Below are 56633 nucleotides of genomic sequence, written 5' to 3' on the forward strand. Positions count from 1 at the left end.
ACCCCCTTCTCCCGAACTGCAGGAGAAGGGGGAGAACAACAGGTTGGAGCGAGCGTAACCCGTTGTCGCAGTTACCTCTCCCATCGGTTTGGGAGAGGTCGAAAAAGTGAAGGAGGCGAGACGGCAGTTTTGTCTCGCCTCCTTCACTTTTTCGGGTGAGGGCCATCCGGCGGCAGCCTCACCGGTCATTGCTCTACGCGACCGCTACCGCGTCCAGACGTTGTTGCTGCGGTCGGCGTCGGGGAAGGCCATCTCCGGGTCGATCTCCACCTTCACCACGGGCGAGCCGCCGGCGGGGAGGGAGACCGTGGCCGTGCGCGCGCCGGCGAGCCAGGTCTCCACGGGCACCTCGCGGCGCTCGGTTCGGCCGTCCTGGCGGGTGATCACCAGCCGCGCGGGCATCGGCGCGTTGCCGCGGTCGGCGATGGTGATCGTCGTCCCCCCATCTCCCGAAGTCACCCCCTGCACCGCCTGGTCCAGCGTCCACGCGTTGTCGTACCAGGCGGACCAGAACCATCCCAGGTCGCGCCCCGCGGCGGTGTTGAAGGCGTTGAAGAAGTCCCACGGCTGGGGATGCTTGAACGCCCAGCCGCGCGCGTACGCCTGGTAGCCGCGCGTGAACGTGGCCTCGCCGAGGAGGTTGCGCAGCGTCTGCAGCAGCGTGGCGGGCTTGGTGTACGTGGCGAAGCCGCCAGCCAGCGGGGGCGTGATGTAGTCGGTCCAGGTCATCTCGCGCACGTCGACGCCGTTGCGCACGAACGTCAGGTACTGCTGCTGCTCCTCGCGGTGCGCGCCCGGCGCGGCGACGCGGAAGAAGTCGTTGCGCGCCTCGTTCTCGTTGAAGTTGGTGGTCCCCTCGTCCATCCACCCGTGGCGGCGCTCGTCCACCCCGATGACCATGGGAAACCACATGTGCGCCAGCTCGTGCGAGATCACGCTGTAGACGGCGGTGTCGCTGCGGCCGGTGTACGCGCCGATCAGCGTCATCATCGGGTACTCCATCCCCCCGCCGATGATGTTCTCGCCCTCCACCGCGGTCATGTGCGGATAGGGGTACATCACCCCCGTGAACCGCGAGTGGTGGGTGATGGACTGCTGCTCGAAGCGCACCGCGTTGCGCCAGGCGGGCGCGTTCTGGCGGTAGAAGGCGTTGATGGTGGTGTAGTCCGGCCGCCCGTCGCCGTTGCGGTCGCCCACGGGGGTGCGCGCGGCGTCCCACAGGCTCTCGCGGGTGACGGAGAAGGCCACGTCGCGCACGCTGTCGGCGCGGAAGGTCCAGCTGACGCGGCCGTTCGTCCCCGCCGTCGTGGCCTTCCCCGCCCCGAAGTCGGCGGCGGTGAGGACGTGCACGGTGGAATCGCTCTGCATCGCGCGCCGCCAGCGCGCCAGCACCGGCGCGGGGAGCGCCTGCTCCGCGTTCGCCAGCGTCCCCGTCCCCATCACCACCCACCCGGCGGGCGCGTCGACCGTGTACTCGTAGTTGCCGTAGCCCATGTAGAACTCGGCGGTGCCCAGGAACGGGTCGGTGTGCCATCCCCAGACGTCGTCGTACACCGCCATCTGGGGATACCAGTAGGCCATGAAGACGAGGTTGTCGGCGTCGTACCCCATCCGCCCGCTCGCGCCGGCCTGCGGGATCCTGAAGTTCCAGTCGAGCTCGAGGCGGATCGAGTCGCCCGGCAGGACCGGCGCGCCGGGGCGGATGACCAGGTTGGTCCCCTGCACCGCGTAGCCGGGCTGGCCGCGCTGCTGCGCCACCGCCAGCGGCTGCCCGCGCGCGGCCACGCGGGTGAGGTTCACGCCGCCGGTGGCCTCGTTCTCCTCGTCGCGCGCGGCCTCGGGGCGGTGGATGTTCAACTCCAGCTGCACCACCAGCATGTTCAGCGTGTCGCGCGAGCGGTTCTGGTAGACGATGCTCTCGCTGCCGGTGACCGTCTTCGCGGCGGGATCGACGCTGGCGCGGATGCGGTAGTTGGCCCACTGCTGCCAGTAGCGCGGGCCCGGCTGCCCGGTGGTGGTGCGGGTGCCGCGCTCCACGGCGCGCGCGAAGCGGCGCGGCACCTCGACCGGGTTGGGAACCGGGCGCGCGGGCGGCCAGGTGCGGGCCTCCTGCGCGGGAAGCACCGACGGGAGCGCGAGCAGCGCCAGGAGCGCCGCGGACCAGCGGTTCATCAGACATCCTCCGGAAGACGCGTGTTTCGTGACGGCAAGCGCGGCAAGCTACGCCGCCCGCGAGACGCGCCGCAAGCAACGGCAGGGGGATGGGGGACGGGGTCGTCGGGCGATGAGGGGGCGGTTGAAACCGCGGCAACGACTACACGATGTCCGCCTTCGCGGACTACAGTCTTCGGTGCCGGCGCAATGCCTGTGCTCGCGACGAGCTTCGCGTCGCGCGCGACCGGCCGTATCCGCGGTGAGGGGCCGCGAGCGAAGCGAGCCGAGGTCCCTCTCCTGCAGTTCGGGAGAGGGACAGGCTGGACGGGCGCGACGGGTCGCGCCGTCCAGCCAGGGTGAGGGCCGGGCGCCGGCGCGAGGCCTTATCCGCCGGCCGCCGGCGCCGCCGCAGCGCTCAGGCGCTCGGCGGCCGCGCGAAGCATCCGGTCCAGCTCCGCGCGGTCCATCCACCGCCCGCCGGCCGACACCGCCTCGATGCGCTGGGTGTTGCGGATGTCCTGCAGCGGGTTCGCGGAAAGGAGCACCAGGTCCGCGCGCTTCCCCGGTTCGATCGATCCCCACTCCGCCGACGCGCCCAGGAACTCCGCCGGGTTGCGCGTCGCAGCCGTGAGCGCCTGGTACGGCGTGAGCCCCGCCCCCACCAGCGCCTGCAGCTCGCGGTGCAGCGCAAAGCCGTACAGGTGGAACCACTCCGGCGTGTCGCTCCCCGCCAGGATCTTGCCGCCCGAGTCGACAATGGCCTTCACCAGCGCGTTGCGCGTCTGCACGTAGCGGCGGCGGCGGGCCTCGGTGCGCACCGCGGCCGCCGAGTCGGTCCAGTACCGCGTCCGCGCGCGCAGGTACAGCGACCGCCACTGCGGGGGGAACATGCTCCACTCGGGGCGGGCGCGGATCTCCTCCTCGGGCGGGCCGACCGCGAAGGCGTCGTTGAACACGTTGAGCGTGGGCGACGTCCACGAGCCCCACCCCGGCGCGCGCGCCGTCAGCCCGGCGATGCGCGCGATCTTCGTGTCGTCCACGTGGTCCATGCTGGTCCAGTTGTTCAGCCGGAACACGCCGTACTGGGTGAGCCCCGGCCGGCCCGCCGCCGAGTCGGCCATCACCGCCTCGAGGTACGAGTCGAGGTGCTCGATCTGCTGCCCCGCCTCGAGCGCGCGCGCCACGCCCACCTCCGGCTCCACGTGGCCGACCACGCGGATCCGCCGCTGCGCCGCCTCGTCGACGATGGCGTCGTAGACCGGGCGGGTGATGAAGAGCGTCAGCTTCACGAAGTCGTAGCCGGCCGCCGCCACCTCGCGCACGGCCGCGCGCCCCTGCTCGGGGGTGGCGGCCACGCGCCCGTTCTCCTCCTGCCGCCCGGCGAGCTGCGGGCTGGCCACCCAGAGCTGCGGGCCGGCGATCCGGCCGGCCTCGATCCCGCGCCGCAGCGCCAGGTGCTCGGGCGTGCCGATCATCAGCCGCGCCGCGGTGACGCCGTTGGCCAGCATCACCCCCAGCTCGTACGGCGCCACCGAGTCGGCCACCTCGTCGCCGTCGGAGAAGAGGTGCGTGTGCATGTCGGCCAGCCCGGGAACCAGGAACTTCCCGCGCCCGTCGATCTGCCGCGCGCCCGCCGGCACCCGCACGCGCGCGGCCGCACCCACCGCGGCGATGCGCCCGTCGCGCACCAGCACCGTCGCGTCCGCCAGCACCGTATCGCGAGTCATCGGCACCACATTGACGTGGGTGATGGCGAAGGTCCCGCGCGCGAGCGCCCCCCGCGACGCCTGCGCGGCGGACGGTTGCGCGAGGCCGGCCGTGGCGACGATCGCCAGCGCGCAGGCTACGACGGCGCGGCGGAAGAGGCCCGGATGGGCGGTCGGATTTCGCATCGGCTGCGGGGGGTGGGATGGAGGGACGGCCGGGAGATCCGGAGGAAGGTACGGCGACGCCCACCCACCGGCACGAATCGCGGTGTGTGAAGCGCAAAGGAGGGTGTGGATGGCGCGGGAAGCGGTACGAGCCGGCCGCCGTTGGCTCCGCGGGGCCTCCGCGGCGGTGATGCGCGCGGGAGAGCCGGCGCGGCGGCCCGCTCTCCCGCGCCGCCGGTCAGCAGTACGGGTCCTTGCAGACCTGGTAGCCGTTCGTCATGCGGCAGCTCGCCATGCAGGTCAGCGTATCAGCCGGGCATCCCTCCAGGCAGGTGGCGCAGTCCGAGTACTCCGAAGGCGGCGGGCAGCCGGCGAACTGGGTGACGTCGTACCCTCGCACCGTACCGGCCTTCTTCTCCCCGCCATCGGCCGTCCTGAACGACTCCACGGCCAGATCGTCGAGGTCGAGGCGAATCTTTCGCATCGAGCTTGTCTCCAGTTGAAGGGGATGATCGTGCGGGATCAGCAGTACGGATCGATGCAGGCCTGGTAGCCATTCGTCATCCGGCAGCTGGCGAAGCACGTCATGGTGTCGCGCGGGCATCCCTCCAGGCAGGTGGCGCAATTCGACATCTCGGAGCCAGCGCAACCCGCGAGCTGCGTGATGTCGTACCCCCGCACCGTGCCGACCTTCGTCTCCCCGCCATCGGCCGTCCGGAACGACTCCACGGCCAGGGTTTCTACGTTCAGGCGGATCTTGCGCATCGCGTTCGTCTCCGTGGGGAAGTGAGTGAGTTGCAGATGCCGGTTCAGCAGGCAGGGTCGATGCAGGCGACATCGCCGTTCGTCATCCGGCAGCTACCGTAACAGGTCAACGTGTTCCGCGGGCAGCCCTCCAGACAGGTGGCGCAGTTGGAGTAGTACGACACGCACCCGTCGAAGTCGGTGCCGGAGTCGTGCGCGCGCACCGTTCCCACCTTCTTCTCCGCTCCTTCCGACGTCCGGAACGACTCCACGGCCAGGTCTTCGACACTCAGGCGGATCTTGCGCATCGGGGCTGATCTCCAGCGTGAGGGGAGCCCATCGCCATCGCACCGCGGATCGATGCGAGCGAGGTTTGCCCTCGTAAGATAGTCGTGGATCACTTATGACGACAGAATCAGTCGAGAATCACTTATACAGGTGCCTGAGCATTTCGTTTGATTTACTTTATGCATGGCAAGAGGATCGAAGATGCGGTATCGGCTTCCCATCTACATCCAGGGAATAATCAAGTGAATTAAGATTGCCAAGGCGTGAAAGATGCGTTGCGATCGGCCGCTCACATCCATTCGGCACCCGTCGATCTCACGAACGAGCAGGAGATGGAGATTGGTGCGTGCCGCTCACCTGTCTCGCAGCGAGGGCCGCATGAAGAAGCTGAGGCTGGAGCTGGAAGGGCTGCGGATCGACACGTTCCAGACCGCGCCCGCCGATCCCGACGGGAGCACGGTGCGGGGCCACGAAGCGGTGGGCACGTACGGCACGACGGACATCTGCTACTGCGCGTACCCGTCCACCAGCTGCGCGGAAGGGCAGACGGGGAGCGGCTTCAGCTGCTACTGCATGTATCCCAGGTCGGGCGAGCAGGTGTGCTGCTCGGACATCCAGCGCGGCTGCAGCGCCGCCGGCTCGATGTGCTGAGCGACCGCTGATCTCACGCGGGGCGCGGAGAGGCGGAGGCGCATTTCTCCGCGCCCCGCAGCGAATCATCCGGGGGTCACGTCCCTCCCCCGGGCGAGGCGTCGGGCAGCTTCTCGAACGACCAGAACGAGCCGGCATACATCTCCGCCACCCGGCCGGCGGAGTCGGTGCGGAAGGCGATGTATCCCGTGCCGTCGTGGCGCACGAACAGGAGCGGCGCCACCTCGATCCAGCGGCTCCCGGAGAACAGCAGCGCATCGTCCTGCACGGTCACGTCCAGCACCAGCGATACGCGGCGCGGGGTGCAGGTGTGGCACGAGGTCATCCACGCGTAGCGCCCCGCGTACGCCGCCCCGCGCGCGGCGAAGTCCGCCGGCGGCGCCGGCACCGGGTGCCGCTCGCGCGCCTGGGGAAAGAGGCGCGTCAGGAGCGCCTCGCGCAGGTTGTCGCGCAGGTGGCTCCCCTCGAACTGGGTGGCGACGAAGAAGCCCGCGTTTTCGGAGGGGACGAGGGTCATCTGCGCGCTGAAGCCCGCCACGTTCCCGCCGTGCTCCACCACCCGCACCCCGCCCACGCGGTCCTCCCACAGCCCCAGCGTGACGCCGGGGACGAGCGGGTGCGGCGCCACCTGCGTGGTGAGCAGCTGCCGCCCGGCCTCGGCGGAGAGGATGCGCTCCCTCCCCAGCCGCCCCTCCTGCAGCAGGGCGATCATGTACCGCGCCATGTCGGCCGCGGTGCTGTTGACGGACGACGCCGGCGTGGTGTGATACCACTCCCACGCCTGGGGGATCAGCGAGTCGCCGCTGAGCTCGTACCCCATCGCCAGGTCGCCGCGCTGCCCCTCCGGCACGGTGATGCTGGTGCGCGCCATCCCCAGCGGCCGCCAGAGGTTCTCGCGGAGATAGCGCTCGAACGGCATCCCGCCCACCTCCTCCACCAGCTCGCCGGCCAGCGTGATGCCGTAGGTGGAGTAGGCGATGGTCCGTCCCGCGGGGCGCACGCGCTTCAGCCGGGGGCGCAGGAACTCGGCGAGGGGAAGGACGCCGTCGGCGGTGGCGGCCTGCGTGCCGGGGCGGATCTCGTCCAGCCCCGCGGTGTGCGTCAGCAGGTCGCGCACGACGACGGGAACCGGGTAGGTGTCGGGAACTTGGACGCGGGTGAGATAGCGGTTCACGTCGCCGCGCAGGTCCACCCGCCCGCGGTCGGCCAGCTGCGCCACGGCGGCGGCGGTGAACGTCTTGGAGATGGACCCGATCCGCCAGATCGTCCGCTCCGGGTCCACCGGGCGCCGCTCGGCCACGTTCGCCCACCCGTATCCCCGCTGGTAGACCACGCGGCCTCCCTGCACCAGCACGAACACCGCGCCGGGCGCCTTCTCGCGCCGCATCTCCGCCTCCATCACCGAGTCGACGAAGGCGGCCAGCCCCGCCGTGTCCATCCGCACCGGCCCGGCCGGGCGGCGCAGATCCGGCGAGCGTGCGGCGGCCGCGGCCAGCGAGGGGAGGACGGCCGCGGCGAGGACGAGGGCGATGGGGCGGGTGCGCGCGTGCATGGTCCGGGCAGGGATGGGGGTGATGAAGGAGCAGCGGGGCTTGCGTCAGGATGCTGTTGTTTTGAAAATAATGCAAGATTTTCAAAATCACCCGCATCGTGATGCCGCCGTGACTTCGCCCCCCGACCTGAAGCAGCTGCGCGTGCTCGCCTCGCCGATGCGCCAGGCGATCGTCGACGCGCTGGAGGCCATCGGCCCGTGCACGGTGGCGGAGCTGGCCGAGGTGCTGGATCACCCCGCGGACGGGCTCTACTACCATCTCCGCCTGCTGAAGGCGTGCGGGCTCGTCGCCGGGGAGACGCGTCCCGGCGCCACGCGGCCGCAGGCGGTGTTCGACGTGGCCGGCCGCCCCACGGAGCTGCGCTACAGTGCTACCGACCGTGCCCAGGTGGCCGCGGTGGTGCGCCTGGTGGGCGGCATGCTGCGCGAGGCGCTGCGCCTGTTCCGGCGCGGCTTCAGGCCCGGCGCCGTGCTGCAGGGCCCGCGGCGGACGCTGTGGGCGGGGCGGCGGACGGCCTGGCTGTCGGCGGAGGAGCTCGAGGAGGTGAACGCGCGCATCCAGCAGGTCGTCGGCTACCTCTCCGAGCGGCGGGGGCGGACGCCGGACGGCCGGCTGTACGCCTTCACCTTCGTGGTGTCGCCGTTCGGCCGCGGCCGCCAGGCGCGCACGGACGATCCGGGGTGACGCAGGCAGCCGGTGCTTGCAGCAGAGCCGCCTCGCTCGCCACCTTCTCCCGCCGTCCCCTGTTCCCCGTCCCCTTTCCCTTGCGGCCAGCGTGTCGTTCCTGCGGATCCTGGAGATGCTGGGCGTGGCGGTGTTCGCCATCAGCGGCGCGCTGGCGGCCGGGCGCAAGAGCCTGGACCTGGTCGGCGTGGTGGTGACGGCCACGGTGACGGCCATCGGCGGCGGGACGCTCCGCGACGTGCTGCTGGACCGGCACCCGGTGTTCTGGATCGCCGACACCACCAACCTGTACGTGATCTTCGCCGCCGCGCTGGGGACGGTCGTCTACACGCGGCGGTGGCGGCCGCCGGAGCGCAGCCTGGCGCTGGCCGACGCGCTGGGGCTGGCGCTGTTCACCATCCTCGGCGCGCAGATCGCCCAGGGCGAGGGGCTCGGCGGCGTGGTGGTGGTGATCATGGGCACGCTCACGGGCGTGGCCGGCGGCGTGATCCGCGACGTGCTGACCGCCGAGATCCCCATGATCATGCGCCGCGGGCCCATCTACGCCACCGCGTGCATCGCCGGCGTGGTCGTCTACCTGCTGCTGGAGATGGTGATCCCGCGCGACGTGGCCGCCGTCTTCGGCATGGCGTCCATCGCCGCGCTGCGCCTGGCCGCGATCCTGTGGGACCTGACGGTGCCGGTGTTCACGCTCCGCGACCCCGCCGGACGGAAATGAGGGCCGCACCGGGTGGGATCTTCCATCGCACCGCGGGTATGATTGCTGGCCGCAACCGATGGAGGTTCAATCCACCCTCACCGGAGGAAGCCATGCGCAAGCTGACGCTCAGAGTGGACGAGCTGGTCGTGGAGACGTTCGACACGCGCGGCGACCTGGATGCCGATCGGGGCACCGTCCACGCGCACTCCGCGGAGGTGGCGAGCTGCCCGGTGGAGCTCTGCTGGCCGCAAGAGACGAACGACCCGCAGCTGCGGCGCTGCGTTACGCCGTACGTGGAGTGCAACACCGACGGCTGGACCTGCGTCTACTGCTGATCCCCTCCGCCACGCAATGCGTACGGCCCCGGTCTCCGGGGCCGTCCGTGCTTCCAGGCGTGCGAACGCCCGGTGATCAGCCGGCGAAGTGCGAGAACGTCACCAGGTTGCCGCCGGGCTCGCGGACGATGATCTCGTCGGCGCCGTAGAAGGTCTTGCGGCGGGGGATGACGTGCTCGACGCCGTCCAGGCGGCGCTCCACGTCGTCCAGGTCGTCGACCTCGATGTACATCAGCGTGCCGCCGAGGGGGATGGTCCCGACGGCCGCGCCGACGTCGGCCTGGATGGACGCGGTCGTCTGGTACATCACCTCCACGCCGCCGCGCTTCAGGATCACGAAGCCGAGCGCGTCTTCGTGGGGTACCTCGGCCGTCTTCTCGAAGCCCAGCCGGTCGATCCAGAAGGGAAGCACGGGCTCGATCGCCTCGACGGCGAGCACGGGGGTCAGCTTCTTCATCTCGTTCCTCGCAGGTTTCGCGGGATCACTCCACGGAAGCGCGCGCCTCCGCCGTTCGCGCGGGGAAGTCTATTCCCCGCCCCGCTCCCGGTCTTGGAAAAATGCGACGTGGCGCGCGTACGTGGCCGGAGGCACGCCCGCGATCTCGCGGAAGTCGCGGTTCATGTGCGACTGGTCGTACCACCCGCACTCCAGCGCCAGCCGCGAGAGCGAGGGGACGCGACCGCCCCGCAGCCGCTCCAGCGCGGCCTGCACGCGGGCCACGCGGCAGGCGTTCTTGGGCGTGAGCCCCACGCGCTCGAGGTAGATGCGCTCCAGGTGGCGCCGCGTAAGCCCGACCGCCTCGTGCAGCGCCTCGACCCGCACCGCGCCGCCGGAGCGCTCGATCAGCCCGCTCACGTGCGCGATGCGCGGGTCGGGCCGGGGCGCGCCGCCCGCGCGGCCGAGCAGCGCCTCCTCGACCACGCGGATGCGCGCGGCGGGCGGTGTCTCGTGCAGCCGCTCCTCCAGCTCGGGGACGCGCCGCCAGAACTCGCCCAGCGCCACCGCGCGGTCGGTGAGCTCGCCGGCGGGCGCGGGGACGAACGCCGCCGCGCCGCCCGGGCGGAAGCGGACGCCCAGCATGTCGACCACGCCCGCGCTGCGCACCTCCAGCGGCGAGCGCATGGCGCCCACGACGTAGCTGCCGAGCGCGTGCTGCGGAGAATCGGGAGCGAGGAGCGGGTCGCCGAGGTTGAAGATCACGTCCATGCAGCCGTCCGGCAGCACGCGGCTGACGTGCGGCGCAGCGAGCGCGCCGTCCGTGCGGCTGGTCCAATAGCACTGCACCACGTCCGCCAGCGCGGGCGACGGCGCGTGCTCACGGTAGACGGGTGGGTGCATTGTGTAGGCGCGCGGATACTGCACCGGATCACGACCTTCGGCGATGACGGGTAAGACCAAATCCAGCCTCCGTCAATTCGTTAGAAAATAGGCGAACGCGGGCTCTCCCGCATTCGCCTTTGTGACTCATATCACGATCACATTACAGCCAGATGGTTGCGTTCCAGCTAACATGCCTCTACCGCGGAGTCGCACCTTTCGGTGATGAGGTGCGGGAAATTCGTTTCTTCAGCCAGTACGCTATTCCGAAAACAGTTGCGGTTATCAGGAGCGCAGCCGCACCGCCCTCTATGAAATCGTCACCCGGAAAGAGTAGCATGAGAAATCCCATGAGCACAAATCCCATAGCCCCCAATGTCACAAGCACACCCGGAACCGTGAGATTGTCCTCCCCTGGGCCGGTAGTTTCAGAAACTATCCTGTCGCCATGAAAGAAGGTGACTTCTGGTAAGCAACCGGAGAGATGATGCTCGACGGTCAGTTTACACATTGAGTTCGGAAACAACGTTTCCTGTCGAATCCGAAGTCGATGTCCATCGGTTGAATCCGACTCCTCGAGCGTCCAGGCCGTGGCAGTAGCATTTGGATCGGTGGGGGTAATCTGGTATCCCACGTATCCGGTTTTCGTCAAAACCTCTAAAACAAGAGCTCTGGCCGAACGCCTACCTGTGTTTCTCCACACAATTTCAGTGAGAGCCGTAGCGAGCCCCTGTTCTGAAAGAATTGCTTCCACCCGCTGTTTATGCGCGGGATCGACCGAGTTCACGAGATCCACCGAATGCGTCGCATATCGAACTTTCGGCCGAAGCAGAAACGCTTTGATCCCCGCAAAGCCTCCTGCACCTGAAACCAAGCCAACGGCGAAAGTAACGATCGCCTGTGCTGTGATATCGGATACGAATTTAACCATAAGCATCGTTCTCGTCCGTCTCAGAAATTATCCGGGCGCGCCGAACTCACGCGCGCGCCGCGCCCTTCCAGATCAGGTAGACGGGGATGCCGGCCAGGATCACGCCGAAGCAGATGAGCGTGATGACCGGGTCGCTGATCAGCGCGTTCAACAGCATTCCCACCGAGGCGAGCAGGAAGACGGCGGGGACGACGGGATAGCCCCAGGTGCGGTACGGGCGCGGGTGGTCGGGGCGGGTGCGGCGCAGGATGTACACGGCGCCCACCGCCAGCGCGTAGAACGGCCAGATGCCCAGGATGAACGCGTCGGCCAGCTGCTCGAAGGTGCGGAAGGAGACGTACGCGATCCCCAGCGCCACCGCCAGCAGGATGGCGGCGTACGGCGTCTTGAACCGCGGATGCACCGCGGCGATCTGCGGGAAGAAGTTGCCGTCGTCGGCCATCGCGTAGAAGATGCGCGGGCCCGTCATCATCGAGCCGTTCAGCGCGCCGAACGCGGAGAGCATCACCATCGCCGCGACGACGGACGAGCCGACGGCGCCGAACACCTTGGTCGCCGTGTCCGCCGCGACCAGCTTCGATCCCACCATCTCCGGCACGGTCAGCACGTACAGGTAGGCGGCGTTCACGGCGATGTAGATGGCCACGATCGCCAGCACGCCGCCGATGATGGCGCGCGGCAGCGTCCGCGCGGGGTCCTTCACCTCGCCGGAGATGAAGGTGAGGTCCGCCCACCCGTCGTACGCCCACATCACCGACACCAGCGCGAGGCCGAAGCCCGCCCACGTGATCGGCTGCCAGTCGATCGGCCCGGCGAGCGCCCCCTGCCCCGGCTCGGCCAGCAGGAACGCGGCGACGGCGAGGCCCGCGATCGCCAGCACCTTGGCGGCGGTGCTGAGGTCCTGCACCGCGGCCGCCCACTTCACCGAGCGGAGATTCGCGAGTCCCAGCAGGAGGATGGCCCCGGCGGCGACGAGCCGCGTCCCCAGGTCGCCGTAGCCGAAGAAGCGGCCGGCGTACTCGGCGAAGAGCACGGCGATGGCGCCCAGCGCGCTGGGGCGGATCACCAGCAGCTCGGTCCAGCCGAAGAGGAAAGCGGGGAGCGGCCCGTAGCCCTCGCGGATGAAGACGTAGATGCCGCCCGAGCGCGGGAACATGGTCGCGAGCTCGGCGATGGCCAGCGCGCCCATCAGCGCCACCAGCGCGCCGACGACCCAGAGCAGCGACATGGCGCCCACGGTGCCCACGCGCGCCGCCACGCCGTTCTCGCCGCCCACGATGCGGAAGATGCCGCTGCCGATGGTGGAGCCGACCAGCACCGCCGCGGCGCTCCACACGCCCAGGCTGCGCGGCAGCCGGTCGGCGCCGGCCTCGCGCGCGGTCTCGGCGCGCTCGGCGGCGGCACGCTGCTGGTCGATGATCGCGGCGTCGCGCGCGAAGGGGAGTTCCGGCATGCTGGGAGCGTGGGGCGCGGGTGGGTCGCAGGATGACGCGGGGATCGGCTCCGAAGCTAATCACGGCGCGGCACGGCGGACAAGCGGGCGCGCTGCGGCCCTCATCCCCCCGACCCCCTTCTCCCAAACTGCGGGAGAAGGGGGAGACCTGACCTCGGGGAGAGGCTGCGGCTCTTGAAGGAGGCATCCTGCCCGCCGCGAGCGGCCCCCTCCCCCGGCCCTCCCGCGCTGCGCAGGAGAGGGGAGAACTCAGCGCGGAGACTCGCACCGACGCCGACCCGGGGCCTCGCAGCGCACGCGAGCCGCGTCATGCGCCATCGGCTGCGGCGGCGCGATCGAAGTTACCCCCTCCCGTTATCGGGAGGGGGTACGCGGCCCCAGCCGCGGGGGGAGGGCCCGCGGGGGGAGGGTCCGCGGGGGGAGGGAACGCGGGCTGGCGCATCGCCGTACCATGGCGCATGATACCGGCCTTCGCCGACTGACGGTTCCACATTCCATCATCCCCACAGAGGAAACACGGATGGTGACCATGGCACGCCCGGCCGCGGCCGGGTTCGTGGCTGCGCTCGCGCTGCTGGCCGGGGCGCCCGCGCGCGCCCAGATGGACCAGCTCACCGTCGAGCGCATCTTCTCGTCCCCCGACTTCCGGCTGCAGTCGCTCCCCGAGTCGCGCTGGATGAACGGCGGGCAGCGCTACTCCTTCATCGCCGACGAGGGCATCGTCGCGGAAGACGCGCAGACGGGGACGCGCACCGTGCTCGTCGACGGCCGCCGCCTGGTCCCCCAGGGGCAGACGAAGGCGATCGAGATCGAGGACTACGCCTGGAGCGCCGACGAGCGGAAGCTGCTCATCTTCACCAACAGCCAGCCGGTCTGGCGGCAGAACACCAAGGGGCAGTTCTACGTCTACGACCTGGCCACCCAGCGGCTCACGCCCGTCTCCACCACCGTCGGCTGGCAGCAGTTCGCCAAGCTGTCGCCCGACGGCAGCAAGGTCGGCTTCGTGCGCGACAACGACCTGTGGGTGACCGATCTCGCGACGGGCCGCGAGACGCGGCTGACGCACGACGGCAGCGAGACCATCATCAACGGCACCTTCGACTGGGTCTACGAGGAGGAGCTGGACCTGCGCGACGGGTGGCGCTGGAGCCCCGACGGGCAGCGCATCGCCTTCTGGCGCATCGACGACGGCCCGGTCAAGGCGTTCTACTGGATGCGCGACACGGGCGACCCGTACGCGCAGCCCATCTCCCTGCGCTACCCCAAGGCCGGCGCGCCGAACCCCACGGCCAAGCTCGGCGTCGTCGCGGTCACCGGCGGGCCGGTGACGTGGCTGGAGACGGGGACGGACCCGAGCGTCTACCTGGCCCGGATGGAGTGGGCCGAGTCGCCGACGGAGATCCTCGTGCAGCGCCTGAACCGCCACCAGAACCGGCTCGACGTGATGCTGGCGGACGCGCGCACGGGAACGACACGCACGCTCTTCACCGAGGCCGACAGCGCGTGGGTGGACGTGGACGACGACCTGTCGTTCATCCGCCGAGGGCAGCAGTTCCTGTGGAGCAGCGAGCGCGACGGCTACAACCACCTCTACCTCTACAACCGCGACGGCACGGTGGCCCGCCAGCTCACCAGGGGGGCGTGGGACGTGACCCAGGTGTTCGGGGTGGACGAGAAGAACGGGTGGGTCTACTTCTCCGCCACCGAGCAGGGGCCGCAGCAGCGCCACCTCTACCGCGTGCGGCTGGACGGCACCGGCTTCGCGCGGCTGACGCGCGAGCCGGGGACGCACTCGGTGCAGCTGTCGCCCGAGACGCCGTACTACCTGGACACCTGGTCGCGCGCGGGGTCGCCGCCCACCATCACGCTGCACCGCACCGACGGCAGCGTGGTGCGCTCGCTGGTCGACAACGCGGCGGTGCGGCAGCGCCTCGCCGGGCTGGCGGTCGCGCAGCCGGAGAGCTTCACCTTCCGCACCAGCGACGGGGTGGAGCTGAACGGGTGGATGATCAAGCCGGCCAACTTCGACGCGAGCAAGAAGTACCCGGTGCTGATGTACGTCTACGGCGGCCCCGGCTCGCAGACGGTGACCGACAGCTGGGGCGGGAGCCGGTACCTGTGGCACCAGATGCTCGCGCAGCGCGGCTACATCGTGGTCTCGGTGGACAACCGGGGGACGGGCGGGCGCGGGCGCGACTTCAAGAAGCAGACGTACCTGAACCTCGGCACGCGCGAGGCGGCCGACCAGATCGAGGCGGCGCGCTGGCTGGCAACCCAGCCGTACGTGGACGCCAGCCGGCTGGGGATCTGGGGATGGAGCTACGGCGGCTACATGACCGCGTTCACGCTGGAGCAGCCGAACGCGCCGTTCAAGGCCGGCATCTCCGTGGCTCCCGTGGCGGACTGGGGATTGTACGACAGCATCTACACCGAGCGCTTCATGCGCACGCCGCAGGAGAACCCGCAGGGCTACGCGCGCAGCTCGGCCATCCGCAACGCCGCGGGGCTGCGGGCCAAGCTGCTGCTGGTGCACGGCAGCGGCGACGACAACGTGCACTTCCAGAACAGCGTGCAGTTGGTGGACGCGCTGCAGGCCGCGGGGAAGCAGTTCAACTTCATGATGTACCCGGACCGCAACCACGCCATCGCCGGCGGCCGCTCGGTGCATCTCTACACGATGATGACGAACTGGATCACGCAGAATCTTTGAAGTGCTGAGTGCGTGAGTGCGTGAGTGCGGAGTGCGTGAGTGCGCCGGGGTCGATCGATCCCGGCGCACTTCGCGTTTGATCCACATCCAGCGAGAAGCCGCCGCGCGAGGGCCCTCATCCGAAAAAGAGCGACGAAAACTGCCTCGTCGCTCTTTTTCGACCTCTCCCAAAACCGACTGGGAGAGGTGACTGCAAAAGCCCAATCTGTCATTCCGAGCGGCGCCGCTGCACCGAAACTGCGACCACACCGATGTCGGGCGGCGCCCGAGGAATCTGTGACCCGCGTCCGCACAAAGAGCCGGGCAATGTGACGGCACGGGATTGGCCGGGGTGGCGGACCCGTTCCCATCGAGGGTTCACCCATGCAGGAGGATCATGGAGATGAAGAAGATGCGGCTGGACGTCGACGAGATCGCGGTCGAGTCGTTCCCGACGGAGCGCGTGGAGGATGACGGCGGGACGGTGCGCGCGTACGTGGGCACGCTCGCGCCGCCGTCGTGCCCCGTGCAGACCTGCCACACGTACGACGATACCGTCTGCGGGCTGACACAGGCCTGCGAGTAGCGGATCGCTGTGGAGACGGGGATGCGGGCGGTCGCGCCGCATCCCCGTTGCGGTTCGGCAACGGCGGCGGCATGGATGGTGTCGAACGCGTATCCCCTTCCCTCCACCTCCCTCCCTCGAGGCGAGCCGCCATGCATCGCATCGCCCGTATCTCCATCCCCATTCTCACCCTCTGTCTCGCATCGCCCATTCTCGCGCAGCAGGGGCCGGACACGACGTGGGTGCCGTACGTCGCGCGGCCGGCGTACCCGGCGGACGGCGGCCCGCGCGTGGGGATCGACGAGGCGCACCTGAACTTCCACACGGTCGAGGGGAACTACCGCCCGTTCGCGGAGCTGCTCCGGCGCGACGGATACCGCGTGGGCGCCAGCGCGCTCCCCTTCTCCCGCGCGGGGCTGGCGCTGTTCGACGTGCTGGTGATCGCCAACGCACGCGGGGGACAGGACGCGGAGACCGTTTCCAACTCCGCCTTCACCGCGGAGGAGCGGGCGGCGCTGCGCGAATGGGTGCGCGGCGGCGGCTCGCTGCTGCTGATCGCCGACCACGCGCCGTTCGGCGCCGCCGCCGAGGCGCTGGCGATGGAGTTCGGGGTGGGGATGAGCAAGGGCTTCACCTTCGACACCGTCGCGGGACGCAACGCGGGCAACCCGACCTTCCTCCGCTTCACGCGCGAGAACGGGCTCCTCGGGCGCCACCCGATCCTGGAGGGGCGCGGCGCGGCCGAGCGCGTCTCCGTCGTGCAGAGCTTCACCGGGCAGTCGCTCTCGGTCCCCGGGGGCTCGGGGGTGCTGCTGCAGCTGTCGCCCACGGCGCAGGACCGCGAGCCGCCCACGCCCGAGGAGATGCGCGCGCAGGCCGCCCGCCGCCAGCAGATCGCCGACAGCATCGCGGCCGCGATCCGGGCCGGCGGCGCCCGCGACTCCGCCGTGGCCGTGGCGGCGCAGCTGCAGGCCCAGGGCGAGCAGCGTTTCGTATCCGCCGCCGGGCGCGCGCAGGGAGTGGCGATGGCGTTCGGAGCGGGCCGCGTGGTCATCCTCGGCGAGGCGGCCATGCTCAGCGCGCAGAAGGTGGAGATCCCCGGCCGCCCAACCATCCGCATGGGGATGAACGTCCCCGGCCACGACGACCAGCAGTTCGCCCTGAACGTGCTGCACTGGCTGTCGCGGCTGAACTGATCCATCTTCAAAAGAAGTCTCACGCAGAGTCAGCAGAGTGAGCAGTTGAACTGCAGTGTCACTGCTGACTCTGCTAACCCTGCGTGAGGCCATTCTTTTCGTGAAAACGGCGGCGGGAGCCAATGGGCCCCCGCCGCCGTTGTCCATCGCCGTCAGGCCGAGCGGATCAGCTGGTCGGACGGTTCTCGTCGTCGATGCCGTCCTCGGCCGTCTTGATCGAGCCGCCGGTCTTGCCGGTGCGCGCCGGGATGGTGATGGTGATCTGGCCGACGTTGTCGGTGTAGCTCGACTCGCTGAAGTTGTGGCACAGCCCCGCCGCCGAGTCGAACACCGGGCACGGCTGGCCCGCCACCGGCGCGAAGCCCGGGTTCACCGTGATGCGCAGGACGTACTGGCCCGGCGGCACCGGCTCGGCCGGGTCGTCCAGCACGAAGTACTGCCCCGCCAGCGCCTTCACGTAGGTGTCCGCGTACCCCACGCTGATCCCCTGGAAGCCCGCCAGCTCCGGCGTGCCGCAGTTGCGGTACACCCACGGCGTCACGCTGAAGTCGCTGTTGAACGGCGTCGTGTCGATCATGCAGAAGCCGCGCTTGCGCGCCTTCACCGGCGTGCCCAGCGAGCCGTTGGACAGGATGGGGAACAGCTCGTACTTGGCGTAGTTGCGGAAGTGGAAGTGGTGGTGGCAGCTGGCGAACTCGAACAGCCCGTCGCTGTCGGAGTAGTTGCCGTCGCCGTTGGGGTCGATGTGCACCCGCGGGTCGCCGATGAACACGTCGGCGTCGCCCACGTTGGGCGTGGTGACGGTGAAGCGCAGCAGGTAATGGTCGCCCGGGGGCACGTCGCCCTCGATCACCGAGCAGAGATTGCCGGCCAGGAACTCGTGCGTGACCACCCACGAGCTGGCCAGCTTGGCGGCGTCGACCACCAGGTTGGGCGTTCCGTCCAGGTCCTGCGCGCGGCCGGCGCGCGGCGCCGAGGGCGCCGGTGCCGTCAGCTCCGACCTCGCGCCCTCGCACGCGGCCAGCGCCGCGGCGGCGAGAACGACCGCAAGTGCCTTCCTTCCGTTCATACATCCTCCAGGGTGGAGAGGGGACGGTGGCAGCCGCAGCGGACCCTGGGTGGGCGGGGTTGCGCCCCGGCAGGCGGCCGCCGGTCCCTCGGCGGCCGCCCATGAGGATTCGGCTCAGTGGTTCCCGTGAGCCTCGGGGTGATGGTACGCGTCCAGCTCCTCGCCGTTGTAGGTCCCCTGCCCGGGCCCGTAGCCCGTGCGGCCCACCCGGTCGGGGATCTCGATCTGGACCATGCCGACGTTGTTCGCGTAGTTGGACTCCTTGAACATGTGGCAAAGGCCCTGCGAGTCCTGCACCGGGCACACCTCGCCGTTCTGCGGCGTGAAGGGCGGGTTGGCGGTGATGCGGATGACGTACTTGCCCGGCGGCACCGGCTCGTTGGGGTCGGTCAGCAGGAAGAGCTGCCCGGGGAGCTGCTTCACATACTCGTCGCCGAAGCCGGTGCTGATCCCCTGGTTGCCGTGCAGCGTCAGGTTGCCGCAGTTCATGTAGTAGCGGGCCTTCGGCGGCGAGTTGTCGCTGACGTTGGGCGTGGTGTCGAGCATGCAGAAGCCCCGCTTGCGGGCCTGCACCGGGGTGCCCAGCGAGCCGTCGGCGTTGATGCGCAGGATCTCGTACTTGGCGTAGTTGCGGAAGTGGAAGTGCGCGTGGCAGCTGGCGAACTCGAACAGCCCGTCCTGGTCGGAGAAGTTGCCGTCGCCGTTGGGGTCCATGTGCGCCAGCGGGTCGCCCACGTACAGGTCGGCGTCGCCGATGTTGTTGATCAGCACCGAGAAGCGCAGCGACTTGTGCACGCCCGGAGGAATGTTCCCCTCCTCCACGCTGCACTGCGCCGAGGTGAACGTCTCCTCCAGCACGATCCACGAGCTGCTGAGCACCTTGGTGTCCACCACCAGGTCGGGCGTGCCGACTAGGTCCTGCTGGGCCGCGGCGCGCGGAGCCGTGGCGGCGACGGGAGCCGTGGGCTGGTTGCCCGCGCGCTCGCACGCCGCGAACACGATTCCCGCAGCCGCGGCCGCGAATCCGATCTTTCCTACCGTCTTCAACCGCATGAATCCTCCGTGGGTGGGCTGGGATGGGGTGGGCACCCCCTGAATGCGCCGCCGGAGCGTTCCGAGGCGCCGATACACTTTGGTGCAGCTGAATCGGAATGGTGCGGCCGCCGGCCGCGAATCCGGGGGAAGTTCGTCGCTAAACGGAAAGGGGTGCGCCCGCGCCGGAAACATCCGGCTGAGGGCGTCCGGGGCTAGGTACGGCGGTCTCAGAAGCGCGTAAGTCCGCGCCCCATCGTGCACTTCTCCCGCCGGGGCGCTGCGGAAGCGCGTGCACAACAGGTGTTTCCGCGGGACCCGTCCCGAAGGTGCGGGCCGAAGATGCCATCGCTTTGCACCGCTGAGGACGCGAAGGATAGTACAACTCCCGTGCCGCGCGCAAGTCCTCTGGGATGGCGCTTAGGGTGCGGGTGACGGAAAGTCCTAAGTCCTGAGTCCTAAGTGCCCAGTGCCCAGTGCCCAGTGCCCAGTGCACTCAGCACTCAGAGACGAGGCCATGCGCGGGCGCGTCACCGCGTGTCGCCATCCGAGAGGCAGAAGGCGCCGATCCATTGGCGGCGCCTTCGTCCGTTCCTATATTCGTTCCGGTCTCACAGCACCCACCGTGGACGGCCGCTCGCGGCCACCTTCCGCCCTTCAGGACCCTCCCGGAGGCCGACCGTGCCCCGTGCCCGCTCCGCCGCGCTCCTCGCGGCCGCGTTGCTCGTTCCCGCCATCCTGGCCGCGCGCCCGCGCCCCGCGCCCTCGCTCGCGGGAACGATCGAGGGACGCGTGACCCTGTCTCCCATGGCGCAGCGCCGGGTCGCGAACCGCTACCCCGGCGAGGGCGGCGGCGCGGCGCACCAGGTGGGCGCCGTCCCGGCGGTGGCCTATCTCGTCGGCCGCGTACCCGGCGGCGGGGGGGCGCGGGGCGAGCGGCCGCGGCTGACGCAGCAGGACACCTCGTTCCGCCCGCCGGTGCTGGTCGTCCCCGTCGGCACCTCGATCGAGTTCCCCAACCGCGACCCCTTCTTCCACAACGTCTTCTCGTACTCGTCGACCAAGCGCTTCGACCTGGGCCGCTATCCGCGCGGCGAGTCGCGCACGGTGACGTTCGACCGTCCCGGCGTGGTGAAGGTGTACTGCGAGATCCACCAGTGGATGCGCTCGGCGGTGATCGTGGTGGAGAACCCGTACCACGCGCAGGTGGCAGCCGACGGGCGCTTCACCATCGACGGGGTGCCGCCGGGGCGCTACCGCCTGGCCGTGTGGGACTTCGACCGCGGCCAGCGCGTCGTCGACGTCACGATTCCCGCGTCGGGCGCCGCGCGGGTGAACGTGAATCTCTGAACAGAAAGTCCTGAGTCCTAAGTCCTGAGTCCTGAGAAACGGCGAGTCGCCGCGATCGTGGCCCAACCGCACCAACCACTTAGGACTTAGGACTCAGGACTCAGGACTTATCGCCCCACACTCTTCCCCGCACCGAAATCCATCCCGTGTCCCGCCCCTCCGCCCTCGACCGCATCCGCCACTCCTTCGCCGCCAAGCTGCTGCTGGCGCTCGCGGGGTCGGTGGGCGTGCTGCTGCTGGTGACCGTGATCAGCGTGCGCGTGCAGACGCGGCGGCAGGTGCGGGTGGCGGTGGAGCGCGCGCTCACCCAGTCGCGCAGCGTGTTCGCGCAGCAGGAGGGCGAGCTGCGGCAGAACCTCGAGGGCACCGCCGGGCGCTGGGTGGGCGGCAACCGCCTGGGCGCCGCGCTCGACGACGCGCTGCAGTCCGGCTCCACCGACATCCTGTCGCAGACCGCCAGCTACGAGTTCCAGCTGGCCGCCTCGCGCGACACCGTGCTGGCCGGCTTCACCGACGCGGGCGGGCGGCCCGTGGCCTCGGTGATGAACGACCGGATGCTGGCCGAGCCCGCCGCCGCCATCCCCCTCCCCCTCGTTTCCTGGCTCCTCCCCTCCGACAGCGCCGGCGCCTTCGGCTACCACCTGGTCAACGGCCGCCTCTTCGCCGTCTACGTCACCCGCCTCCCCCTCTTCGACAACCTGGTGGGGACGCTGACGCTGGGGACGATGGTGACGGATTCCGTCGCGCGCGACGCGGGGCTGGCGCTGGGGGCCGAGGTCTGCTTCGTCGCGGGCGGCCGCTGCGTCGCCTCGTCGCGCGGGGTGCGGGGGGAGATGACGCAGCGGATGGTGGCGATGGCGGGGGTGCGCCAGCCGCGGCGCGTGAGCTGGCACGGGCGCCGCTGGGTGCTGACGGCGGATCCCGTCTCCACCGGCTCGGGGATGCAGGCGGCGTGGCGGGTGACGGCGTTCCCGCTCGACGGCGTGCTGGGCCCCTTCGAGAGCATCCAGCGCGCGGAGGTGCTGGCCGGCCTCGCGTCCATCGCGCTCGCGATCCTCGTGGGCCTGGTCCTCTCGCGCCAGTTCGCCCGGCCGGTGCGCGCGCTGGTGGCGGCCACGGAGCGGGTGTCGGCGGGGGACTACGACGTGCGCGTGCGGGCCGAGACGCGCGACGAGCTGGGCACGCTGGCCGAGGCGTTCAACGAGATGACGCACGGGCTGATGCTCAAGGAGCGCTACCGCGGCGTGCTCGACAAGGTCGTCTCGCGCGAGATCGCCGACGAGCTGCTGAAGGGCGACATCACCCTGGGCGGCGAGACGCGCTTCGTGGTCACCCTCTTCGCCGACGTGCGCGGGTTCACCGCGATGACGGAGGGGATGGAGCCGCAGCGCGTGATCGGCCTGCTGAACGAGGTGATGGAGCGCGCCGCCGGCGCCGTGGAGGCCGAGGGCGGCGTGGTGGACAAGTTCGTGGGCGACGAGGTGATGGCGGTGTTCGGCGCCCCCGTCTCGTACGGCGACGACGCCGACCGCGCCGTCCGCGCCGCGCTCCGCATCGCCGGGGCGATGGAGGCGCTGAACGCCGAGCGCGCCGCCCGCGGCGAGCCCGTGGCGGGGATGGGGATCGGGCTCAACTGCGGCCCCGCCGTCGCGGGGAACATGGGCTCGACGGGGCGGCTCAACTACACCGTGCTGGGCGAGTCCGTCAACATCGCCAGCCGCCTGTGCGACCAGGCGCGCCCGGGCGAGATCCTCGTGGTCGAGCCCTTCCTGCGCGAGCTGAAGACGCCGGTGGACGCGGTGCCGCTGGGCCCGCGCTCCTTCAAGGGGATCTCCGTCCCGCTCGAGGTCTATTCGATCCGCGGGATCAAGGGAGATGGCGACGCGCCGGGCGATTCGACCCCCGGCGCCTCCCTCCCCTCCGCGGCGACGACGATCGCCACGGCGCTGCTCGCGCTCGCGGCGATGGCAGGGCCGCTCCACGCGCAGGATCTCCCCACCCTGCAGGAGCTGGGGATCGGGTGGACGTCGCCGGGCGGCTTCCTGCAGGTGACGCCGTCGGGGCGGCTGGAGATCGAGGGCTACGCGCCGGGGGACAACCCCGCGTGGCTGATCTCCACCACGCGGCCGTTCGTGGCCCCGCGCGCCTCGCTGCTCGTGGACGTGTTCGCGGGCGCGCGGGTGCTGGGAAGCGTGGAACTGCGCGCCGACCGCGGCGAGGCGCCCGCCGACCGGCCGCTGCAGGTGCGCGTGGAGCAGGCGTATCTCCGCGTGACGCCCCTCTCCGGCGCGAACCTGTCGGCGCAGGCGGGAAAGTTCGTCTCGCCGTTCGGCAACTGGCCGCAGCGCCACGCCTCGCCCGCGCAGGAGGCGTTCATCCGCCCTCCCCTTCCCTACGACTACCGCACCATGATCTGCCCGTGGTTCCTCCCGGCGGGCTCGGCGGGGTTCGTCACCTGGAAGGACGCGCCCGAGCTCTTCCGCGCGATGGGCGCGCCGGTGGTGTGGAACGCGCCGTACCAGGTGGGGGCGATGGTGAGCGGGGGATGGAAGGCGCTCGGCTTCCGCGCGGCGGTGATGAACAGCGCGCCGTCGAGCGAGCCGTCGGAGTGGAACACCCTCGGCGCGGGCGAGCACGGACCGTCGTACGTCGCCCACGCCAGCGTGCAGGTGATCCCCGAGCTGCGGATCGGCGCGTCGTACGACCGCGGCAGCTACCTGCAGGACGAGCTGGGCGGCGCGCCGCTCCCGCCGGGCGAGCCGATCAGCCACTACTTCCAGGAGATCTGGGGATTCGAGGCGTCGTTCGCGCGCGGCCCCGTGGAGGCGCGCGGCGAGCTGCTGCTGGACACCTGGGACGTGCCGAACGTGACCGACTATCCTCGCGACGTGTCGTTCTACGCCGAGACGAAGGTGAAGCTCACGCCCGGCCTGTTCGCCGCCGCGCGCTACAGCGGGATCCGCTTCGACCGCATCTCCGACGGCGCGGGGGGCGAGGAGCGGTGGGACTACCCCGTCGACCGCCTGCAGTTGGCCGCCGGCTACCGCCTCGGCCGCACGACCGAGGTGCGCGCCGAGTACATGCTCAACTCCACCGACGCCCCGCCCGCGGGAAACGACGACCTCTTCGCCGTGCGCTGGAGCTGGCAGTTCTAGGGGATTCTCACGCGGAGACGCGGAGCCGCGGAGGGGTTCTCCGCGTCTCCGCGCCTCCGCGTGAGCCACTTCAGTTCTTGGGGAGAGTGATGGGAGAGAAGAAAACGACCGACGCGAAGCCCGTCTTCTTCGCCACGCCGGCGGAGTTCCGCGCGTGGCTGGAGGCGCACCACGAGACCGAGCCGGAGCTGCTGGTCGGCTTCTGGAAGAAAGGGTCGGGGAAGCCGAGCATCACCTGGCCCGAGTCGGTGGACGAGGCGCTCAGCTTCGGGTGGATCGACGGCGTGCGGCGCTCGCTGGGCGACGAGGCGTACACCATCCGCTTCACCCCACGGCGGGCGCGCAGCACCTGGAGCGGGGTGAACGTGCGCCGCATGGGCGAGCTGATCGCCGAGGGCCGCGTGCGCCCCGCGGGGATGAAGGCGTTCGAGGCGCGCAGCGCGGACAAGACCGCCATCTACGCCTACGAGCAACGCGCGCCCGACCTGACCGAGCCGTACGCCGGCGAGCTGCGCGCGAACGCGGGGGCGTGGGAGTTCTGGCAGAAGCAGGCGCCGTGGTACCGCAAGACGGCGAGCTGGTGGATCATAAGCGCCAAGAAGGAGGAGACGCGCCAAAAGCGGCTGGCCACGCTGATCGACGACTGCGCGAACGGCCGGGTGCTGGCCGGGCTCGACCGCAAGCCGAAGAAGTAGGTCTCGCACGTGGACGCCGAGAACGTCTGCACACCTTCGATCGCTCTTATTGCGATCTAACGAGGTGATCTGATTGTATGCAGGCCAATACATAATCCATCTGTTTTCTGATACGTATCTTAAGATTGTCGCAGGTGGACGCGACGACGGATTCCGAGCGGGAGCGACTCCACGTAACATTCTCAGGAACGATTTCCCGCCTGAAGCGCGTGCTGTTGCCAGAGACCCGCTCTCGCCGCAGTCAGGGTGATCGATAGATGGCTTGTCTGCATCAGCGAACGGTAGCACGTGAGTAGAATCTACAGCCATTTTGAAAAAGCACGCTACCGCTAACTTGCGCGACTAACATTTTCAGTACATAATTGCAGCGCAGCGATTCAGCTGCCCCACCCACCACTCACCTGCCCAGGGGAAACATGAGGTACACGAAACCCGTTTCGGCCGCGGTTGTCGCCCTGCTGTTCACCGCCGCCTGCGACACGTCGGACCAGCCCGTGAGCCCGCAGCCCGGCAGCCCGTCGCTGAACAACGCGGCGCCGCAGGGGGCGATCCACACCCCGGACGACGAGTTCGCGCGCGTGTCGCGGGCCGAGGTGCCGGGCTTCGCCGGGTACTACCTGGACACCGACGGCACGCCCGTGATCCGCCTGAAGGACCAGGGCCAGCGCGGTGCCGCGCAGCGCTACCTGGCGCAGGAGATCGCCGCCGCGCACCGCGGCCGCCTGGCGATGGCCCCCCGGCAGCCGAAGTTCGTGAGCGCGCAGTACGACTTCGCGCAGCTGAAGGGGTGGGCGGAGCAGCTCACGCCGCTGATGTCGCAGCGCGGCGACGTGTACCTGGTGGACGTCGACGAGGTGAACAACCGCGTGCTGCTGGGCGTGGCCGACGCCACCGCCACCGGCGCCGTGCGCGCCGAGGCCACCCGGCTGGGCATCCCCGCGAACGCGGTGGCCACGCAGCACCAGCAGGCCCCGCAGGCGCGCGCCTCGCTGCGCGACCGGCAGACGGTGCTCGGCGGCGGCATCCAGATCGCGTTCAGCCAGTACCTGTGCACGCTGGGCTTCAACGCGCGCCGCAACTCGACCGCCGCCCTCGTCTTCGTCACCAACTCGCACTGCACCGGCACGCAGTACGTGAGCGACGGGATCGCCGAGTACCAGAACCTGGTCGGCGCGGGGAACCAGATCGGCAACGAGGTGGCCGACCGCGGGATGTGGGCGTGCGCCGGTGTCGGCACCTCGTGCCGCCAGGCCGACGCCGCGTACATCAGCAACAACGGCACGCGCTCCATCAGCCGCGGCGGGATCTGGCGGACCAACTTCGCCACGGGGATGAACGCCGGCACCACCATCATCGGCGAGTTCAACATCGTGGGCCGCTACACCGGCTCGCTGCCGGTGAACAGCTACCTCGACAAGACCGGCCGCACCAGCGGGTCCACGTACGGCCTGGTCACCAACTCGTGCGTGACCATCGGCGTGCTGCGCTGCCAGGACATCTCCAAGGTGTGGTCGGAGGGCGGCGACAGCGGCTCGCCGGTGTACGTGTGGCTGAGCAACAACGACGTGCAGCTCCACGGCGTGATGTGGGGCGGCCCGGGGAGCGACTTCACCACCACGTACTCGAGCCGCCTGTCCGGCATCGAGGCCGACCTGGGCTCGCTGAGCGAGGTCTGCCGCGCGGCCTACGGCTGCTGATGGGCCGAGGCAGGACGCGGTAAACACGGAGAAGCGGAGGGGGACCGAGGTCCTCCTCCGCTTCTTCGTTTTCCCAGCCGGTCCAGTGCCCGGGCGAATAAATTCGCGGCAACAAGGGCACGAAGTCCCTGCGGGACTGACGCCGCGTATCTGCTCGCTGCGGCAGAGATCCTGCCCGCCCGGCCGTGGCCCCCTCCCCCGGCCCCTCCCCCGCTTCGCAGGGGAGGGGAGAACTCAGCGCTGCATCTCGCTTCCTGCGCATCGCCCGACGCCGCGGCAGGGTCAGCAGAGAAAAACCGCAGTTCCTCTGCTGACCCTGCTGACTCTGCGTGAGCCCTAATCTTTTATCAGTGCCTCACCCCACCACGACGCCGCCGCCCGAGGCGCCGCCTGGCTGGGGCGCCTCCGCCGGCGCCTCGCCGCGGACGTGGGCGAGCACCTTGCGCGCGAGGGCGGTGCCGAAGCCGGGGAGCGCAGCCACCTCCGCCTCGCTCGCGGCGGCCACGGCGCGCATCGAGCCGAAGCGGTCGAGCAGCGCCCGCTGCCGCGCGGGCCCCACGCCGGGGATGGTCGACAGCTCGGAGCGCACCGTGCGCTTCGTCCTCAGCTTGCGGTTGTAGCTCACGGCGAAGCGGTGCGCCTCGTCGCGCACGCGCTGCAGCAGCCGCAGCGCCTGGCTCCGCCGCGGGAGGCGGATCGGCTCGCCGCGGCCGGGGACGAACACCTCCTCGTCGCGCTTGGCCAGCGAGATCACCGGCTGCTGCGGGAAGCCGATCTCCTCCAGCGCCTTCGCCGCCGCGCCCAGCTGCCCCTTCCCCCCGTCGATCACCACCAGGTCGGGCGGCGCCTTCCCCTCTTCCACGCGCCGGTTGAACCATCGCCCCACCACCTCGTGCATCGAGGCGAAGTCGTCGTTCCCCCACTGGCCGCGGATCTTGAACTTCTTGTACTCGCCCTTGTTCGGCTCGCCGTTCTCGAAGAACACGCCGCTGGCCACCACCTCGCTCCCCTGCGTGTGCGAGATGTCGAAGCAGAGGATGGTGCGCGGCACGCTCTCCAGCTCCAGCACCTCCTGCAGCTCGTACAGCGCGTCGGGCGCGCGCCCCGCCGTCGCCTGGGCCACCAGCTTGCGCTCCTCCAGCAGGTGCCGCGCGTTCTGCTCGGCGAGGGTGACGAGCTGCACCTTCTCGCCGCGCTGGGGCACGTGCAGGCGCACGGCGCGGCCGGCGTGCTCGCGCAGCAGCTCCTGCAGCACGCCGCGGTCGGCGAAGTCCTCGGGGAAGAAGATCTCCGGCGGGATCGACCCGTCGTCGCGGATCGCCCGGTCGGTGTAGTGGCGGGTGACGAAGGCGTTGAACGCGCTCTCGTCGCTGTCGTCGCCCGCGTTGGTCAGGAAGGTGACCTCGCGCCCCAGCAGCTTTCCCTCGCGGATCAGCAGCACCACGCCGCACGCCTCCGCCCGGTCGCGCGCGAAGCCGACCACGTCGCGGTCGCTGCCGGTGACGTCGACCACGCGCTGCCGCCGCTCCAGCGTCTCCAGCTGGGCGATGGCGTCGCGCAGCTCGGCGGCGCGCTCGAAGTTCATCTCCTGCGCCGCCATCCCCATCTCCCGCTTGAGCCGGTCGGCGACCAGGCGGGTGTGGCCGCCCAGCACCTCCAGGATCTCGTCCACCATCCCCCGGTACTCGTCTTCCGTCTGGAACGCCACGCACGGCGCCTTGCAGCGGCCGATGTGGTAGTCCAGGCAGGGGCGCGCGGGGGTCTCGCGCGGCAGGTCGTAGTGGCAGGAGCGCACGGTGTACAGCTTCTTCACCAGCTCCAGCGACTGCCGCATGCGGCGGACGTCGGTGTACGGCCCGAAGTACCGGCTCCCGTCCTTCACCAGCCGGCGGGTGACGAACACGCGGGGGAAGCGCTCGTGGACGGTGACCTTGATGTAGGGATAGGTCTTGTCGTCCTTGAGGTTGATGTTGAAGCGGGGACGGTTCTCCTTGATCAGGTTGTTCTCGAGGATCAGCGCCTCGGCCTCGGTGTTCACCACGATGGTGTCCACGTCGGCCACCCGCCGCACCAGCTCCTGCGTCTTGATCCCGTGCTGCGCGCCCGCGGCGAAGTAGCTGCGCACGCGGCTGCGCAGCGACTTGGCCTTCCCCACGTAGATGACCACGCCCTCGGCGTCCTTCATCAGGTACACGCCGGGGCGGGTGGGAAGGTGGCGGAGCTTGCTTTCGAGCGTGGAGTTCTGCGGCATCGGGCCAGTCGAGATTCGGGATCGGGACAGGGGGCTTGATACACCACAGGTGCCGCCGGGGTCGCGGAATCGCGAGCGGTTCGCGGGTGGCGACGGGCGAATGAATTCGCGGCAACAACTGCACGAAGTCCCTGCGGGACTGCGGCCGCGGCATCCAGGCGACGAGCCGGCATCCGTGCCGCGCTGAGTTCTCCCCTCCCTGCGCAGCGGGGGAGGGGGCCAGCCGGGGCGGGCAGGATGTTTCCGGTGCAGAGCGGATCCAGGGCCCCAGTCCCGCAGGGACTTCGTGCGGTGGTTGCCGTGGCTTCAGCCGCCCGGGCAACCCGGCCCGACCGGCGGTCACATCCCCCGCACCACCGTCCGCCGCTCGGCCTCGTCGCGCATCCCCAGGAACTCGCCGACGGCCGCGAGCGAGCCGATGTGGTCGCAGAAGATCTTGAACGTCGCGAGGATGGGCACGGCGATGAACGCGCCCGGGATCCCCCAGATCCAGAACCAGAAGGTGAGGCCGACGAGCAGCGCGACCGGGTTGAGCGCCAGGCGGTGGCCCACGAACACCGGGCTCACGAAGTTGGCCTGGATCAGGTTGATGCAGAGGAAGGCCGCGGGCACCGCCAGCACGCGCCCCGCGTTGTCGAACACCGTCATCGCCACCAGGCCCAGGATGGCCACCATCGCCAGCGCGCCCAGGTAGGGGATGAACTCGAGCACGGCGACGAGGGCGCCCCAGAGGAGCGGGCTGGGCATCCCCAGCAGCCACATCGCCAGCGCCACCACGGCGCCCTCGGCCAGGTTCACCGCGGCCACGGTCAGCAGGTAGGTGGAGATGGAGCCCTCGATCATCCGCGCGATCTCCACCGCCTTGCGCTTGTCGCCGGTGTTGGGGAGGACCTTGATCAGCTTCTGCAGGAACAGGTCGCCCGCGGCCAGCAGGAAGTAGAGGAGGACGATCACCTCCAGCAGCCCCGCCGCGAAGCGCTGCGTGGTCCCGAACACGCGCGCGATCAGGCTGGGCTGCCGCACCACCACCTCGCGCGGCCGGGCCGCCCCGTCGCCGCCGACGGCCACGGCGCCGGCGGCGCTCTGCACCTGCTCGGCGGTGCGGCTGGCGCGCTCGAGCGGCCGCAGCAGCTTGCGGAGCTTCGCCTGCGCCGTCGCCAGCGTCTCCGGCGCGTTGGCCGCCCAGCTCTGCACCGGGCCGGCCAGCTCGTATCCCGACACCGCCAGCGCGCCGAGCAGCGCCAGCACCACCAGCCCCGCGCCGGCGGGCGGCGGGATGCGCAGCCGCGCCATCGCGCGCACCACGGGGCTGAACAGGAAGCTGAGCAGGAGCGCGAACACCAAGGGCAGCAGGAACGGCCGCGCGAAGTAGAGCGTGTACAGCAGCGCCAGCACGGTGAGCGTGGTGACGCCCACCGAGCGCGTCCGCGGGCTGGCGATGGCGCGCTCGGTCCGCTCCAGGTCCGGCCGCGGCGCGCCCGGCTCCACCGGCGCGGCCTGCGCGGCGGGGTCCACGTCGGGTTCCAGCGGCGAATCGTCGCGCGGGCGGTCGGCGTCCATGCGTGCCGGGTCGGAGTGGGCGGGCGCAGCTCGTTCGATGCGCGAATGTGCAGAAGTCGCGCCCCGGCCTGCGGATGCGGCCGGTCGGGATCGTCCCGCGGCTTTGAGATCGGAGGCCGGGGGATTAGACTGCGCGCTCGGCGGCACGCCCGCAACGAGATCCCCCGCACCGCCCTCGATCCTCGGAACCCATCCATGAGCGACGAGATCAGCATCGACCACGAGACGTTCGGACGGCTGGCGTGGGACGAAGACTTCTGGTACGGCCGGGTCACGCTCCCTGGCTGGGCGGGCTTCCGGGTGCGACTCGGAACCGAGGAGGATCTCGAGGACGATGACGGGACGGCGATCCTTTCCATCGAGCCCGGGATGGACGAGCCGTCGGCGCCGCCGAGCGAGGCGCAGGCGCGCGCCTTTCTTCACCTCGTGCGGAACGAGGCGGCGGTCACGCACGCGGTGCAGCGGGCGATCCTGGCCGAATACCCCAAGTTCCGTAAGGCGTACGGCCGCATACCGGAAGCGGCCGCGCGCATGCCGAGGGCGCGCACCATCGCGGACCTGCAGCCGCTGATCGGGCTCGTCATCGTGCACGTGGTGCGGGCGGAGCGCGACGGAATGGCCTACGTCGGCTTCGAACTGGGGTGCAGCTGGGACGAGGAGCACGGGGTGGGGGTGATGACGCACGCCGGGCGCATCGTGGAAGTTGGCCACGCCGACATCGGGTTCTCGGTGTTCGAGGATGAGACGGCCCCGATCGCGCCGCCGGCGAGGTGGTGGGAGTTCTGGAAGACGTGAGCGTCGCCGCGATGGAGAAGCCCACCGCACAGGTCCGGGCCGACTTCGACGGGATCGCGCGGCTGGAGGAGGCGCACGGCGCGCGCGAGGGACCGTACGTGCGCTGGCTCGCCGACCAGCTCCGCGATGATGTCGGTGAGGCGCTGGAGATCGGCTGCGGCACGGGCGAGCTGACGCGGCTCCTCGCCGCCCGCGCATCGTACGTGCTGGCGATCGACCTCTCGCCGGAGATGATCCGCGTCGCGCGCGAGCGCTCCCCGTCGTTCCCGAACGTCGAGTACCGCGTCGCCGATGTCACCGCGTGGGAGATGCCGCGGGGGCGATTCGACTGCGTGGCCTCCGTCGCGACGCTGCACCATCTCCCGTTCGAGCCGGCGGTCACGGCGATGCGCGACGCGCTGCGGCCCGGCGGGTGGCTGCTGATCCTCGACATCCTCACCCGTCCCGGCCTGCGCCATCTCCCCCGCAACGCCGCGGCGGCGATCGCCAGCCGGCTGAGGATGCGTCGCGGATCGCGCGCGCTGCGGGCCGCGTACGACGCGCACGGGCGCGGCGAGACGTACCTGCGCCCGGACGAGCTCCGCGCGCGCTTCGAGCCGCTGCTGCCGGGCGCGGAGATCCGCGAGCACCTGCTCTGGCGCTACTCCGTGGTCTGGCGCAAGCCGATGGGATGAGCGATGTGGTTCCGACGACGCGTGGAGGACGAGGACCGGACGCTGCCGTACGAGCCGGCGGAGGAACCGCCGCCGCGGCGGCGCCGCGTGGCGCGGGTAGCGATCTGGATCGCGAAGGTGCTTGCCGCCTATTACGTGCTCTGCCTCGTCCTGCTCGTCGCCTACCGCTGGGTGCCGCCGCCGGCCACGGGCGTGCAGGTGCAGCGCCGGATCGAGGCGTGGACGTCGGATTCTCCCTACCGCCAGCGGCGCGTGTACAAACCGATGTCGGCCATGTCGCGGCATCTCCCGCGCGCGGTGGTGGCGGCGGAGGACGGGCGTTTCTGGACGCACTTCGGCTTCGACTGGGTGGAGATGCGGCAGGCGAAGCGCGACGCGGAGCAGGGCGGGCGGATGCGCGGCGCGTCGACCATCACCCAGCAGCTGATGAAGAACCTGTTCGGCTGCGCCTGCCGCAACCCCGTGCGCAAGCTGTACGACCTCGCGCTCACCCCCGCGGCGGAGCTGATCCTGGGGAAGCGGCGGATCCTGGAGCTGTACCTGAACAACGTGGAATGGGGCGACGGCGTGTTCGGGGCCGAGGCCGCGGCGCGGCTGCACTACGGCGTCGGCGCGCGGGAGCTGTCGCGGACGCAGTCCGCCGGGCTGGCGGCGCTCCTTCCCAACCCGCACCGCCGCACCCCGGCGAACACCCGCGGCTACACCCGCGAGATCCTGCGGCGCATGCAGGTGCGCGGATGGTAGGGCAAACGCGGTACCGCGCGGGCGGCCTGTCGCTTGCCGTCTGCTACGGGCTTCCGACGGACGGGAGGAGGAGGATGACGGTCGTCTCAACGGCAGGCACGCGCACGAACCCGCGCCGCGAGTTCATCCGACACACCGCCGACGTGCCGATCGAGGTGTGCGCGGCCGAGGCCGATGGCGGGCGCACGCAGCAGGGCGTGAACGTGAGCGTCGGCGGGCTGTCGTTCGTCTCCGACCAGGCGCTGGAGACGGGGAGCACGATCCGCATCCGCATCGCCGAGGTGGACCCTCCGTTCCAGGCGCAGGCGCGCGTCGTCTGGTCGCGGCCCGAGGGCGACGGCTACTGCGTCGGCGTTCGCTTCCTGGACGCGAGCGACGCCTTCCGCGCGCGGATGGTGGAGCAGGTGTGCTCGATCGAGTCCTACCGGCGCGAGGTGCAGGAGCGCGAGGGCCGCGTGCTCACCTCGCCCGAGGCCGCCGCGGAGTGGATCGGCAAGTACGCGGGCCGCTTCCCCGGCGACTGAATCCGGGGAAGTTCGAGTCCACGAAAACAGCGGAGGCAGCGGAGACGAGTTCTCCGCTGCCTCCGCTGCTCTGCGTGAGACTCGCGATCTACGGCGCCGGCGCGGCTCCGGCGGTGGGACGTATGCGCGGGAGGAGCCCGTCGCGCGTGATGTCGTCGGCCGTGCCGATCAGCCCGTCGGGGCCGGCGGAGCGCAGCTCGAACTCGTCGCCGCGCGGGACGAAGACCACGCGGTGGCCCCACGGGTCGCAGGTGCTCAGCCACGGCACCTCGGCCACCGAGTCGGCGAACTCGAACAGCCGCAGCGGCCGCTTCTGCTTGTCGCGCACGAAGCCGGTGAGGCGCTCCGACAGCATGGTCAGACGATACTCGGCGCGCGCTGCGGGCTCCGGCCAGCTCTGCGTCTCCGCCGCCCGCAGCTGCGCGGGCGTCATCGCCGCGTTGCCGGTGATGGTGTCGGCGCACGCCTCCGCGCGAGGCGGCGACTGCTGCGCAACGGCGGATGACGCGCAGACGGCGAGCGCGAGCGGCAGGAGCAGATACGTCGGCTTCATCGCTGGAAGGATCGGGGTCGGTGGATCGTGGGATGGCCGATGAGGTGGGCACGCCGCAGGAACTTAGCGAATCCGCCGGGTGATGTGTAGCCTTGCCCGTGCCAGAGGGAGAACCGCGTCTATCCTCCGACCGGCGGACCACACGCCCCGAGCCCGTGAGCGCGCTAGGCGAAATCCTCGGCGTACTCGTCCACGTCGTGGCCCATCTTCGCCAGCTCCTTGCGTCTCCAATCCTCCACCATGTGCCCCGCGAGCTCTGCCTGGGCGTCGGCGACCTGCCGCATCAGCGCTTCGTTGGCGCGGAGCTCGGCGTCCAGACGCAGCTGGTGCTTGTCGGAATTCAGCTGCTGTTCCGTTTCGAACATGCTGTCACGGTCGGCCATTTCCAGCTCCGCGTTGGTCTTCAGCTCGTGGCGCTTGACGCGCATGCTCTGCCGGACCTTCTCCACCAGTTCGAACTCCCGCTGCTCCAGCAGCTCGTCGTAGGGACGGTACGGGCTGAAGGTGGACAGCAGCTTCACCACCACGGGCGCCGTTTCCAGCGAGATGAAGAGCAGGGTGATGAAGATGCTGGCCCAGCGGATCGTCTCACTGTCCTTCTTCAACGAGCCGAACGCCTCCATCCGCGCCAGGAACCCGTCCGCCCCGCTCCGCACCGAGTCCGTTCGCGCGATATTGCGGTCCTGCTGGGCTTCCAGGCGCGCGATGACGCTGTCGTTCCGGCCGATCCGGGGGAGGTTGCTGCTCTTGATCTCCTCCCACTGGCGCAACGCCTCCTTCCGCGCCGTGTCCTTCTCGGCGAACACCGGCCCCGCCCCGGGAATCATGGTGCCGCCCGTACCTTCCTTCTCGCGGATCCACTCATCGTTGCGCCGGTTGTACTCATTCTGCCTGGCGTCGATCTCCGCGCGCATCCGCGCGTTCTCCGCGCGCAGGCTGTCCAGCCGCTCGCCGTCGCCCGCCCGGATGCGGTCGACGTCGCTGTTCCGGGCCTGGGACTGCATCTGGTCCCAGCGAAGCTGGATCTCCCCCTCGAACAGTCTCAGCTCCAGCGGGCGCGAGATCACCACGGCCAGCAGTACGGAGATGACGAACCGCGGCGCCGCGTAAAGAAGGTCGAGCGCGAAGTGCTTCTGCTTGCGCATCCCCGACACGATCACGCGGTCCAGGTTGAAGATCACCGCGCCCCAGAGCACCCCGAACGCCGCCGCCACCGGGACCAGGCCGAACACGGTGTAGAGCGCGTAGCCGCCGGAGAGGCTGGCCAGGATCGCCGTCAGCAGGATGGTGACGCCGATCCCCACGTACTTGGACTCGTCGGTAGGGCATTCCCGCAGGACGTCGGTGTTGGCTCCCGAGCAGAACAGAAAAAAGCGCTTCATCCCTGGTCTCCTGTCCTGGTGTTCACCTCTGACTTCACGCGCTTGCGAATCTGGTCGAACACGTCTCCGACGCGTGGAATCCGGTCCGCCGACATCCGTCCAAGCGCGGGTCCGGCCGCCCGGTCCGCGGAAGTGGGGCCCGGAGCGGCCCGCGCGCTCTCCGCCGCGAAGCGCACCGACAGGTCCACCTTCAGCGGAACGTGGAAGGAAGGCGCGGACAGGCGGATCGTGGGCGCGGCGAGCCGGATCGACGGCGCCGCCACCTCCACGCCGCGCAGGACGACGGTGTGCGACAGCCTCGGCGCGGGCACGAACAGCGTGCGGATGAGCGGCATCGGCGACACCCGCACGTGCACCGTCTCGGACAGCCGGTCTCCTTCGGGCGACCCCGCCGTGAGCGTGTAGAGGCCGCTGGCGGCCGGGAACACCTCGCAGCGCCCGGCCTCGTCCACCTCGCCCACGCCGCGGTCGATGCTCACCCAGAGCGCTCCCTCCACGCGCCAGGTGAGCCGCACCGGCCGCCCTTCCAGCGTGGCTTCGGGCTCCGCCTGGAACAGGATGATCTCCAGCATCTCGTCGTGCTCCCGATAGCGTCCCACCGCGCGGGCTTCCCTCCCCCGCTTTCACCTTGGATTGGCGCGCATCGCCGATTTCCCGGCGTTTCTGTGGAAGCGTGTAAAAGCGGACGGCTGCCCGGCACGAGTTCGTGGCCGTGGCAGCCGTTTTCGATGCTGGGGATCAGCTTTGACGTTTCGCCAGCGGTGGTCGCGGCAGGCGGTCGATCGATGTCCGCCGTGTGCTGGCGGAGACTGGGTGCGAATCGGGGACCATCGACCCGTCTCACTTCGCGGAGGCGCCGTGCGACGTTACCCCAGGGACGCACGGCCGAGACGAAAACCCCGAGCGAGCGAGATCCCCATGTCCCCTCCCGTCAAGGTGCTGCTGCTGGCCGCCAACCCCGACGACAACTCGGCGGGGCTCCGGATCGACCACGAGATCCGCCGGGCGCTCGAGGCCGTCCGGATGGGGAGCGCCGGAGACAGGCTGAAGATCGAGCCGGAGCTGGCGGCCGGCGCGGAAAACCTGCCCGACGCCCTCCAGCGGCATCACCCGCAGATCGTCCACTTCGCCGGGCACGGCTACGAGAAGGGGATCGAGCTGGACGATGGATCGATCGTGCGCGCGAGCACCCTCGCAGGGCTGTTCACCACTTTCCGGGAGGTCCGCGTGGTGGTGCTGAACGCGTGTGAGACGCTTCCCGTGGCGAAGCGGATCAGCCAGGTGGTCGACTACACCGTGGCCATGGAGCTGCCCATCCACGACTCCGCCGCGATCAGGTTCTCGGGTGCGTTCTACGCCGCCCTCGCCTTCGGCCGTACGGTGCGGTCCGCGTTCGAGGAGGCCGCGGCGTCGCTGAAGGCAAAGTACGGCGAGAGGCACGCGATCCCCCACCTGCTGGTCCGCCCCGGCGCCGATGAAACGCCGCTCGCTCCGTCCGAGACTTCCGCCGATTTTATCGAGCAGAAGCACAACCTCAGGAAGATCGACGCGGTCGGCAACGTGGAGACGGAAGCCGAAGCCCCTGCGACGGCAGCCACCCGGACCTCTCAGCACACCTGCATGGAGGACGTGAAGAGCGGCGGCGATGTAAGGTCCATACAGAGGGTAAGGTGAGTGTCCGACCCATCATCGGCCGGCACTCATCCGATCAACGTTGCCAACCACGAGGAATGCGATGGACAACCTGACGCTGAGCGAAAAGCTGATCCGCGAGCACAAGGCCGAGCCGCTCGAGGGTCACACGGTGGTGGTGCTGGAGCGCGTCGGCGAGTCGGGCGAGAAGTTCCACTCGCTGCTTGAGCCCGGCTCCGACCGGGTCGGCGGCGGCTGGCTCCGCGCGCTGCTGGGCAGGTCCGACCGCTACTTCGCGTTCGCGGTCGACGCTTCGAAGGCCCGCCCGCTGCGCTTTACGGAGCACGTGGAGATGGCAGAGCGCGCGCACGACTTCGACCTGCACTTCACCCTGTGGTACCGCGTGTCCGACGCGCAGCTGCTGGTGGCGGCCCGCGACATCGACCCGCTGCTGCGGGTGCAGACGAAGGTGGCCGAGGTGGTCACCGAGGAGATCGCCCAGCTTCCCTGGGCCGAGGTGTGGCACTCGTTCCGAACCGCCAGCGAGTTCGTGGTCTCCGGCACCCTCCCCGAGCTCAAGACCTTCGCGCGCGACTACGGCATCACCCTCACCTCGCTGCGGCTCCGGGAGCAGCTGCCGCGCGAAGCCACCGCCGTCGAGCGCAAGATCCACGAGACGCGCGAGAAGGGGCGATACGTCGACGCGCGCAGGACCGTCGGCCGCGAGTTGAAAAACCGGGAGAGCGACCGGAGGCGGGAAAACGCGGCACGTGACGGGGAAGACCGCGCCGACGAGGCGCGACGCGAGCGGCAGGACACCGTCACCCGCACGACGACCGAGACAATCGGCAAGCTCATCGCCACGGCCACCTCCATGGAGGAACTCGCCGAGATACACGCCTCGCTGGGCACCGGCGAGGAGCACACCAGCCCACTCCTTTCTCGCCACCGAAACGGGTCTTGCGTGCTTGGCCCTGGCAACCGCGAGAGCCTGGCGGCGCTCCCCGCGGGCAGTAGCGGGCTCCCCGGCGTGCTGTCGGATCTGGTCACGCTCACCGACCAGCTCGGTCTCAGGAGCCAGCGCTGCCGAATCCAGGGCGCCCTGCTGCACGTGGTGGCGTCGGTGCTGGCCGAAGACGCGGGGCAGGTGACGGCCAGACAGGCGGACCATGCCAGGGAGGCCCAGCAAGCGCTGGCCGAGGCGCCGCAGATGGCGCCGGGCCGGTTCGAGGCGCTGCAGGACCTCGCCGACCCGCAGCAGCTGCGCGCGCGGCTCCATTCGCCGTGACGCCCGGCCCGCAGTCGCGGGCAGGCGGGCGGGAAGAAGCCGTGCCGCCGCGTGGGCTGACGCCCCACCTTCACCGAGAATCGTCCCATGTCCCTGGAAGAGCCCATGCCCTCCGCGCCCGCTGCCTCGGCGCCGGCGTCCCAGCCGCCGGAGCCCTCTCTCGTCGCGGCCCCTTCCGATCCCAACACGCCGCCCGGCGGGCAGCAGCAGAGGAGCACTCTCACGGACATCGAGGCCGGCCGCGACGTTTTGGTAGAAAACTCTATCGACAACTCGGTCGAAACCTCGATCTACAACGGCGACGTCTACTACCAGGTGATGGCGGCGCAGCGCCGCACGGTGCGCCGGTCCACCCTCGCCGACGGGCAGGAAGTCTCCCGGGTGGAGGAGGAGTGGGCGGTGGAGCACTTCGCCGGGATCGAGGGCGAGGCCGACACGCTGGTGCGGCACCTGGAGGAGCGGCGCGTGCTGCTCCTCTGCGCGCCGAGCGGGGCGCGCAAGGTGACCGCCGCCACCCACCTGGCCCTTCGGCTGCGGGAGCGCGGCACCTGCACGCAGCCCGCCGCCGTGTTCGATCCGCCGGAGCGGCACGTCCCGGTGGACCTTCACCAGTTGGCGGCGAAGCACGCCCAGTTCGCGGACCGGCTCGTCGTCTTCCGCAACACCCTGTCGCGGGGGAACCCCGACCTCCACGACGCGTTCGCCAAGACCGACCGCGCCGGCTGGGCGCAGCTCGCCGACCGGCTGCGCGCGCGCAACGCCTATGTGGTGTTCACCGCCACCCCGGCGGAGACGGGGCAGTTCCACGACGCGCATGCCCTGCAGGGCCTCCTGCGCTCCCTCGACCCGCATTCTTCCGAGCTGCGGGCCGCCCGGCTCGACCGGCACCTGGGCGCGCTCCAGCAGCCCGGCGGGACAGCCGCGGAAACGCTCCAGGCCGTGCGCGGCTTCCGCGACCAGCTGCTGGAGCGGTTCCCCTTCTCCTCGCAGGCGGCTGACTTCGTGGACTTCTTCGTGGACCTGGGCCAGCCGTCGCTGGGGTTCGACGAGGGGCTCGCTCTCTTTCAGGACGCCAGCCGGCGCCTGCTCTACGACTTCGGCGACGACTTCGACGGGTGGTCGTTCGGCTTCGTCCTGGCGCTGGCGCAGTGCACCCCCGACGCCGCGGGCGTGGCCTGGGTCGACTTCGACCGCCTGCGGCGCCACCTGCGGCGGTGGCTGCAGCGTGACCTGCAGCTCGCGGACGGCGCGCGAGCCCAGGACGACGACGAGCCGAGCGAGGTGAGGCTGGAGTTGTCCGACGACTCGCTGCTGACGCGCAGCCGCGCCACGATCAAGAAAGACCCGTTCACGCTGGCCGACGTGGTCTCCTTCCGCGACGAAGTGCCGCCGCAGGGGCTCTGGCGGATGCTGCTGGGGCGTCACCGGCGGGTGCTCACCGCCATCCTCCCGCGGCTTCGCGACCTGGCCGAGCGGCCGGACCAGGACGGGCCCAGCATGAGCGTGCTGGCCGCGCAGATCATCGGCCGCATCGGCGAGATCGACTACCAGCGGGTGGTGGTGCCCATGGCGGAGCGCTGGGCCACCTTGGGCAACAAGCGCCACCGAGGGCTCGTTGGAGCAATGTTCGAGGGCGTGCTGGGGAGCAACGAGCCCCAGTTCCGCGCGCGGTGCCTTCAGTTCCTGAGGTCGATGCACGCTGGCGGGGCCACCGGGCGCGACGGCGACCTGCTGCAGGCCGCGATCACCGCGTACTCGTGGGTGGGCTACTACGACTTTCCGCGGGCGATGCACGAGCTGTACGGGATCGTCCGCGTCCACCTGGTTCCGATGATTGAAAATGCCTCACGGATGTCGCGGCTGGTGAGCGGGATCCAGGCCGATATCGAGCGGGCAGCCCAGAAAGGCGACGACATGCTGGTGCGGAAGGCCCGCGAGGTGCTGCGCCGGGTGGTAGACAAGATCTACGCCGAGCGCGCCGGCGTCTTCCTGAGCGTGCAGTTCGCGCTGGTGTCGCTCTGCGAGGCGCATGGCGTGGCGCCCGTGCTGCGGGAGCTGCGCGAGTGGATCAAGCGGGGCGGGGCGAGCATGGGAGTGCTGATCGCGCTGATGTTCCTGCACGAGCGCGGCATCGCCAACCAGCTACGCGACGACCGCGTGGAGCTTCCGCGGGGTGACGCGCTCCCCCCAGTGAGCTGCGGTCAGTTCGTCCGGGCGCTGGCGAACGGCGACGAAGACGTGCACCAGGCCGTCCGCTTCCTGGGCGATCTGTACGAAAGCGTAACGACCCCGTGGGCGGCCGAAGGCCTGGTGCGTCGGCACTTCCGCGACCAGTTGCAAGGGCACCTGCTGGAGTGGGTGCAGGACGCGCTCCCTGTCTCAGAGCTCGCCGAGCCCATGCGCCGCATGGTCGAGCAGCTGTCGCGAACCCACGAGGGAAAGATGCGGGAGATGATCGTGCAGCTGCTCAACGGCGCCGAGTTCAGGCGCAGGCACGAATTGAGGAGCTTCGCCGCCTCGCTGCAGGTGTGACGGTCGAGCGGCGAGCGAGGATCACCGCGCTCAGTCCCCCGGCACCGGCGCGGCGGCGGCCTCCGCCTCGGGCGCGAACTCGACCTTCATCCCCTCCGCCAGGCGGCGCAGGAGGGCGGGGTCGCGGCCGAGGTACTGGAACACCGTCAGCGCGCGCTCCTGCGGGATCCCCATCGGGCGCAGGTGGTTGCGCACGAGCCGCGTATCCCGCTCCAGCGCGGCGCGGCGCTGCTTGAAGTGGCGCAGGATCGTGCGCTCGCTCTTGGCCGCCTCCAGTAGCGCGCGGTTGCGCCGCGCGCCCACCGCGTCGCGCAGGTTGAAGTCGATCCCCTCGGCCACGTCGATCACCCGCCCCCACTCCTCCACCAGCGCGCGCCGCAGCCCCTCCAGCCGCGCCCACAGCTCGTCGGGCACGTGCCGCCGCGCCACGGCATCCCACAGCGCGTGCTCGGGAAGGCGCAGCTCGTCGTCGGTGATCGCCAGCCGCGCGCGCGCCTCGGCCACCTCGTCGGGAACGATGGTGGCGCCGAAGCGGGGGAAGACGATCGGCGCGCGCATGCCGAACGCGCCGAAGAGCGGCCGCACCTGCCCGAAGTACGCCGTCTCCGCCGGGCCGGCGACGTAGGAGAGCGTGGGGAAGACGAAGGACTCGACGACGGGGCGGAGGAAGACGTTGGGGCTGAGCGCCCGCGGATCGGCCGCCTGGATGGCGCGGAGGTCGTCGAGGGTGAAGTGCCGCCGCGCCTCCTGCGCCACGAAGCCGCCGTTCTCGCGGTGCAGCCGCTCGCGCCCGGCGGGGCCGTGCCAGAAGACGTTGGTCGCCCCCTCCACCAGCGTGACCTGCGAGGTGTACCCGGCCGCCTCGAGCGCCGCCGTCTGCGCCGCGACCAGCCGCTCGTGCTCGGCGGCGTGCTCCAGCTCGGCGAGGATGACCTGCTGCGAGGCGGCCTTCAGCGCCGGATCCGCCGCGTCGGTGACGAGCAGGTCGAAGTCCGCGAACAGCGCCACCACCGCATCCCGGAACGCCTGCGCCACCGTCGCACCGGGGCGGTACGCATCTCGAAGCAAGCTGATACAGAGAGACACATCTCCATCTCCCCCAATCACTTCCGCGAACTCGCGCAACGTCGTTTCCACGTCGCCGCCGAGCGGCATCTCGCTCATCGGCACCGCGACGGAGGAGGTGGCGGAGATGGAGACGCGGCGCAGCTCGCCGTCCTCGGCGACGGCGTAGGCGTGGTTGACCTCGGCGAAGTCGTGGTCTTCCGACGCCGCCCAGAAGACGGGGAGGACGATCACGCCCAGCGCCCGCTCCAGCTCCTCGGCCAGGCGGATCGCGGAGAGGATCTTGTGGACGGTGTAGAGCGGGCCGGTGAAGAGGCCGGCCTGCTGGCCGGTGGTGATCATGGCGCCGCCCTCGTCCACGAAGCGGCGCAGGCGCTCGGCCGCGCGCTCCGACGTGGGGGTGAGCGCGGCGGCGGCGCGCTGGCGCTCGGCGCGGCCGAAGCGGGCGCGGACCTCGGCCAGCTTGGCGCGCCAGGAGACGAGGTCGCGCGGGTGGCCGTCGTAGAAGAGCGCGGCGGGCGAGCGCCCGGCCAGGAAGTCGTCCACCAGCCGGTTGCCGCGGATCTGCGCCACGTGCAGGTGTAGGCTGCTGCTCAGCGTCTCCTCCCCGGCGGTGCGGCGCGCGAGCGCGGCGGGGAGGGCCGGCACGCTGGCGTAGTCGCCGCCGATGATCTCGTTGCGCTTCTGGACCACTCGTCACCCCCCTCCACCCCGGCAGGTCTGCACGAGCGCCGCCCGACAGGTTACAGGCGGCGTACGACGGCGGGCAACCTCACCCGAATCGCCCTGTACACCACAACCGCCGTTCGGTCCCCTTGGCGGTTACACGCAATTGCCGAAGACTGTCATTCCGAGCGGAGCCGCTGCGCCGAACTCGCGAGTGCGCAAGCGCTTGGCGGCTCCCGAGGAATCTCTGGCCTGCTTTCGCGCGACAAGGCGGCCTGTGGCGCGGACGCCGGCCAAAGATTCCTCGGGCTGCATCCATCCATGCGGACGCGATTACGGTCTGGCCGCCCTCGGAATGACAGATCGGGGACTCTCGTCGTACCGAGCGACCGCACGACGCACCGCTGTCATTCCGAGCGGAGCCGCTGCGCCGAAGTCGCGACTGCGCAAGCGCTTGGCGGCTCCCGAGGAATCTCTGGCCTGCTTCCGCGCGACAAGGTGGCTTGTGACGCGGACGCCGGCCACAGATTCCTCGGGCTGCAGCCATCCATGCGGACGCGGTTACGGTCTGGCCGCCCTCGGAATGACAGATTTGGGAGATTCGCGGACGGCGCGGAGGCCGGGTCTCCGGAGCGACGAGGTCGCGCGGTGTGGATCAGTCGCGGCCCTTGTGATACGGCTCGTTGCGGAGGATCGTTCCGGCGCGGTAGAGCTGCTCGGCCAGGACGAGACGGGCGATCTCGTGCGGCAGCGTCATCGCGGAGAGCGAGAGCTGGTGGCGCGCGCGCGACAGGATCTCGTCCGACAGGCCGTAGGCGCCGCCGATCACGAACGCGGCGCCGGGGCTCCCCCGCACCGCCAGCTCCTCGAGCCACTCCGCCAGCCGCTGCGACGTCCACTGCCGCCCCGCCTCGTGCAGGGCCACGATCTCCGCGCCGGCGGGGACGCGCGCCAGGAGCCGCTTCCCCTCCTCGTCGCGGACGCGCGCGGCGTCGCCGGGGCGGCGGAACGGCTCCTCCTTCACCTCCCCCGCCTCGAAGGTGAAGTACCGCTTCGCGCGCGCCTCGTACTCGGCGACCAGCTCGGCGGCGGTGCCGCGCGGGCGGCCGACGGCCAGCAGCGTGATCTTCATCCCCCGTCCTTGAACGTTGTTGGCCCACGTTGGATAAGGCGCCACGGGGCGCGGGTCAACCACGTGCTGCGAAAGCCGGCCACGGCGTGTATCTTGTGGCGATTCGCGCACCAGCGCCCGACCAACCGCTGCAGATCCAGGAGGGACGATGCGGGACCCGCGTGTGTCGGCCATGGCCGACGGGCTGATCGGTTCGGAGATCCTGAGGATCGCGGCCGACGTCCGCGCGATGATGGCGCAGGGCGCGGAGGTGTGCAACCTGACGGTGGGCGACTTCGCGCCGAAGGAGTTCCCCGCCCCGCGCGCGCTGGTGGACGGCATCGTCGACATGCTCCGCGCGGGGGAGACGAACTATCCGCCCTCCGACGGCGTCCCCCAGCTCCGCCAGGCCGTCTCCGCCTTCTACCGCGAGTGGCTGGGGCTGGAGTACGGCGTCGACTCGGTGCTGGTCACCGGCGGCTCGCGGCCGGGGCTGTACGCGACGTACCTCACCCTCGTGGACCCCGGCGACACCGTCGTCTATCCCGTCCCCTCCTGGAACAACAACCACTACGTCCACCTCTCCGGCGCGCGCGGGGTTCCCGTGTTCTGCCAGGTGGAAGACGCCTTCCTCCCCACCCGCGCGATGCTGGAGGAGGCGGTGCGCGGCGCGCGGATGCTGGTGCTGAACTCGCCGCTGAACCCGGCGGGGACGGCCTTCACCGCCGGGCAGCTGGGAGAGATCTGCGACCTGGTGCTGGAGGAGAACGCCCGCCGCGGCCCCGAGGAGCGGCCGCTGTACCTGCTGTACGACCAGGTCTACTGGATGCTGACCTTCGGTGATACCACGCACGTGGACCCCGTGTCGCTGCGCCCGGCGATGGCGGAGTACACGGTGTTCATCGACGGCATCTCCAAGTCGTTCTCGGCCACCGGCGTGCGCGTGGGATGGATCGTCGGCCCGGCGGACCTGGTCAAGCGGATGGCCTCGCTCGTCGGCCACATGGGCGCGTGGGCGCCGCGCGCCGAGCAGCTGGCGGTGGCGAAGCTGCTGGGCGACCGCGCCGAGATCGAGGGCTACCACGCCACGATGAAGACGGAGCTCGTCGCCCGGCTCGAGGCGCTGCACCAGGGGCTGGCGGAGCTGCGCGGCCGCTTCCCGGTGGAGGTGGTGCGGCCGATGGGGGCGATCTACCTGAGCGCGCGCTTCGAGCTGCACGGCGCCGCGACGCCGCAGGGCGCCACGCTGCGCACCAACGACGACATCCGCCACTACCTGCTGCAGGCCGCGGGGATGGCGGTGGTCCCCTTCCAGGCGTTCGGGCTGCCGGAGGAGACGGGGTGGTTCCGCCTGTCGGTGGGCGCCGTGTCGCGCGCGGAGATCCCGCCGATGCTGCAGCGCCTGGAGGCCGCCCTGCGGGCGCTCTCCTACGGCGCGCCCGCCGCCGCCGCGGCGTGACGGCGCGCTGACGCGACATCGACCCCGCGGCGGACGCTCATCCGTCCGCGGGGTCGTCTTCTTTCATCCCCACTTCCGTTTCAGATCCCCTTCTCCATGATCTCCGCCGCCGACCCGCCCGTGCGCTCGCCACGCCCCGCCGCCACCCGCCGCCCGCGCGCGATGACGGCCGTCCGCGTGACGGGGTGGATCGTGCTGGTGGCGCTCGGCGCGCTGCAGGCGTGGGCCTTCCGCCACGCGATGAACCCGGACGGGATCTCGTACCTCGACGTGGCGGACAGCTATGCGCGCGACGGGCTGCGGGCGTGGGTCAACGGCTACTGGAGCCCGCTCTATCCGTGGGTGCTGGCGGGCGCGTTCGGCGTCCTCCGTCCCTCCCCCGCGACGGAGTTCGCGGCGGCCCACGCGGTCAACTTCGCCCTCTATCTCCTCTCCCTCGCCGGCTTCGAGCTGTTCCTGCGCGAGCTGCTCCGCTGGCGGCGCGAGCGGCACGGCGACGCGCTGGAGACGCCGCTCGCGGCGCTGGGCTACGCTGCCTTCGCCTGGGGCGTCCCGCGGCTGGTGACGCTCGAGCTGGTGACGCCGGACCTGATCGTGGCGGCGCTGACGTTCGCCTGCGCGGCGCTGCTCCTGCGCGCGTCGCGCGACGGCGGGCGCCCGCTCACCCTGGGTATGCTGGGCGCCGCGGCGGGCGTGGCGTATCTCGCCAAGGCGGCCATGTTCCCGGTGGGCTTCGTCACCGTGGCCGCGGGCGGGGCGATCGTCGCGCGGGGGCGGGGACGGCGGGTGGGGGTGCGGGGCGCGGCGATGGCGCTCGCCGCGTTCCTGCTGGTGAGCGCGCCGCTCTTCGTCTCACTCTCCATCTCCAAACACCGCCCCACCTTCGGCGACGTGGGGACGCTGGCGTACGCGTGGTACGTGGACAATCTCCCGCAAATGGGGCGATGGGAGGGCGGCGGCGGCACCGGCACCCCCGCGCACGCGCCGCGCGTGGTGTACCCATCGCCGCGGGTGTACGCGTTCGCCGCGCCCGTGCCGGGGACGTATCCGCTCTGGTACGACGCGTCGTACTGGTACGAGGGGATCCGGCCGCCGGTGAATCTCCCCCTCCAGGCCAAGGTGGTCGGCTCGGCGCTGTACCACGTGTGGTACCCGATCGGGATCGCGTTCTTCCCCCTGGTGGTGCTGGCCGGCGCGCTGGTCGCCACTGGGCTGCTGCGGGCGCCGGACCGGAGTGCGTGGCTGGTGGCGCTGCCGTCGCTGGCCACCTTCGCGGCGTACTCGATGGTGCACATCGAGATGCGCTTCATCGGGGCGCAGCTGTGCGTGGTCCTGCTCCTGTTCCTGGCCACGCTCGCCCCGGCGGAAGAGGGAGACTGGCGGCTCCCCGCGGCGGTGCTGGCCGCGGCGGTGCTTCCGCTGGCGATGGACCTGGCCAGATCGGGCGGCCGGATGGCCGTGAACGCGATGCAGGCCGGACCGGAGAACGCGGCGTGGGCCCAGGCGCGGGCGCTGCACGCCGCCGACGTGCCGCGGGGTGCCCGGGTTGGGCTGATCACGACGTGGCAGATCGAGGACGGCGCGCGCTCGTTCTGGGCGCGCGCAGGGCGGATGCGGATTGTCGCGGAGACGTGGGACGCGCGGGAGTTCTGGTCCGCCCCGCCGGCGGTGCAGCAGGCCGTGCTCGACGCGATGGAGCGCGCGGGCGCGACCGTGGTGGTCGCCGCGCACGCGCCGTCGTGCCCGCCCGAGCGCGGCTGGCGCGCGGCGACGCCCGAGCTGTGCGTCCTCACCCCACCAACGCGCTGAGCGGCGGACACGCCTCTCCCGCCCGGTCATACCGGATTGAGCGAATGGCTGTGCATTCGATTGGATCTGACGAGAACAATCTCACACGGAGGGAACGGAGGAAACGGAGGATTTGCTCATCATCCCTCCGTTTCCTCCTCCGTGTGAGTCATTCTGTTGGGTCTGATTGCACAATCAATCCGCGTATCAGTACGGGAAGAAGCAGTCGTCCAGCCTGTGCCCCGGCCGTGACAGCTCGCGGCGCTCGCACGCGGCCACCCGTCCCATGTTCCGCTCGACCTCGGCGCGCGTGGGCGGCGGGCCGATGACGAGCCGGAGGTTCCGCTCCGCGCCGGCGCGGCGGATCCGCACCGTGTACGCCGTGCCGGGAGCGCGGCTGCCGAAGAGCCACGGCTCGCGCGCGTCGCGCCCGTTCACCGACACCAGCACGTCGCCCGCGCGCACGCCAGCCGCCTCGGCCGGGAAGCCCGGCGTCACCGAGGTCACCGTGGGCAGCACCGTGGGCGGCGGCGAGTTGCGGGTGCGCGGCTCGTCGCCGTAGCGCCAGCCCAGCCCCAGCTTGCCCCTCGCCGGGTCCGGAGCGTTGACCACGAGCCTCCGGGTGTCGTCGAGCGGGAAATCCCCGTACAGGCGGCCTTCGTGGTACCCGAACAACGGCGCGGCGTCGGGCCGCATGTCGATCGGCTCGGGGGCGTCCGGCCCGCCGCGCGACGCCGCGCCGCACGCGGCCGCAACGAGCGCCAGGGCGATGCCGGCGAGCGGCACCGCCCGTCCGAGCCGGTTCCGGGGTGGCTTCATGGTCATGGCCAGGATCCTCCATTCGAGGTGAGACGAGCGGCTGCCCCACGCCACGGCGCCGGCCATCAGGAAGCTTCCGCGGCCGGCGGTGCGCAGCAGCACGCGGCCGTACCGCTCGATGCTCTCGCCCCGCGCCAGCACGCGCGCGTCGCAGTCCGTCTCCACCGCCAGCCGCAGCCGGCGATGCTGCCACCAGAGCGCCGGGCTCCACGGCATCGCCGCCACCGCCAGCGCGGAAAGGACGAGGAGCCAGGGATCGCCCGCGCGCACGTGCTCGCGCTCGTGGCGCACGATCAGCCGCAGCTCGTCCTCCGGCCCGTCCACCGCCCAGCGCGGGAGCACGATCCTCGGCTCGATCACCCCCAGCACCATGGGCCCCGCGTGCCCGGAGACAAAGACGGGCTCGCGGTCCACGCGCCGCGGCTCCAGCGCGCCGCATGCCGCCCGCAGCCGCCGCTGCGTCATCCCCAGCGCGGCGACGATCGCCAGCGACGCCGCCAGCCATCCCGCCAGCACCCCCGCGGGGAGGGACCGCGGCGCCACGTCCGGCGCGGTTTCCTGTGGGGCGGAAGGAAGCGCTGCTACCGGGCCGGCCGCCTGCGGCTGCGGATCGCCGGACGGGGGTGCGGAGGGGAGATGGAACTGCGGCAGCACGCCGGGCGCGGCGAGCGCGACGAGGGGAAGAAGGAGCGAGGCGCCCAGCGCCGCCGCCCAGGCCCAGCGCCGCGGCAGCTGGAACCACGCGGCGATGCGCTCCGCCGCGAGGCCCGCGAGCGACAGGAGCACGCCAGCCGCGGCGGCGCCGAGCATCCATGCGATCGTCATCTGCTTCTCCGTTCGGGTGGGTTCATCGCGAAAATCGACTTCGATTCCGTCGGTGTTTCCTGCTCCCCGCTCCTAACGCTCGGCGAGGATGCCGGGCGGCTGCGGGGGGCCGAGCACCAGGTGAACGTCGAACACCTCGTTGCCGCGGCGGACGCGGAAGTCGTAGGCGGCGCCCGTCCGCTCCACCGCCAGCGCGGCCGTCCCCAGCAGCGCGCCCGCGGCCGCGGCGCCCAGGATCCACGTCGCCGTCATGCGTCCTCCTCTCCTGCCAGGCGGCGGTCCAGAAGCTCCCGCATCCGCTGCAGCTCCTCGGGCGGCAGGTCGCGCTCGCTGACCAGCTGCGCCAGGAGCATGGCCGCCGAGCCGTGGAAGACCTTGTCCACCAGCCGGTTGAGCGCGCTCCCGCCCGCCGTCTCCTGCTGCACCACGGGATAGTAGCGGTACGCGCGGCCCTCCTTCTCGTGGCGCACGTGCCCCTTCTCCTCCAGCGTCTGCAGCGCCCAGAGCACCGTGGTGTACGCCAGCCGGTCCGCCAGCGCCTTGCGCACCTCCGCCACGGTCCCTGACTCCGTGCGCCACAGAATGCTCATCACGTCCAGCTCGCGGTCGGTCAGCTTGGTATCGTCGGGTGGCATCGACTCCTCTCCGCTACGGGTTCTCCCGTAGATTAATCACCCGCCCCTCCGCTGTCAACGGGTTTCCCCGTAGATGAGGGGGGTCATCATCGCCGACTGCCCCGACGGGGCGGCTGAAGCCGCGGCTGGAACATTGGAAAGCCTCGCAAACTGCGCGAGGCTTCAACAGCTTGCCGACGCGGCGGCGGCGTGGGGGTTGCCTGTCGGGTGATCGCCGGACCAACAGCCTGCGCGGCAGGAGCGAGCGCCGCGAACATCCACCGCATCCTCATCCCTCATCTCCCCGTGTAGTCGTCCATGGCTACAGCGCGCGGCGGAAGGTCACGAGCTCGGCCGTTTTCTCGAACCCCAGCGCCAGGTGCGCCGCGATGCTGGCCGCGTTGTCCGCGAGCGTGTCGCTGGCGATCTCGTTGAACCCCGCGGCGCGCGCCCACTCCATCGCCGCGCCGATCAGCGCACGGCCCACGCCGGTACGCCGCGCGTCCTCGTCCACCCACCACCCCTCGACGTACGGCACGGGCGACGTCAGGCAGTCCTCCGCGTAGCCGCGCGTATCGACCTCCACGAACCCCGCCAGCCCGCCCTCCGGCCGCGCCGCCACGAGCGTCGCCACGTCCTTGCGCGCCGCGGCGAAGAAGGCGTCGACCTCCTCCGCGTGGCCGCCGCCGGGCCACAGCAGCTCGCGCATCCGCACCAGCTCGGCGCTGTCGGAGACGATGGCGGGGCGGATGTTCATGGACCGGTTTCTTCGATGATCCGAGAGAGCGGGTGATCCAAGATGAGGATAGCCGGATCGGCCGCTACCCGTCCAGCAGCGGCCCGCCGCGGACGGCATCGTTGCAGCGCTCGCACGCCGGATCGCCGCAGTGGGTGATGGCGGGGTCGGCGCGGATGGCATCCGCAGCAGCGTCGAGCGCCTCGGCGGCGGGGAAGATGCGCCACCGGCTCGCTCCCACCATCGCCTCCACGCCGATCGGAGCCAGCACCGCCGCGAGCCTCGGGAATCCCTCCGAGCATCCCCCCACGCGCACGCGGACGATCTCGCCCGCGGGACCAGCGGCCCAGCGCACGAACATCGCCCGGCCGGCGCGGTGCTCGGCCAGGTGGAGCAGCGTCATCCGCTCGAGGCCCACGCCCATCAGCACCACCGCTCCGCCCGCCGCGGCCAGCGCCTCCAGCGGCGCGTGCGGGTGATGCGCATCCTGTCCGGCCACCAGTGCATGCGCCAGCGGGCCAATGGCCGCGAACGAGTCGAGCGGATGCGCGCCGCGCACGCGTCCCGGCGTCGCCAGCACGGCGGCGGGGATCGCGCCCATGTCCGCGTCGATGTCGTTGATGTCGGGAGTGAAGATCCGCGTCGGGACGGGCCTGGGGGAGGCAGGATTCGCGGGCGGCCAGCCATTGCGCTCGATCACGTCCGGCGGATCGGGCCAGACCTCGAACGCGGCGCCGGAGAAGGTGGGCACCAGCAGCGTACATCCCTCGGCCAGGAACGCATCGACCACGCTGCGCGCGCTGCCCTCGACCCGGCCGAACGAGCGCAGCGACGCGTGCACGCACACCGGTCGCCCGGCCAGTCCGAGCCGACGGATTGCATTCCGCAGCTCTGCTTCCGTCATCGGCTTATCCAGATTTCCAGCCACCCACCGGGCTGTCATCCTGAGGGCGCGGAGCACCGTAGTCGCGTTCGCACGGAAGCCTGCGCGCCCGAAGGATCTAACCTGGGTGGGCTGGATATCTGCCGTGACGAACCGGCATCTCCGTGGGGGCGAGTAGATCCTTCGGTCGGCGCCAAGCGCCTGTGCGGACGAGAGTTCGGTGCGGCGCCTCCCTCAGGATGACACTGGAAGGTGTTCCGGGAGTGCTGATCTACAACCTCTCCTCACGTGAGGTGCTTCTCGAACCAGTGCTGTGCGTACGGGTCGTCGTTGAACGGCGGCACCTCGACGTAGCCGGAGCTCTGGTACAGGCGGATGGCTTCCGTGAGCGCGCCGTTCGTCTCCAGCCGCAGCGTGGCGAGGCCGAGCTCGCGCGCCTGGTCCTCAAGCGCCAGCAGCATCCGCCGCCCGAACCCCATCCCCCGCACCGAGCCGGACACCCACATCCGCTTGACCGACCCCATCGCGTCGCCGATGACCTTTACCGCGCCGCACGCCACCGGCTCGCCGTCGATGCCGGCGACGAGGAACGCGCCGTGGGGCGGCCGCATCTCGCCTTCGTCCGCGGGGATGCTCCGGGCCGGATCGAACCCCGCCTCGAAGCGCGCCGCCAGCTCGGCGAAGTACTGCGCGACGCACCACCGCGCCGCCTCGCTCGCGGGGTCCACCCGCTCGATGCGCGCGCCCGCGGCCCGCAGCAGCGCGTGCACCTCCGCCATCGCCGCGACCAGCCGCTCGCGCTGCACCTCGGATAGCGGCGCGAGGACGGCCTCGGCGGCCTGGTCGGAGCGCACGTCCATCTCCGCCACCTCCGCGCGCCCCGCGGGCGTGAGCCGGGCGCGGCGCACGCGCTCGTCGCCGGGATCGGGCGCCAGCTCGACCAGCCCCTTCGCCGCGAGCGACTGGACGAGGCGGCTGAGGTACCCGGAATCGAGCCCCAGCCGCGCCCGCACGTCGCGGAGATCGGCGCCGCGCTCGCTGATCTCGTACAGCACGCGCGACTCGCCGAGCGGCCGGTCGCGCCCGAGGAAGTGGTCGTCCAGCGCTCCCGCCCGCTGCGTCACCAGCCGGTTGAAGCGCCGAACTTGCGAGATGTGCTCCGACGTGATCATTCTCTGACTTTAGTCAGATAATGACCACACGTCAACGATCTTGATTACGCCCGGCTCGCGAGCGGCGCATTCGCTCCAGGATGGCAATCGCAGGCGAGCGCGTCAGCGAAGCGAGCGGAACAAGCGCCCATCAGTCACCTGAATTATCGTGCGCAGGAATTGGCAATGCGAAAGCAGCTGAAATCATCGCGTGCAGAAAATTGCGTTGCGAAGCAGCCGAATTAATCCACGTGCAGAAATCGCGTTGCGAAAGCAGCTGAATTATCGCGGTGCAGAAAATCGCATTGCGAAACCAGTTGAATTTATCGCGTGCAAGAATCGCGTTGCGGACCAGCTGAATTATCGCGTGCAGGAAATCGTGTTGCGAGACCAGTTGAATTATCGCGTCCAAGAAATCGCATTGTGAGACCAGCTGAATTAATCGCGCGTGCAGAAATCGCGTTACCAGACCAGCTGAATTATCGCATGTGCAGGAATCGCGTTGCGAGACCAGCTGAATTAATCGCGTTCAGAAATCGCGTTACGAATGCAACTGAATCATCGTGTGCAGGAATCCGTTGCGAAGCAGCTGAATTACGATCTGTCACTTGACGAAGAGTCTGAGAATGGTATTATATAGAAGCGTTTAAACGCGTTCGCATAAAGAAAGTACGGCGAGGACGAGTGGGGTTTGGACGCCACTCTCAGTCACGTTCCCGAGCTCCCTCGGCGGGTTTGGACCCCCGTCTCGAGGTTCCCGGCGGGAGAACGGACTGCCTCGCCGTACTTCCTTTTTCCCAAAAAACATACGTCGAATACAGCCGAGTTATTACCTCCAGTGTAATAGATCGGCATTCAACCGTCAACTCTCATCATTGCACCCCGCGCTTACCGCACCACGATCGTGTCCCGCAGCCAGTGCTCGTTGTCGCGGTACGCGTAGTCGGCGGTGAAGTGGAGGCCGCGGGACTCCTTGCGGCGCAGCGCGCAGCGGACCACCAGGTGCGCGCACTGCACCACGTTGCGCAGCTCCACCAGCTCGGGCGTGGGGCGGCTCGCGGCCCACCATCCGCCCACGCGCTCGGTGATCGCACGCAGCCGCGCATCCGCCTCGCCCAGGCGCTCGTCGGAGCGCACGATCCCCACCAGGTCCCACATCAAGCCGCGGATCTCCTCGCGCTCCGCCTCGATCCGCGCCGCGTCCGCATCTTCATCCCCCGACGCGGTTTGCGGAAGCGGCGCGGGCTCCAGCATCCGCGTGGCCGCCAGCTGCGGGCCGATGCGCTCGGCGGCGCGGTGCGCGAAGACGATGGCCTCGAGCAGCGAGTTCGACGCCAGGCGGTTGGCGCCGTGGACGCCGGTGCACGCCGTCTCGCCCGCGGCGTACAGGCCGGGGACCGAGGTGCGGCCGTCGGTGTCGGTCAGCACGCCGCCGCACAGGTAGTGCGCCGCGGGGACCACCGGCAGCGGCTCGCGCAGCATGTCGATCCCCCGCTCCGCCGTCTCGCGCAGGATGTTGGGAAAGCGCTCGCGGATCTCGGCCTGGGGGATGGCCGAGCAGTCCAGCAGCACGTGCGGCGCGCCGGTCGCCTTCATCTCCGCGTCGATGGCGCGCGCCACCACGTCGCGCGGCGCCAGCGACGCCAGCGGGTGGTAGGCGTCCATGAAGGCGGTGCCGTCCAGCCGCCGCAACACCGCGCCCTCGCCGCGCACCGCCTCGCTGATCAGGAAGGTGCGCTCGCGCGCGGGATAGAGCGCCGTGGGGTGGAACTGGATGAACTCCATGTTCGCCACCTTCGCCCCCGCGCGGTACGCCATCGCCACCCCGTCGCCCGTGGCGATCGACGGGTTGGTGGTGTGGCGATAGACCTGGCCGCAGCCGCCCGTCGCCAACATCACCGCCTTCGCCAGGATCGGCGTGGCCGCGCCCGTATCCGCGTCCAGCACCAGCACGCCGCAGCAGCGCTCGCCCAGCGTCCCCGGGTCCGTCGCGGTGAGCAGGTCGACCGCCGCGGTGTTCTCGTGGATGGTGATGTTTTCGGCGGACGCGACCGCGGCGAGCAGCCCGCGCTCGATCTCGCGCCCGGTGAGGTCGGCCGCGCGCACGATGCGGCGGCGCGAGTGCCCGCCCTCGCGCCCCAGCGAGAGCCCGCCCTCGGCCGACTCGCTGAAGCGCACGCCCAGCTCGATCAGCTTGCGCACGCGCGCCGGCCCCTCGCGCACCAGCACGTCCACCGCGTCGGGATGGCAGAGCCCGGCACCGGCGACCAGCGTGTCCTCGCGGTGCAGCGCCGGCGAGTCGTCGGCCCCGAACGCGGCGGCGATCCCGCCCTGCGCCCAGTTGGTCGACGACTCCGGCCGGCTCTTCTTGGTGACGAGGGCGACGGAGCCATACCGCGACGCCTTCAGCGCGAAGAACAGCCCCGCGATCCCGCTCCCCACCACCACCACGTCCGCGCGCATCAACGGCCGCTCCGCCGCAGGTGATCGGATGTCCGCCGCAGGGAGGGGAGGGATGGGGCGAATGAATTCGCGGCAACAACCACACGAAGTCCCCCTGCGGGGACTACCGGCTTCGGAGTGGCCGATGCCCCGGTGCACGAGAACGAGCTTCGATCCGCGAATCGCGGCGAAGCCCGTCGCGCGCTCCGAGCTCGGGGCTGAGCCGAAGCCTGTAGTCCGCGCAGGCGGACTTCGTGTCGTTGTTGCCGCGAATTCATCATTCGCCCCTTTCCATCTTCGACGCCAGCGCCCGCCGCAGCGCCGCGTCCAGCACCTCGCCGCCGGCCTCGATGCGCACCGCCTGCTCCAGCACCAGCACGCTGGCGGGCGGGGAGACGAGGCCGCGCAACTTCACGGCGTCCTTGCGGGTGATGACGATCGGCCGCCCCATCGCGCGCGACACGATGCGCAGCGCGTCGGCCGCCGTGAAGGGGTGGTGATCGGGATACGGCGCCTCGTCGACCTCCGCGCCGGCCTCGCGCAACGCGTCGAAGAACGGCCCGGGCAGCGCCAGCGCCGCCACGGCGAGCACGCCCCGCCCGGCGAGCGAGTCGAGCGGCCGGGGATCGCCGCCGTGCAGCGGCACCAGCCCGTCCGCGGCCAGGTGGCAGACGGCGACCGGCTTCCCCGGCGCGACGAGCGACACCTCGGCGGCGACCTCCTGCGCGCGCGCGGCGCGGGCGGACTTGCGGGTGAGCACGATCACGTCCGCGCGCGCAAGCGCCGTCACGTCCTCGCGCCAGGGCCCGCGCGGGAGGAGGCGCGGCGCGCGATCCCACGTCTCCACCGCGACGAGGACGACGTCCAGGTCGCGCTTCAGCCGCCGGTGCTGGAACGCGTCGTCGAGCACGACGACGTCGCACCCCGCCGCCGCCAGCTCGCGCGCCGCCTCCACGCGCCTCGCCGCCGTCGCGACGGGTACACCGGGGTTCAGCTCGCGGTGCAGGACGGTTTCGTCGCCGCCGTAGCCGCGCAGCGCGATGCCGGGCGTGCGCCCCCATCCTCGCAGCCGTGCGACGAGCCACGCCGCGAACGGCGTCTTCCCCGCCCCGCCGACGCCCACGTTGCCGACGCTGATCACCGGCACGCCGGCCGACTCCACCCCGACGCCGCGGTCGAACCGGCGGTTGCGCGCCGCCACGATCCCGCGAAATGCCCACTCCGCCGGCGCCAGCGCCACGTCGAGCGCCTTCCCTGCCGCGCCGGCCTCTCCCGCCCACCAGCGGGTGACGAAGGAGCGGAGGCTCATCGCTGGAGACCCTCCCCCCGGAGACCCTCCCCCCGCGCCTTAGGGCGCGTACCCCCTCCCGATAACGGGAGGGGGTAACTTCGAGCGCGGCACGCAGGCGACGTCGCGCGGCTTGATTTCGGTGCGACGCGAAGGCCAAGGCTGAATCCCCGCGCCGAGCCCAACCCCGTGCTGAGTTCCCCCCTCCCCTGCGCAGCGGGGGAGGGGCCGGGGGAGGGGGCCCCCTGCGGCCGCACGAGCGTCCACGCATCACGACGCAGCAGACCCCACGCCGAGGTCTCCCCCTCCCCCAGTCGGTTTTGGGGGAGGGGGCCGGGGGGAGAGGGCCACCGCGCGGCGGCCGCTCCGGTCGCTTGGACCCGCGCCGCAGCCTCTCCCCGCGCCGAGGTCTCCCCCTTCTCCTGCAGTTCGGGAGAAGGGGGTCGGGGGGATGAGGGGCAGGCCGTCACGCCCACGGCCGGTCCACGCGCGCCATCAGCCCGCCCAGGCGCCGCTGCACGTCGTCCATGATGGACTGGATCTCGTCCTCCGTCGCGCGGCGGGGGACGAACACGGGCTCGCCGTACGAGATGCGGAGACGGGCGAAGGGATGGGGGATCATGAAGCGGTCCCATCCCCCCACGTACGACGCGCGGCTGGCGCCGGAGACCACGGGGATGATGGGCGCGCCCGTGCGCTGGGCGATGAGGACGGGGCCGGGCTTCATCTTCTCGCGCGGCCCCTTTGGTCCGTCGGGGGTGATGGCCAGCGAGCGGCCGGCGCGCACGTGCTGGATCAGCTCGCGGAGCGCGTCCAGCCCGCCGCGCGTGGTGGAGCCACGCACCGCGGTGAACCCCCAGCGCCGCACCACGCGGGTGATGTACTCGCCGTCGCGATGCTGGCTGATGAGCGTGACCACGCCGTTGTGCCGGTGATAGTGCGTGCACGGCAGCAGCCGCCCGTGCCAGAGCGTGAAGATCACCGGCTTCCCCGCGCGCCAGAACCGGTCGTAGTTCTCCACCCCCTCGCGCTCGTACCGGCACGTCGCCATCAGCGCGTCGAGCGCCGCCCCGCCCAGGCTGGCGATGGCGCGCTCGTGAAGGCGCAGCTCCGTCGTCTGCTCCGACGGGCGGACCTTGGCGGACGCGGTCGGGGGATCGGGGGTCATCGCGGGGAGCCCGCGGCGGTCCGGGCGCGGCCGCCGGCCCCCCCCACCCCCGGCCCCTCCCCCACGAGGGGGGAGGGATGGGGGAGGGGAGAACTCAGCGCACTTTTCGACCTCTGCTCGAGACACCGATGCTTGGGCCCGGAGTCCGCGAAGGCGGACTTCTTGATGTTCCAGCCCCGGGTTTCAACCCGGGGGAGAATGGCGGACACGGGGAGATTCATCGCCCGCGCTCCGGACGGCTGAGCAGCTCCCCCGCGATCTCCGCCACGCGCGCGCTGGCGCCCGGGCCGCCCAGCTTGCCGCGGATCGCGGACAGCCCCTCAACCATCTCCCTGCGCTCGGGCGAGTCGCAGTCGAGCAGCGGCAGGAGCGCGCCGGCGAGCGCGGGCGGCGTTGCCGCGTCCTGCACGAACTCGGGGGCCACGCGCCGCTCCGCGATCAGGTTGGCCAGCGCGATGTGCGGCACCTTCACCACGCGCCGGGCCAGCATGTAGCTCAGTGGCGCCATCCGGTAGACCACCACCATCGGCGTCGCCGCGATGCCGGCCTCGAG

50 protein-coding genes (1 of these 50 running past the window's edge) are annotated in these 56633 nt (G+C 70.7%); 21 read left to right on the plus strand and 29 right to left on the minus strand.

Annotated elements, in window-relative coordinates:
* Positions 1-204: 204 nt before the first annotated feature.
* The 5 genes from VF092_27195 to VF092_27215 form a co-directional block, all read right to left on the minus strand.
* Positions 205-2172 (minus strand): M1 family metallopeptidase, encoded by a 1968-nt coding sequence (locus tag VF092_27195; protein ID HEX6751005.1) that lies wholly within the window; start codon positions 2170-2172, stop codon positions 205-207.
* A 365-nt stretch (positions 2173-2537) separates the two neighbouring features.
* Positions 2538-4046 carry an amidohydrolase family protein gene (locus tag VF092_27200; protein HEX6751006.1) on the minus strand — a complete coding sequence of 503 codons (1509 nt, stop codon included), beginning with the start codon at positions 4044-4046 and terminating at the stop codon, positions 2538-2540.
* Positions 4047-4263: 217 nt separating this feature from the next.
* Positions 4264-4509 carry a hypothetical protein gene (locus tag VF092_27205; protein HEX6751007.1) on the minus strand — a complete coding sequence of 82 codons (246 nt, stop codon included), beginning with the start codon at positions 4507-4509 and terminating at the stop codon, positions 4264-4266.
* A 38-nt stretch (positions 4510-4547) separates the two neighbouring features.
* Complete coding sequence (locus tag VF092_27210; GenBank protein ID HEX6751008.1) at positions 4548-4790, minus strand: hypothetical protein; 243 nt, start codon at positions 4788-4790, stop codon at positions 4548-4550.
* 44 nt (positions 4791-4834) lie between these two features.
* Positions 4835-5077, minus strand: coding sequence for a hypothetical protein (locus VF092_27215; GenBank protein ID HEX6751009.1), 243 nt, complete (start codon positions 5075-5077; stop codon positions 4835-4837).
* A gap of 358 nt (positions 5078-5435) precedes the next feature.
* Between VF092_27215 and VF092_27220 the strand changes: the two genes are divergently transcribed.
* Positions 5436-5708, plus strand: coding sequence for a hypothetical protein (locus tag VF092_27220; protein HEX6751010.1), 273 nt, complete (start codon positions 5436-5438; stop codon positions 5706-5708).
* 76 nt (positions 5709-5784) lie between these two features.
* Here VF092_27220 and VF092_27225 read toward each other — a convergent pair whose 3' ends face one another.
* The gene (locus tag VF092_27225; protein ID HEX6751011.1) at positions 5785-7260 is read right to left on the minus strand and encodes a serine hydrolase domain-containing protein; all 1476 of its coding nucleotides are present in this window, start codon (positions 7258-7260) and stop codon (positions 5785-5787) included.
* A gap of 109 nt (positions 7261-7369) precedes the next feature.
* On the opposite strand from VF092_27225, the gene VF092_27230 reads away from it, so the two are divergent.
* The 3 genes from VF092_27230 (at position 7370) to VF092_27240 (ending at position 8980) form a co-directional block, all read left to right on the plus strand.
* Positions 7370-7945 (plus strand): helix-turn-helix domain-containing protein, encoded by a 576-nt coding sequence (locus tag VF092_27230; protein ID HEX6751012.1) that lies wholly within the window; start codon positions 7370-7372, stop codon positions 7943-7945.
* 91 nt (positions 7946-8036) lie between these two features.
* Positions 8037-8663, plus strand: a complete 627-nt coding sequence (locus VF092_27235; GenBank protein HEX6751013.1) for a trimeric intracellular cation channel family protein — start codon at positions 8037-8039, stop codon at positions 8661-8663.
* Between the two features lie 92 nt (positions 8664-8755).
* The gene (locus VF092_27240) at positions 8756-8980 is read left to right on the plus strand and encodes a hypothetical protein (protein HEX6751014.1); all 225 of its coding nucleotides are present in this window, start codon (positions 8756-8758) and stop codon (positions 8978-8980) included.
* Positions 8981-9056: 76 nt separating this feature from the next.
* Here the strand turns inward: VF092_27240 and VF092_27245 are convergent, their stop codons facing one another.
* The 4 genes from VF092_27245 to VF092_27260 form a co-directional block, all read right to left on the minus strand.
* Positions 9057-9437, minus strand: a complete 381-nt coding sequence (locus VF092_27245) for a hypothetical protein (protein ID HEX6751015.1) — start codon at positions 9435-9437, stop codon at positions 9057-9059.
* 69 nt (positions 9438-9506) lie between these two features.
* A complete protein-coding gene (locus VF092_27250; protein HEX6751016.1) occupies positions 9507-10319 on the minus strand; it encodes a helix-turn-helix domain-containing protein in 813 nt (270 codons plus the stop codon).
* A 178-nt stretch (positions 10320-10497) separates the two neighbouring features.
* Entirely contained in the window at positions 10498-11235 is a 738-nt protein-coding gene (locus VF092_27255) for a hypothetical protein (GenBank protein HEX6751017.1), read from the minus strand.
* A gap of 40 nt (positions 11236-11275) precedes the next feature.
* The gene (locus VF092_27260; GenBank protein ID HEX6751018.1) at positions 11276-12682 is read right to left on the minus strand and encodes an amino acid permease; all 1407 of its coding nucleotides are present in this window, start codon (positions 12680-12682) and stop codon (positions 11276-11278) included.
* A 529-nt stretch (positions 12683-13211) separates the two neighbouring features.
* On the opposite strand from VF092_27260, the gene VF092_27265 reads away from it, so the two are divergent.
* From VF092_27265 to VF092_27275, 3 genes are all read left to right on the plus strand, one after another.
* On the plus strand, positions 13212-15392 hold the full coding sequence (locus VF092_27265; protein ID HEX6751019.1) for a S9 family peptidase: 2181 nt from the start codon (positions 13212-13214) through the stop codon (positions 15390-15392).
* A 376-nt stretch (positions 15393-15768) separates the two neighbouring features.
* Positions 15769-15957, plus strand: coding sequence for a hypothetical protein (locus tag VF092_27270; GenBank protein ID HEX6751020.1), 189 nt, complete (start codon positions 15769-15771; stop codon positions 15955-15957).
* 131 nt (positions 15958-16088) lie between these two features.
* Positions 16089-17132: a DUF4350 domain-containing protein gene (locus VF092_27275; GenBank protein ID HEX6751021.1), complete on the plus strand. Its 1044-nt coding sequence runs from the start codon at positions 16089-16091 to the stop codon at positions 17130-17132.
* A gap of 166 nt (positions 17133-17298) precedes the next feature.
* Here the strand turns inward: VF092_27275 and VF092_27280 are convergent, their stop codons facing one another.
* The gene (locus VF092_27280; protein ID HEX6751022.1) at positions 17299-18201 is read right to left on the minus strand and encodes a lysyl oxidase family protein; all 903 of its coding nucleotides are present in this window, start codon (positions 18199-18201) and stop codon (positions 17299-17301) included.
* 114 nt (positions 18202-18315) lie between these two features.
* Positions 18316-19254, minus strand: a complete 939-nt coding sequence (locus VF092_27285) for a lysyl oxidase family protein (GenBank protein HEX6751023.1) — start codon at positions 19252-19254, stop codon at positions 18316-18318.
* Between the two features lie 660 nt (positions 19255-19914).
* Here VF092_27285 and VF092_27290 point away from each other — a divergent pair.
* The 4 genes from VF092_27290 to VF092_27305 all read left to right on the plus strand — a co-directional run bounded on the left by VF092_27290 (position 19915) and on the right by VF092_27305 (position 26130).
* Positions 19915-20583: a plastocyanin/azurin family copper-binding protein gene (locus tag VF092_27290; GenBank protein ID HEX6751024.1), complete on the plus strand. Its 669-nt coding sequence runs from the start codon at positions 19915-19917 to the stop codon at positions 20581-20583.
* A 146-nt stretch (positions 20584-20729) separates the two neighbouring features.
* A complete protein-coding gene (locus tag VF092_27295; GenBank protein HEX6751025.1) occupies positions 20730-23738 on the plus strand; it encodes an adenylate/guanylate cyclase domain-containing protein in 3009 nt (1002 codons plus the stop codon).
* Positions 23739-23827: 89 nt separating this feature from the next.
* Complete coding sequence (locus tag VF092_27300) at positions 23828-24433, plus strand: YdeI/OmpD-associated family protein (protein HEX6751026.1); 606 nt, start codon at positions 23828-23830, stop codon at positions 24431-24433.
* A gap of 416 nt (positions 24434-24849) precedes the next feature.
* Complete coding sequence (locus tag VF092_27305) at positions 24850-26130, plus strand: hypothetical protein (GenBank protein HEX6751027.1); 1281 nt, start codon at positions 24850-24852, stop codon at positions 26128-26130.
* Positions 26131-26485: 355 nt separating this feature from the next.
* On the opposite strand, the gene uvrC is transcribed toward VF092_27305, so the two are convergent.
* Together uvrC and VF092_27315 are read right to left on the minus strand one after the other, a co-directional pair.
* Positions 26486-28381, minus strand: a complete 1896-nt coding sequence (gene uvrC, locus VF092_27310) for an excinuclease ABC subunit UvrC (protein HEX6751028.1) — start codon at positions 28379-28381, stop codon at positions 26486-26488.
* A 339-nt stretch (positions 28382-28720) separates the two neighbouring features.
* Positions 28721-29941, minus strand: a complete 1221-nt coding sequence (locus tag VF092_27315; GenBank protein HEX6751029.1) for an AI-2E family transporter — start codon at positions 29939-29941, stop codon at positions 28721-28723.
* A 195-nt stretch (positions 29942-30136) separates the two neighbouring features.
* On the opposite strand from VF092_27315, the gene VF092_27320 reads away from it, so the two are divergent.
* The 4 genes from VF092_27320 (at position 30137) to VF092_27335 (ending at position 32678) form a co-directional block, all read left to right on the plus strand.
* Positions 30137-30736 (plus strand): hypothetical protein, encoded by a 600-nt coding sequence (locus VF092_27320; GenBank protein ID HEX6751030.1) that lies wholly within the window; start codon positions 30137-30139, stop codon positions 30734-30736.
* Positions 30737-30747: 11 nt separating this feature from the next.
* Positions 30748-31410: a class I SAM-dependent methyltransferase gene (locus VF092_27325; protein HEX6751031.1), complete on the plus strand. Its 663-nt coding sequence runs from the start codon at positions 30748-30750 to the stop codon at positions 31408-31410.
* A gap of 3 nt (positions 31411-31413) precedes the next feature.
* Positions 31414-32154 (plus strand): monofunctional biosynthetic peptidoglycan transglycosylase, encoded by a 741-nt coding sequence (mtgA, locus tag VF092_27330; protein ID HEX6751032.1) that lies wholly within the window; start codon positions 31414-31416, stop codon positions 32152-32154.
* Positions 32155-32228: 74 nt separating this feature from the next.
* On the plus strand, positions 32229-32678 hold the full coding sequence (locus VF092_27335; GenBank protein HEX6751033.1) for a PilZ domain-containing protein: 450 nt from the start codon (positions 32229-32231) through the stop codon (positions 32676-32678).
* An 88-nt stretch (positions 32679-32766) separates the two neighbouring features.
* Here VF092_27335 and VF092_27340 read toward each other — a convergent pair whose 3' ends face one another.
* From VF092_27340 to VF092_27350, 3 genes are all read right to left on the minus strand, one after another.
* Positions 32767-33231: a hypothetical protein gene (locus VF092_27340; protein ID HEX6751034.1), complete on the minus strand. Its 465-nt coding sequence runs from the start codon at positions 33229-33231 to the stop codon at positions 32767-32769.
* 164 nt (positions 33232-33395) lie between these two features.
* A complete protein-coding gene (locus tag VF092_27345) occupies positions 33396-34613 on the minus strand; it encodes a DUF4407 domain-containing protein (protein HEX6751035.1) in 1218 nt (405 codons plus the stop codon).
* The gene (locus tag VF092_27350; protein ID HEX6751036.1) at positions 34610-35212 is read right to left on the minus strand and encodes a hypothetical protein; all 603 of its coding nucleotides are present in this window, start codon (positions 35210-35212) and stop codon (positions 34610-34612) included. The genes VF092_27345 and VF092_27350 overlap by 4 nt, the downstream gene beginning before the upstream one ends.
* 259 nt (positions 35213-35471) lie before the next feature.
* Here VF092_27350 and VF092_27355 point away from each other — a divergent pair, with 259 nt between their 5' ends.
* From VF092_27355 to VF092_27365, 3 genes are all read left to right on the plus strand, one after another.
* Positions 35472-36287 (plus strand): CHAT domain-containing protein, encoded by an 816-nt coding sequence (locus VF092_27355; protein ID HEX6751037.1) that lies wholly within the window; start codon positions 35472-35474, stop codon positions 36285-36287.
* 61 nt (positions 36288-36348) lie between these two features.
* Complete coding sequence (locus tag VF092_27360; protein HEX6751038.1) at positions 36349-37533, plus strand: hypothetical protein; 1185 nt, start codon at positions 36349-36351, stop codon at positions 37531-37533.
* 87 nt (positions 37534-37620) lie between these two features.
* Positions 37621-40065, plus strand: a complete 2445-nt coding sequence (locus VF092_27365) for a hypothetical protein (GenBank protein ID HEX6751039.1) — start codon at positions 37621-37623, stop codon at positions 40063-40065.
* A gap of 30 nt (positions 40066-40095) precedes the next feature.
* On the opposite strand, the gene bshC is transcribed toward VF092_27365, so the two are convergent.
* Both bshC and VF092_27375 read right to left on the minus strand, forming a co-directional pair.
* Positions 40096-41823 (minus strand): bacillithiol biosynthesis cysteine-adding enzyme BshC, encoded by a 1728-nt coding sequence (bshC, locus tag VF092_27370; protein HEX6751040.1) that lies wholly within the window; start codon positions 41821-41823, stop codon positions 40096-40098.
* Positions 41824-42451: 628 nt separating this feature from the next.
* The gene (locus VF092_27375; GenBank protein HEX6751041.1) at positions 42452-42928 is read right to left on the minus strand and encodes a 23S rRNA (pseudouridine(1915)-N(3))-methyltransferase RlmH; all 477 of its coding nucleotides are present in this window, start codon (positions 42926-42928) and stop codon (positions 42452-42454) included.
* 148 nt (positions 42929-43076) lie between these two features.
* Between VF092_27375 and VF092_27380 the strand changes: the two genes are divergently transcribed.
* A complete protein-coding gene (locus VF092_27380; GenBank protein ID HEX6751042.1) occupies positions 43077-44366 on the plus strand; it encodes an aminotransferase class I/II-fold pyridoxal phosphate-dependent enzyme in 1290 nt (429 codons plus the stop codon).
* A gap of 96 nt (positions 44367-44462) precedes the next feature.
* A complete protein-coding gene (locus VF092_27385; GenBank protein HEX6751043.1) occupies positions 44463-46175 on the plus strand; it encodes a hypothetical protein in 1713 nt (570 codons plus the stop codon).
* A 186-nt stretch (positions 46176-46361) separates the two neighbouring features.
* Here the strand turns inward: VF092_27385 and VF092_27390 are convergent, their stop codons facing one another.
* The 6 genes from VF092_27390 to VF092_27415 all read right to left on the minus strand — a co-directional run bounded on the left by VF092_27390 (position 46362) and on the right by VF092_27415 (position 51203).
* Entirely contained in the window at positions 46362-47798 is a 1437-nt protein-coding gene (locus VF092_27390; protein ID HEX6751044.1) for a M56 family metallopeptidase, read from the minus strand.
* A 72-nt stretch (positions 47799-47870) separates the two neighbouring features.
* The gene (locus VF092_27395) at positions 47871-48050 is read right to left on the minus strand and encodes a hypothetical protein (protein HEX6751045.1); all 180 of its coding nucleotides are present in this window, start codon (positions 48048-48050) and stop codon (positions 47871-47873) included.
* Positions 48047-48433 carry a BlaI/MecI/CopY family transcriptional regulator gene (locus VF092_27400; protein HEX6751046.1) on the minus strand — a complete coding sequence of 129 codons (387 nt, stop codon included), beginning with the start codon at positions 48431-48433 and terminating at the stop codon, positions 48047-48049. Before VF092_27400 ends, VF092_27395 begins: the two co-directional genes overlap by 4 nt.
* Before the next feature lie 301 nt (positions 48434-48734).
* Complete coding sequence (locus VF092_27405) at positions 48735-49169, minus strand: GNAT family N-acetyltransferase (GenBank protein HEX6751047.1); 435 nt, start codon at positions 49167-49169, stop codon at positions 48735-48737.
* Between the two features lie 64 nt (positions 49170-49233).
* The gene (locus VF092_27410; protein HEX6751048.1) at positions 49234-50052 is read right to left on the minus strand and encodes an AAC(3) family N-acetyltransferase; all 819 of its coding nucleotides are present in this window, start codon (positions 50050-50052) and stop codon (positions 49234-49236) included.
* A 263-nt stretch (positions 50053-50315) separates the two neighbouring features.
* On the minus strand, positions 50316-51203 hold the full coding sequence (locus VF092_27415; GenBank protein ID HEX6751049.1) for a helix-turn-helix domain-containing GNAT family N-acetyltransferase: 888 nt from the start codon (positions 51201-51203) through the stop codon (positions 50316-50318).
* Positions 51204-51393: 190 nt separating this feature from the next.
* Here VF092_27415 and VF092_27420 point away from each other — a divergent pair, with 190 nt between their 5' ends.
* Positions 51394-51609 (plus strand): hypothetical protein, encoded by a 216-nt coding sequence (locus VF092_27420; GenBank protein ID HEX6751050.1) that lies wholly within the window; start codon positions 51394-51396, stop codon positions 51607-51609.
* 461 nt (positions 51610-52070) lie between these two features.
* Here VF092_27420 and nadB read toward each other — a convergent pair whose 3' ends face one another.
* From nadB to lpxB, 4 genes are all read right to left on the minus strand, one after another.
* Positions 52071-53645: an L-aspartate oxidase gene (nadB, locus tag VF092_27425; GenBank protein ID HEX6751051.1), complete on the minus strand. Its 1575-nt coding sequence runs from the start codon at positions 53643-53645 to the stop codon at positions 52071-52073.
* 256 nt (positions 53646-53901) lie between these two features.
* The gene (gene lpxK, locus VF092_27430; GenBank protein ID HEX6751052.1) at positions 53902-54933 is read right to left on the minus strand and encodes a tetraacyldisaccharide 4'-kinase; all 1032 of its coding nucleotides are present in this window, start codon (positions 54931-54933) and stop codon (positions 53902-53904) included.
* A gap of 445 nt (positions 54934-55378) precedes the next feature.
* Positions 55379-56080 carry a lysophospholipid acyltransferase family protein gene (locus VF092_27435; GenBank protein ID HEX6751053.1) on the minus strand — a complete coding sequence of 234 codons (702 nt, stop codon included), beginning with the start codon at positions 56078-56080 and terminating at the stop codon, positions 55379-55381.
* Positions 56081-56297: 217 nt separating this feature from the next.
* Positions 56298-56633 carry the 3' portion of a lipid-A-disaccharide synthase gene (gene lpxB / locus VF092_27440; protein HEX6751054.1) on the minus strand. 819 nt of this gene lie beyond the right edge of the window, so 336 of the gene's 1155 nt are visible here — the last part of the coding sequence; its start codon lies beyond the right edge, outside the window; it ends in the stop codon at positions 56298-56300.

It is taken from the genome of Longimicrobium sp. (assembly GCA_036377595.1).
In the GTDB taxonomy this organism is placed as follows: domain Bacteria; phylum Gemmatimonadota; class Gemmatimonadetes; order Longimicrobiales; family Longimicrobiaceae; genus Longimicrobium.

What these genes read in the sequence shown, in the direction of transcription:
- VF092_27195 (HEX6751005.1), bottom strand. Translation starts at nt 2,172, where the DNA reads ATGAACCGCTGGTCCGCGGCGCTCCTGGCGCTGCTCGCGCTCCCGTCG.
- VF092_27200 (HEX6751006.1), bottom strand. Translation starts at nt 4,046, where the DNA reads ATGCGAAATCCGACCGCCCATCCGGGCCTCTTCCGCCGCGCCGTCGTA.
- VF092_27205 (HEX6751007.1), bottom strand. Translation starts at nt 4,509, where the DNA reads ATGCGAAAGATTCGCCTCGACCTCGACGATCTGGCCGTGGAGTCGTTC.
- VF092_27210 (HEX6751008.1), bottom strand. Translation starts at nt 4,790, where the DNA reads ATGCGCAAGATCCGCCTGAACGTAGAAACCCTGGCCGTGGAGTCGTTC.
- VF092_27215 (HEX6751009.1), bottom strand. Translation starts at nt 5,077, where the DNA reads ATGCGCAAGATCCGCCTGAGTGTCGAAGACCTGGCCGTGGAGTCGTTC.
- VF092_27220 (HEX6751010.1), top strand. Translation starts at nt 5,436, where the DNA reads ATGAAGAAGCTGAGGCTGGAGCTGGAAGGGCTGCGGATCGACACGTTC.
- VF092_27225 (HEX6751011.1), bottom strand. Translation starts at nt 7,260, where the DNA reads ATGCACGCGCGCACCCGCCCCATCGCCCTCGTCCTCGCCGCGGCCGTC.
- VF092_27240 (HEX6751014.1), top strand. Translation starts at nt 8,756, where the DNA reads ATGCGCAAGCTGACGCTCAGAGTGGACGAGCTGGTCGTGGAGACGTTC.
- VF092_27245 (HEX6751015.1), bottom strand. Translation starts at nt 9,437, where the DNA reads ATGAAGAAGCTGACCCCCGTGCTCGCCGTCGAGGCGATCGAGCCCGTG.
- VF092_27250 (HEX6751016.1), bottom strand. Translation starts at nt 10,319, where the DNA reads ATGCACCCACCCGTCTACCGTGAGCACGCGCCGTCGCCCGCGCTGGCG.
- VF092_27255 (HEX6751017.1), bottom strand. Translation starts at nt 11,235, where the DNA reads ATGCTTATGGTTAAATTCGTATCCGATATCACAGCACAGGCGATCGTT.
- VF092_27260 (HEX6751018.1), bottom strand. Translation starts at nt 12,682, where the DNA reads ATGCCGGAACTCCCCTTCGCGCGCGACGCCGCGATCATCGACCAGCAG.
- VF092_27265 (HEX6751019.1), top strand. Translation starts at nt 13,212, where the DNA reads ATGGCACGCCCGGCCGCGGCCGGGTTCGTGGCTGCGCTCGCGCTGCTG.
- VF092_27270 (HEX6751020.1), top strand. Translation starts at nt 15,769, where the DNA reads ATGGAGATGAAGAAGATGCGGCTGGACGTCGACGAGATCGCGGTCGAG.
- VF092_27275 (HEX6751021.1), top strand. Translation starts at nt 16,089, where the DNA reads ATGCATCGCATCGCCCGTATCTCCATCCCCATTCTCACCCTCTGTCTC.
- VF092_27280 (HEX6751022.1), bottom strand. Translation starts at nt 18,201, where the DNA reads ATGAACGGAAGGAAGGCACTTGCGGTCGTTCTCGCCGCCGCGGCGCTG.
- VF092_27285 (HEX6751023.1), bottom strand. Translation starts at nt 19,254, where the DNA reads ATGCGGTTGAAGACGGTAGGAAAGATCGGATTCGCGGCCGCGGCTGCG.
- VF092_27300 (HEX6751026.1), top strand. Translation starts at nt 23,828, where the DNA reads ATGGGAGAGAAGAAAACGACCGACGCGAAGCCCGTCTTCTTCGCCACG.
- VF092_27305 (HEX6751027.1), top strand. Translation starts at nt 24,850, where the DNA reads ATGAGGTACACGAAACCCGTTTCGGCCGCGGTTGTCGCCCTGCTGTTC.
- uvrC (HEX6751028.1), bottom strand. Translation starts at nt 28,381, where the DNA reads ATGCCGCAGAACTCCACGCTCGAAAGCAAGCTCCGCCACCTTCCCACC.
- VF092_27315 (HEX6751029.1), bottom strand. Translation starts at nt 29,941, where the DNA reads ATGGACGCCGACCGCCCGCGCGACGATTCGCCGCTGGAACCCGACGTG.
- VF092_27320 (HEX6751030.1), top strand. Translation starts at nt 30,137, where the DNA reads ATGAGCGACGAGATCAGCATCGACCACGAGACGTTCGGACGGCTGGCG.
- VF092_27325 (HEX6751031.1), top strand. Translation starts at nt 30,748, where the DNA reads ATGGAGAAGCCCACCGCACAGGTCCGGGCCGACTTCGACGGGATCGCG.
- mtgA (HEX6751032.1), top strand. Translation starts at nt 31,414, where the DNA reads ATGTGGTTCCGACGACGCGTGGAGGACGAGGACCGGACGCTGCCGTAC.
- VF092_27335 (HEX6751033.1), top strand. Translation starts at nt 32,229, where the DNA reads ATGACGGTCGTCTCAACGGCAGGCACGCGCACGAACCCGCGCCGCGAG.
- VF092_27340 (HEX6751034.1), bottom strand. Translation starts at nt 33,231, where the DNA reads ATGAAGCCGACGTATCTGCTCCTGCCGCTCGCGCTCGCCGTCTGCGCG.
- VF092_27345 (HEX6751035.1), bottom strand. Translation starts at nt 34,613, where the DNA reads ATGAAGCGCTTTTTTCTGTTCTGCTCGGGAGCCAACACCGACGTCCTG.
- VF092_27360 (HEX6751038.1), top strand. Translation starts at nt 36,349, where the DNA reads ATGGACAACCTGACGCTGAGCGAAAAGCTGATCCGCGAGCACAAGGCC.
- VF092_27365 (HEX6751039.1), top strand. Translation starts at nt 37,621, where the DNA reads ATGTCCCTGGAAGAGCCCATGCCCTCCGCGCCCGCTGCCTCGGCGCCG.
- VF092_27375 (HEX6751041.1), bottom strand. Translation starts at nt 42,928, where the DNA reads ATGAAGATCACGCTGCTGGCCGTCGGCCGCCCGCGCGGCACCGCCGCC.
- VF092_27380 (HEX6751042.1), top strand. Translation starts at nt 43,077, where the DNA reads ATGCGGGACCCGCGTGTGTCGGCCATGGCCGACGGGCTGATCGGTTCG.
- VF092_27385 (HEX6751043.1), top strand. Translation starts at nt 44,463, where the DNA reads ATGATCTCCGCCGCCGACCCGCCCGTGCGCTCGCCACGCCCCGCCGCC.
- VF092_27390 (HEX6751044.1), bottom strand. Translation starts at nt 47,798, where the DNA reads ATGACGATCGCATGGATGCTCGGCGCCGCCGCGGCTGGCGTGCTCCTG.
- VF092_27395 (HEX6751045.1), bottom strand. Translation starts at nt 48,050, where the DNA reads ATGACGGCGACGTGGATCCTGGGCGCCGCGGCCGCGGGCGCGCTGCTG.
- VF092_27400 (HEX6751046.1), bottom strand. Translation starts at nt 48,433, where the DNA reads ATGCCACCCGACGATACCAAGCTGACCGACCGCGAGCTGGACGTGATG.
- VF092_27405 (HEX6751047.1), bottom strand. Translation starts at nt 49,169, where the DNA reads ATGAACATCCGCCCCGCCATCGTCTCCGACAGCGCCGAGCTGGTGCGG.
- VF092_27410 (HEX6751048.1), bottom strand. Translation starts at nt 50,052, where the DNA reads ATGACGGAAGCAGAGCTGCGGAATGCAATCCGTCGGCTCGGACTGGCC.
- VF092_27415 (HEX6751049.1), bottom strand. Translation starts at nt 51,203, where the DNA reads ATGATCACGTCGGAGCACATCTCGCAAGTTCGGCGCTTCAACCGGCTG.
- nadB (HEX6751051.1), bottom strand. Translation starts at nt 53,645, where the DNA reads ATGCGCGCGGACGTGGTGGTGGTGGGGAGCGGGATCGCGGGGCTGTTC.
- lpxK (HEX6751052.1), bottom strand. Translation starts at nt 54,933, where the DNA reads ATGAGCCTCCGCTCCTTCGTCACCCGCTGGTGGGCGGGAGAGGCCGGC.
- VF092_27435 (HEX6751053.1), bottom strand. Translation starts at nt 56,080, where the DNA reads ATGACCCCCGATCCCCCGACCGCGTCCGCCAAGGTCCGCCCGTCGGAG.